The 57,120-nt window shown below is 72.6% G+C and carries 48 protein-coding genes, 1 pseudogene and 1 riboswitch (2 of these 50 cut by a window edge); of the genes and pseudogenes, 28 read left to right on the top strand and 21 right to left on the bottom strand.

The genetic code is table 11. The features are described 5' to 3' along the window. Together OG247_RS38620 and OG247_RS38615 are read left to right on the top strand one after the other, a co-directional pair. Window positions 1-1,327 carry the 3' portion of a polysaccharide lyase 8 family protein gene (locus OG247_RS38620; RefSeq protein WP_327256621.1) on the top strand. It extends 1,094 nt beyond the left edge of the window, so only the last 1,327 of its 2,421 coding nucleotides appear in the window; its start codon lies beyond the left edge, outside the window; the stop codon is at window positions 1,325-1,327. Window positions 1,328-1,473: 146 nt separating this feature from the next. Continuing rightward, window positions 1,474-2,181 carry a heparin lyase I family protein gene (locus OG247_RS38615; protein ID WP_327256620.1) on the top strand — a complete coding sequence of 236 codons (708 nt, stop codon included), beginning with the start codon at window positions 1,474-1,476 and terminating at the stop codon, window positions 2,179-2,181. Window positions 2,182-2,265: 84 nt separating this feature from the next. On the opposite strand, the gene OG247_RS38610 is transcribed toward OG247_RS38615, so the two are convergent. Beyond that, window positions 2,266-3,219 carry a hypothetical protein gene (locus OG247_RS38610; RefSeq protein ID WP_327256619.1) on the bottom strand — a complete coding sequence of 318 codons (954 nt, stop codon included), beginning with the start codon at window positions 3,217-3,219 and terminating at the stop codon, window positions 2,266-2,268. 81 nt (window positions 3,220-3,300) lie between these two features. On the opposite strand from OG247_RS38610, the gene OG247_RS38605 reads away from it, so the two are divergent. Beyond that, entirely contained in the window at window positions 3,301-4,566 is a 1,266-nt protein-coding gene (locus tag OG247_RS38605) for an IS701 family transposase (RefSeq protein WP_442813232.1), read from the top strand. A gap of 390 nt (window positions 4,567-4,956) precedes the next feature. On the opposite strand, the gene OG247_RS38600 is transcribed toward OG247_RS38605, so the two are convergent. Continuing rightward, entirely contained in the window at window positions 4,957-5,871 is a 915-nt protein-coding gene (locus tag OG247_RS38600; RefSeq protein ID WP_327256618.1) for a GNAT family N-acetyltransferase, read from the bottom strand. A 127-nt stretch (window positions 5,872-5,998) separates the two neighbouring features. Between OG247_RS38600 and OG247_RS38595 the strand changes: the two are divergent. Next, window positions 5,999-6,192: pseudogene (locus OG247_RS38595) on the top strand (DNA-binding response regulator); the annotation flags it as partial. Between the two features lie 50 nt (window positions 6,193-6,242). Here OG247_RS38595 and OG247_RS38590 read toward each other — a convergent pair. Together OG247_RS38590 and OG247_RS38585 are read right to left on the bottom strand one after the other, a co-directional pair. Then, window positions 6,243-6,506, bottom strand: a complete 264-nt coding sequence (locus OG247_RS38590) for a hypothetical protein (RefSeq protein WP_327256617.1) — start codon at window positions 6,504-6,506, stop codon at window positions 6,243-6,245. Then, on the bottom strand, window positions 6,503-6,991 hold the full coding sequence (locus tag OG247_RS38585; RefSeq protein WP_327256616.1) for a nuclear transport factor 2 family protein: 489 nt from the start codon (window positions 6,989-6,991) through the stop codon (window positions 6,503-6,505). The genes OG247_RS38590 and OG247_RS38585 overlap by 4 nt, the downstream gene beginning before the upstream one ends. A gap of 72 nt (window positions 6,992-7,063) precedes the next feature. On the opposite strand from OG247_RS38585, the gene OG247_RS38580 reads away from it, so the two are divergent. Both OG247_RS38580 and OG247_RS38575 read left to right on the top strand, forming a co-directional pair. Then, complete coding sequence (locus OG247_RS38580) at window positions 7,064-7,282, top strand: hypothetical protein (RefSeq protein ID WP_327256615.1); 219 nt, start codon at window positions 7,064-7,066, stop codon at window positions 7,280-7,282. A 110-nt stretch (window positions 7,283-7,392) separates the two neighbouring features. Further along, window positions 7,393-9,855, top strand: a complete 2,463-nt coding sequence (locus OG247_RS38575; protein ID WP_327256614.1) for a SpoIIE family protein phosphatase — start codon at window positions 7,393-7,395, stop codon at window positions 9,853-9,855. Between the two features lie 98 nt (window positions 9,856-9,953). Here the strand turns inward: OG247_RS38575 and OG247_RS38570 are convergent, their stop codons facing one another. Next, window positions 9,954-12,080 carry a hypothetical protein gene (locus tag OG247_RS38570; RefSeq protein ID WP_327256613.1) on the bottom strand — a complete coding sequence of 709 codons (2,127 nt, stop codon included), beginning with the start codon at window positions 12,078-12,080 and terminating at the stop codon, window positions 9,954-9,956. A 199-nt stretch (window positions 12,081-12,279) separates the two neighbouring features. Here OG247_RS38570 and OG247_RS38565 point away from each other — a divergent pair, with 199 nt between their 5' ends. The 3 genes from OG247_RS38565 to OG247_RS38555 all read left to right on the top strand — a co-directional run bounded on the left by OG247_RS38565 (window position 12,280) and on the right by OG247_RS38555 (window position 14,538). Further along, entirely contained in the window at window positions 12,280-13,299 is a 1,020-nt protein-coding gene (locus OG247_RS38565; RefSeq protein ID WP_327256612.1) for an AraC family transcriptional regulator, read from the top strand. A gap of 52 nt (window positions 13,300-13,351) precedes the next feature. Continuing rightward, window positions 13,352-13,414: riboswitch (guanidine-III (ykkC-III) riboswitch) on the top strand. A 75-nt stretch (window positions 13,415-13,489) separates the two neighbouring features. Next, a complete protein-coding gene (locus tag OG247_RS38560; protein WP_327256611.1) occupies window positions 13,490-13,942 on the top strand; it encodes an Ohr family peroxiredoxin in 453 nt (150 codons plus the stop codon). Between the two features lie 20 nt (window positions 13,943-13,962). After that, window positions 13,963-14,538, top strand: a complete 576-nt coding sequence (locus tag OG247_RS38555; protein ID WP_327256610.1) for a putative glycolipid-binding domain-containing protein — start codon at window positions 13,963-13,965, stop codon at window positions 14,536-14,538. Here the strand turns inward: OG247_RS38555 and OG247_RS38550 are convergent. The 7 genes from OG247_RS38550 to OG247_RS38520 form a co-directional block, all read right to left on the bottom strand. Beyond that, window positions 14,528-15,865, bottom strand: coding sequence for an aminobutyraldehyde dehydrogenase (locus OG247_RS38550; RefSeq protein ID WP_327257780.1), 1,338 nt, complete (start codon window positions 15,863-15,865; stop codon window positions 14,528-14,530). The genes OG247_RS38555 and OG247_RS38550 overlap by 11 nt on opposite strands. Before the next feature lie 121 nt (window positions 15,866-15,986). Then, window positions 15,987-17,303, bottom strand: a complete 1,317-nt coding sequence (locus OG247_RS38545; RefSeq protein WP_327256609.1) for a flavin monoamine oxidase family protein — start codon at window positions 17,301-17,303, stop codon at window positions 15,987-15,989. A 91-nt stretch (window positions 17,304-17,394) separates the two neighbouring features. Continuing rightward, the gene (locus tag OG247_RS38540) at window positions 17,395-18,480 is read right to left on the bottom strand and encodes an ABC transporter ATP-binding protein (RefSeq protein ID WP_327256608.1); all 1,086 of its coding nucleotides are present in this window, start codon (window positions 18,478-18,480) and stop codon (window positions 17,395-17,397) included. A 5-nt stretch (window positions 18,481-18,485) separates the two neighbouring features. Then, window positions 18,486-19,343 carry an ABC transporter permease gene (locus OG247_RS38535; protein WP_327256607.1) on the bottom strand — a complete coding sequence of 286 codons (858 nt, stop codon included), beginning with the start codon at window positions 19,341-19,343 and terminating at the stop codon, window positions 18,486-18,488. Further along, a complete protein-coding gene (locus tag OG247_RS38530; RefSeq protein ID WP_327256606.1) occupies window positions 19,340-20,161 on the bottom strand; it encodes an ABC transporter permease in 822 nt (273 codons plus the stop codon). The genes OG247_RS38535 and OG247_RS38530 overlap by 4 nt, the downstream gene beginning before the upstream one ends. Before the next feature lie 103 nt (window positions 20,162-20,264). After that, window positions 20,265-21,395: a polyamine ABC transporter substrate-binding protein gene (locus OG247_RS38525; protein WP_327256605.1), complete on the bottom strand. Its 1,131-nt coding sequence runs from the start codon at window positions 21,393-21,395 to the stop codon at window positions 20,265-20,267. A 101-nt stretch (window positions 21,396-21,496) separates the two neighbouring features. Continuing rightward, window positions 21,497-22,798, bottom strand: a complete 1,302-nt coding sequence (locus OG247_RS38520; RefSeq protein WP_327256604.1) for an aromatic ring-hydroxylating oxygenase subunit alpha — start codon at window positions 22,796-22,798, stop codon at window positions 21,497-21,499. 405 nt (window positions 22,799-23,203) lie between these two features. On the opposite strand from OG247_RS38520, the gene OG247_RS38515 reads away from it, so the two are divergent. The 8 genes from OG247_RS38515 to OG247_RS38480 all read left to right on the top strand — a co-directional run bounded on the left by OG247_RS38515 (window position 23,204) and on the right by OG247_RS38480 (window position 31,510). Continuing rightward, entirely contained in the window at window positions 23,204-23,605 is a 402-nt protein-coding gene (locus OG247_RS38515; protein ID WP_327256603.1) for a hypothetical protein, read from the top strand. Then, window positions 23,602-24,924, top strand: a complete 1,323-nt coding sequence (locus tag OG247_RS38510) for an NADH-ubiquinone oxidoreductase-F iron-sulfur binding region domain-containing protein (RefSeq protein WP_327256602.1) — start codon at window positions 23,602-23,604, stop codon at window positions 24,922-24,924. The genes OG247_RS38515 and OG247_RS38510 overlap by 4 nt, the downstream gene beginning before the upstream one ends. Further along, window positions 24,921-25,112 (top strand): ferredoxin, encoded by a 192-nt coding sequence (locus OG247_RS38505; protein ID WP_327256601.1) that lies wholly within the window; start codon window positions 24,921-24,923, stop codon window positions 25,110-25,112. Before OG247_RS38510 ends, OG247_RS38505 begins: the two co-directional genes overlap by 4 nt. Window position 25,113: 1 nt before the next feature. Continuing rightward, window positions 25,114-27,198: an acetate--CoA ligase family protein gene (locus OG247_RS38500; protein ID WP_327256600.1), complete on the top strand. Its 2,085-nt coding sequence runs from the start codon at window positions 25,114-25,116 to the stop codon at window positions 27,196-27,198. 85 nt (window positions 27,199-27,283) lie between these two features. Next, window positions 27,284-28,459 (top strand): acyl-CoA dehydrogenase family protein, encoded by a 1,176-nt coding sequence (locus tag OG247_RS38495; RefSeq protein ID WP_327256599.1) that lies wholly within the window; start codon window positions 27,284-27,286, stop codon window positions 28,457-28,459. 82 nt (window positions 28,460-28,541) lie between these two features. Continuing rightward, on the top strand, window positions 28,542-29,717 hold the full coding sequence (locus OG247_RS38490) for an acyl-CoA dehydrogenase family protein (RefSeq protein WP_327256598.1): 1,176 nt from the start codon (window positions 28,542-28,544) through the stop codon (window positions 29,715-29,717). Window positions 29,718-29,884: 167 nt separating this feature from the next. After that, window positions 29,885-30,745 carry a 3-hydroxybutyryl-CoA dehydrogenase gene (locus OG247_RS38485; RefSeq protein ID WP_327256597.1) on the top strand — a complete coding sequence of 287 codons (861 nt, stop codon included), beginning with the start codon at window positions 29,885-29,887 and terminating at the stop codon, window positions 30,743-30,745. 132 nt (window positions 30,746-30,877) lie between these two features. After that, window positions 30,878-31,510: a TetR/AcrR family transcriptional regulator gene (locus tag OG247_RS38480; protein WP_327256596.1), complete on the top strand. Its 633-nt coding sequence runs from the start codon at window positions 30,878-30,880 to the stop codon at window positions 31,508-31,510. A 52-nt stretch (window positions 31,511-31,562) separates the two neighbouring features. Here the strand turns inward: OG247_RS38480 and OG247_RS38475 are convergent, their stop codons facing one another. The 8 genes from OG247_RS38475 to OG247_RS38440 all read right to left on the bottom strand — a co-directional run bounded on the left by OG247_RS38475 (window position 31,563) and on the right by OG247_RS38440 (window position 38,561). Beyond that, a complete protein-coding gene (locus OG247_RS38475) occupies window positions 31,563-32,972 on the bottom strand; it encodes a HAMP domain-containing sensor histidine kinase (protein WP_327256595.1) in 1,410 nt (469 codons plus the stop codon). Beyond that, entirely contained in the window at window positions 32,969-33,700 is a 732-nt protein-coding gene (locus OG247_RS38470; RefSeq protein ID WP_327256594.1) for a response regulator transcription factor, read from the bottom strand. Before OG247_RS38470 ends, OG247_RS38475 begins: the two co-directional genes overlap by 4 nt. Before the next feature lie 27 nt (window positions 33,701-33,727). Further along, a complete protein-coding gene (locus OG247_RS38465; RefSeq protein WP_327256593.1) occupies window positions 33,728-34,282 on the bottom strand; it encodes a hypothetical protein in 555 nt (184 codons plus the stop codon). Between the two features lie 76 nt (window positions 34,283-34,358). Next, the gene (locus OG247_RS38460; protein ID WP_442813690.1) at window positions 34,359-35,165 is read right to left on the bottom strand and encodes a cytochrome c biogenesis CcdA family protein; all 807 of its coding nucleotides are present in this window, start codon (window positions 35,163-35,165) and stop codon (window positions 34,359-34,361) included. 50 nt (window positions 35,166-35,215) lie between these two features. Beyond that, a complete protein-coding gene (locus tag OG247_RS38455) occupies window positions 35,216-35,863 on the bottom strand; it encodes a TlpA disulfide reductase family protein (protein WP_327256592.1) in 648 nt (215 codons plus the stop codon). Further along, window positions 35,860-36,591: a thioredoxin family protein gene (locus OG247_RS38450; protein WP_327256591.1), complete on the bottom strand. Its 732-nt coding sequence runs from the start codon at window positions 36,589-36,591 to the stop codon at window positions 35,860-35,862. The genes OG247_RS38455 and OG247_RS38450 overlap by 4 nt, the downstream gene beginning before the upstream one ends. Window positions 36,592-36,887: 296 nt before the next feature. After that, window positions 36,888-37,451 (bottom strand): hypothetical protein, encoded by a 564-nt coding sequence (locus tag OG247_RS38445; RefSeq protein WP_327256590.1) that lies wholly within the window; start codon window positions 37,449-37,451, stop codon window positions 36,888-36,890. 231 nt (window positions 37,452-37,682) lie between these two features. Then, window positions 37,683-38,561 carry a CAP domain-containing protein gene (locus OG247_RS38440; RefSeq protein WP_327256589.1) on the bottom strand — a complete coding sequence of 293 codons (879 nt, stop codon included), beginning with the start codon at window positions 38,559-38,561 and terminating at the stop codon, window positions 37,683-37,685. 419 nt (window positions 38,562-38,980) lie between these two features. On the opposite strand from OG247_RS38440, the gene OG247_RS38435 reads away from it, so the two are divergent. After that, a complete protein-coding gene (locus OG247_RS38435) occupies window positions 38,981-41,080 on the top strand; it encodes a glycosyl hydrolase family 8 (protein ID WP_327256588.1) in 2,100 nt (699 codons plus the stop codon). A 17-nt stretch (window positions 41,081-41,097) separates the two neighbouring features. Further along, the gene (locus OG247_RS38430) at window positions 41,098-42,558 is read left to right on the top strand and encodes a discoidin domain-containing protein (RefSeq protein WP_327256587.1); all 1,461 of its coding nucleotides are present in this window, start codon (window positions 41,098-41,100) and stop codon (window positions 42,556-42,558) included. 85 nt (window positions 42,559-42,643) lie between these two features. On the opposite strand, the gene OG247_RS38425 is transcribed toward OG247_RS38430, so the two are convergent. Next, a complete protein-coding gene (locus OG247_RS38425) occupies window positions 42,644-43,423 on the bottom strand; it encodes an IclR family transcriptional regulator (RefSeq protein WP_327256586.1) in 780 nt (259 codons plus the stop codon). A gap of 119 nt (window positions 43,424-43,542) precedes the next feature. Between OG247_RS38425 and OG247_RS38420 the strand changes: the two genes are divergently transcribed. The 9 genes from OG247_RS38420 to OG247_RS38380 all read left to right on the top strand — a co-directional run. Next, entirely contained in the window at window positions 43,543-44,889 is a 1,347-nt protein-coding gene (locus OG247_RS38420) for a sugar ABC transporter substrate-binding protein (protein ID WP_327256585.1), read from the top strand. Next, a complete protein-coding gene (locus tag OG247_RS38415; protein WP_327256584.1) occupies window positions 44,889-45,773 on the top strand; it encodes a carbohydrate ABC transporter permease in 885 nt (294 codons plus the stop codon). Before OG247_RS38420 ends, OG247_RS38415 begins: the two co-directional genes overlap by 1 nt. Further along, window positions 45,770-46,618, top strand: a complete 849-nt coding sequence (locus tag OG247_RS38410; RefSeq protein WP_327256583.1) for a carbohydrate ABC transporter permease — start codon at window positions 45,770-45,772, stop codon at window positions 46,616-46,618. Before OG247_RS38415 ends, OG247_RS38410 begins: the two co-directional genes overlap by 4 nt. A gap of 32 nt (window positions 46,619-46,650) precedes the next feature. Next, complete coding sequence (locus OG247_RS38405) at window positions 46,651-47,667, top strand: 5-dehydro-4-deoxyglucarate dehydratase (RefSeq protein ID WP_327256582.1); 1,017 nt, start codon at window positions 46,651-46,653, stop codon at window positions 47,665-47,667. Further along, complete coding sequence (locus OG247_RS38400) at window positions 47,667-48,935, top strand: glucarate dehydratase family protein (RefSeq protein ID WP_327256581.1); 1,269 nt, start codon at window positions 47,667-47,669, stop codon at window positions 48,933-48,935. Before OG247_RS38405 ends, OG247_RS38400 begins: the two co-directional genes overlap by 1 nt. Continuing rightward, on the top strand, window positions 48,929-50,077 hold the full coding sequence (locus OG247_RS38395; protein WP_327256580.1) for a hypothetical protein: 1,149 nt from the start codon (window positions 48,929-48,931) through the stop codon (window positions 50,075-50,077). Before OG247_RS38400 ends, OG247_RS38395 begins: the two co-directional genes overlap by 7 nt. Next, the gene (locus tag OG247_RS38390; RefSeq protein WP_327256579.1) at window positions 50,074-50,886 is read left to right on the top strand and encodes an NAD-dependent epimerase/dehydratase family protein; all 813 of its coding nucleotides are present in this window, start codon (window positions 50,074-50,076) and stop codon (window positions 50,884-50,886) included. Before OG247_RS38395 ends, OG247_RS38390 begins: the two co-directional genes overlap by 4 nt. A 121-nt stretch (window positions 50,887-51,007) precedes the next feature. Next, window positions 51,008-56,815: a hypothetical protein gene (locus OG247_RS38385; RefSeq protein WP_327256578.1), complete on the top strand. Its 5,808-nt coding sequence runs from the start codon at window positions 51,008-51,010 to the stop codon at window positions 56,813-56,815. 38 nt (window positions 56,816-56,853) lie between these two features. Beyond that, window positions 56,854-57,120: the beginning of a hypothetical protein gene (locus tag OG247_RS38380; RefSeq protein WP_327256577.1), read on the top strand. Its footprint extends 1,173 nt past the window's final position; only the first 267 of its 1,440 coding nucleotides appear in the window; it begins with the start codon at window positions 56,854-56,856; the stop codon falls past the right edge of the window.

Below are 57,120 nucleotides of genomic sequence, written 5' to 3'. Positions count from 1 at the left end.
GGAGGAGAACGCGCGGTGGCGCGCCATGGTCAAGGGCTGGCTCCGGCGCGACTACCACTACCCCGCCCTCAAGAACCCCGGCCTGAGCCTGATCCGGGCCTCCTTGCTGCAGGCTCTGCAGGACGACGCCTCGGTGACCGCGGCTCCCGAGCCCGTCGGGCACCGGCTGTTCCACAACATGGACCGGGTCACCCACCGGCGCCGCGGCTGGGCGGCTTCGGTGAGCATGGCGTCCCAGCGCATCGCGCACTACGAGTTCGGCAACGGCGAGCACGCCCGCGGATACCACACGGGCGCCGGCTGGCTGTCGTGGTGGGGCAGCGATTTCGGTCTCGAGCAGTACTCCGACGCGTACTGGCCCACGGTCGACCCGTACCGGCTGCCCGGCATCACCGCCTCCCGCAAGCCCCTCGCCGACGGGCAGGGCGGCAACTGGGGCGGCCCCCGACCGGACGCGGCCTGGGTCGGCGGCACCACCGACGGCGAGTTCGGCGCCACGGGCCAGCACCTCAAGGGCCTGGGCGGCACGATGAGCGCCAGGAAGTCCTGGTTCTGGCTGGACGACTCCATCGTCTGCCTCGGCGCCGGCATCGGCTCCACCGACGGGTTCCCCGTCGAGACCACCATCGACAACCGCCACCTCGGAACCACCGGCGCCCCCGCCCTGACCGTCGACGGCAGGCGGCAGCCGGTCACGCAGGGCTGGACGGCCACCTTCGAGGGCGCCGAGTGGGCGCACATCGAGGGCCAGGCCGGCTACGTCTTCCCCGCCGGGACCAGGCTCGGCGCCGTACGCGAGGAACGCACCGGCGCCTGGAAGGACATCAACACCGGCGGCTCCGCCGACCCGATCACCCGCCGCTACCTCACCCTGTTCACCGACCACGGCACCGATCCCGTGGACGCCGGCTACGCCTACGTCCTCCTGCCGGGCGCCAGTGCCCGGTCCACCCAGCAGCGTTCCTGCGACCGGGGCCGGCTGAAGGTCCTGGCGAACACCGCCGCCCAGCAGGGCGTGCGCGTCGCCAGGCTCGGCTTCACCGCCGTCAACTTCTGGATGCCGGGCACCGTGGACAAGATCACCGCAAGCGCCCCCGCCTCCGTCCTGATCCGGGAGAACCGGAACGGAACCGCGACCGTCGTCGTATCGGACCCCGCCCGGCAGGCGACCTCGCTGGAGGTCCGGTGGAACCGCCGCGTCTCCAAGGTCCTCTCCAAGCCGTCCACCGTCACCGGGGCCACCACCGGCGATGCGCTGACCCTCACGTTCGGCGACCTCACGGCCCGGGCCGGGGGGCCGCAGACCATCACGGTCCGACTCGGCTGAACCGCCCGGCGAGGGGCCCGCCGGTGGCGGCGGACCCCTCGCCGACGGGTTGACAACGTTGCCAACCCGGCTCTTCCGCTCCCCCGTTCGCCCCTTTCCCCACTCCCGACTCCCCACTCCCCTTTCCCCACTCCCAGGAGGACACCATGCAACGAAGCAACGTCCGACTCCTCGCCCCCACCGCCCTGGCCGCCGCACTCACCTTCGCCACGACATCGCCCGCGCACGCCGCGGTCGAGTGGGACGGCGACGCGGACAACGGAGGGACCGCCGTCTTCGCCACGGTCGTGTGCGACGACCCCTCGTACGTCTACCAGCCCGACTGGAACGACGGCCGCGGCAAGATCTTCGCGTTCACCAAACCGGCGGGCTCCGAACGCTGCGAAGGCCTCGGCATCGCCGGCCGGACCCTCACCGAGGGCAGGACGTACTGGTTCGGCTGGGAGTCCATGACCAAGACGGGGAACGCTCAGACCGTCTTCCAGTGGAAGTCGTGGGGCACCGATGCGGAGCAGGACCAGAACTACCCCGTGCTGATGAAGGTGGAGGACAGCCGGCTGAAGATCTGGTACGTCGCGCCGGGCGAGGAATGGATCGCCGCAGGAAGCGTCCCCTGGACCCCGGGCACCTGGAACAAGATCGAGCTGGGCATCAACGCCCGGTCGTCCACCAACGGTTCCTTCGCCCTCTACGTCAACGGCCAACTGGTGGTCGACCGACACAACGCGCGGACCTGGGACCTCAAGGGCAACGTGCCCCGCTGGGGCACGTACGGCTCGACCATCACCGGCGTCGAGTCGGTCAACTGGGTCGACGGACTGAAGATGGGCACCACGCGCGACGACGTCGACTAGGCCCGGACGAAGATATCGGCGGAGTGGAGTATGACCTGCTGGGCGATGGCGCGTTCGTCGGCCCCATCGCGCACGCCCCGAGCCTCATTCGTCGAGGAAGAATCCGGTCTTGCGCACCGCGAGGGACTGGGCCATCGCCCGCAGGTCACCGTCCGACACGGTGGGTCCGCCGCCGATGAGGACCACGATGGCGCCCTGGCGTCGCGCGACGTACCGGACGGAGTCGTAGGTGTTCGAGCGCCAGGTGTCAGGGGCGACTTGTTCACAGGGCCCCGCGCCGTCCCCCGCGCCTCCGCTCATGGCCTCGCACGCGTCCGGCGGCGCAAAACCCGGCAGTTGCGGTCCGACGGTCACCCGGATGCCGAGGCGCTCCCGGTCGTCGGCACTGGTGGGGACCGACGACGGGAGGATCAGGTAGTCGAAGGTTCCGCTGAACTGGTTGGCCTGCGCGAAGTACAACCGGTAACCGTCGAGCTCGGGGGCCAGCAACGGGACCTGAACAGACGCAAGTTGCCGCTCCCTGTACCCGGACAACTGCTGGTCCCCGAGCACACCCGTCAACGGCCACAGCAGTACGAGGACTCCGGCGAGCGCCCCCCAGCGCCGCAGGGAGCCGATACCGGGAAGCGCTACGGCGGCCGCGGCCGCGTACACCGCGGCCAGCAGGGGCGGAGCGGCGAGCGAACCCCACAGGCCCGAACCGCCCGCCCGGTAGGAGAGGACGTCGGCCAGCACGCCCAACAGCCCGCCCACTCCGGCAACCCGCCAGGCAGGGCGAACCCCCGCCAACCGCAGCAGCACCCACCCGAGCAGAGCCGCGACGACGGGTATGGCCACCATCAGCAGGAGCCCGAACCCCAGGCACCCCCAGCCCTCGCTCTCGCAGAAGTCCCCGAGGTCCCAGGGCAGTACGGCCACCAGGAGCCACAGGCCTCCCAGCAGCGCGCCCACGCCGGCGGGCCGGATCAGCGGCCGGAGCAGTGCGCGACCGTCGATCCCGTCCGTCCCGCCGCCATGGCCCTCCGCCGTCACGCCCATGCCCGCCGCCCCCTAGTAGGGCTTGGTCAGGTTCAGTCGTTGGTGGCGTGTCCGGATGATCGGTTGTTCCGTTGATCGGGTGTGATGCCCGAGGAGTTGGCTGCGGTCCGGTGTGATCTGGAGGATTTCGCGGCGGAGGTGTTCGAACCGTTCGCGAGGGCGGATCAGCGTCGGTGGGGGTCGGTCTACCTGCGCGGGCTGCTGACAGATGGCGGACGCAAGTCCGTCGAGCCCATGGCCGCCCGGCTCGGGGAGGACGGGAACCGGCAGGCCCTGGCACACTTCATCACCTCCAGCCCATGGAACCCGGCCCACGTGCGGGCCCGACTCGCGTGGATGATGCAGACGGCGATCAAACCGACCGCACTGATCATCGACGACACCGGGTTCCTCAAAGACGGCGATGCCTCGGCTTGTGTGACGCGGCAATACACCGGCACCGCGGGCAAGGTCACCAACTGCCAGGCAGGGGTCTCGCTCCACCTGGCCGGCGACCATGCCTCGGCGGCGGTCGACTGGCGGCTGTTCCTCCCGGAGACCTGGGACCCCGCCTCGCCGAAGGCCGATCCCGTCAAGGCGGCCCGCCGGGCGAAGTGCGGCATCCCCGAAGGCCTGGGCCACGTCGAGAAGTGGCAGCTGGCCCTGGACATGGTCGACGAGACACGGTCGTGGGGCCTGGACGTCCCCCTCGCGATCGCCGACGGCGGATACGGGGACACCGCCGCTTTCCGTCTCGGCCTGGAGGAACGCGGGCTGCACTACGTGGTGGGCATCTCCACCACCGTGACCGCCCAGCCCGGCGACGCGCTGCCCTGCACTCCGCCCTACCGCGGCACCGGACGCAAGCCGGTGGCAAGGTATCCCGAACCGGCCCGGAGCGTGAAGAACCTCGTCATCGAGGCCGGGAAACAGGCGGCCAGACCAGTGCAATGGCGCGAGGGATCTCGTCCCGGCACGGGCCGCAGCGGCTTCAAGCGGATGTACTCGCGATTCGTTGCCCTTCGGGTCCGGCCCGCCGGCCGCGAGGTCCGCAAAGCCATCGACGGGCCGGAACTGCCCGCGTGCTGGCTGCTGGCCGAATGGCCTGCCGATCAGGCAGAGCCGGTCCAGTTCTGGTTCTCGAACCTGCCCGCGGAGACACCGCTAACCACACTCGTGCGGCTGGCGAAGCTCCGCTGGCGCATCGAGCACGACTACCGCGAGATGAAACAGGCCCTGGGACTTGCCCACTTCGAGGGCCGCACCTGGAACGGCTGGCACCACCACGTCACCCTCGTCTCCGCAGCCCACGCCTTCTGCACCCTCCAGCGACTGGCCAGAGCCCCAAAAGAAACGGCGCCGGCCTGAGCCTCTACCGAATCGTCCGCGAACTGCAGACCCTCCTCGCCACCTGGGCCGGCGCCTGCCCCACCTGTCACCGCGACATACCCACCCTCACACCAACCTGACCAAGCACTACTAGTGCTGTGACCGGAAAGGTTTGCCGGGTCGCGACGCCCGGTACGGCACCTCGCCGCGTTGTCGGACCACGCCGGTACGTCCAGTACGAGGCGCGGTCCTCCGCCTTGCGATGCACCACACCGAACGCCGCGACCCGGCAAACCTTTCCGCCCACAGCACTAGATGAAGATCGACCCAGGAGACCATCGTGGTGCCGCTGCCGTGCTCACGCCATGAGTACGGGTACTCATTCGCCCGGACCCGGCGGGCGGGGTTGGCGACGCGCGCCCGCGCACGTCAGAGGAAGTGGCCGCTGGCCAGGTACGGGGCCGGTTCGGCCATGCCCCTGAGCGCGAGATAGCCCTCCTGGCCGATGTCGAGCCGCGCGGCCAGACCGACGTCGACCGCCCAGTGGTTGGCGGTGGTGATGCAGTTGACGAGCGTCTCGCCCCGGGAGGCGGCCAGGGCTTCCCACAGCAGGTTCTGGGCGGTCCGCGGCTCGGACGCGGCGAGGAGGACGGCCCGGTTCTCCTCGTCGTCGATGTACGCGTAGCCCGGGCGGCGCAGGTCCTGCGACACGACGAGCCTGAGGCGGTCGAGCATGTGGGCGTGGTCGGGTCCGTGGCCGGCCCCGCGGATCCGCTCGTCCAGCCGGTCCATCCAGGCGAGGTCCTCCGGCCGGCCCTCCCGGAGGCCGCTGATCGCGGGAAGCGCGGACCGGTCGACGGTTCCGACCATGCGCATCTGCGGGTAGAGCAGGAAGCCCGCCTGCCGGTAGCGGCGGGTCGCTCCGGGGTGCACCGAGGAGGAGAACAGCCCCGGGCGGCCGTCGGCGTGCGCCAGCGCGGCGTCGATCAGCCGCCTGCCGATGCCCCGGCCCTGATACCGGGTCAGTACGCCGTAGGTGGCGAGGTACCAGACGCGACCGCGGTTCTGTGACATGGCGAATCCGACGACGCCTCCGACGCCCCCGTCGGGGCCGACGCCGGCAGCGTCCGCGTCGACCGCGACCCAGCACCCGGCGGGATCGACCTCCAGGTAGAACCGCATGCGTTCGATCCACTGCTTCGACGCGGCTTCCGAACGGGGACGGATCTCCGGTTCGCTGACTCTTCTGCTGCTCTGGTCCGCCTCGAAGAACAGCGCCGCCGAGGCTCGTTCCGCCGACGGGAGGTCTTCCTCTCGTGCCGGCCTGACCTGTACTGATTCCATCCCTGGCTCCTGTACTGACGGCTGGTGTCCACCGATCGGTGGACAAGAAGTTCAGTCGGCCAGACGTCATGCCCGCCACACCCCGCCGCGCATGATCCAAGCATGAACCGACTACCTGTCAGAGTTGCCGGACGTCGCACTGATCGACCTGCGGATGCCCGTGCTGGACGGGGCGAGCGCCACGGCCGAGATCGTCGCCGGCCCCGCCGCTACCCGGGAGCAGCTCGTCGACGCCATCCACTCCGCGTCCCGGGGCGAGACCGTCCTGGCCCCCGGGTCGCGGGGCGAACATCAGCCCCGCAGCGGGCCCCCACAGGTGTAGGGCGAGGTGCCGGCGCTTCCCGCGATCGCGGGCGGCCCGAACCAGCGGTTCACCCGGCGCGGCGCCGCCGGAACTCCTCGAGCCAATCCCGTACCTGCTCGTCGTCGTGCAGGTAGGGCTCCCCGGGCCCGTGCCGCAGATCGATGCCGTACAGAAGCGTCAGCGCCCACCAGGACAGTTCGTCGCACTCGACCGTGTCACCGGCGACCCAGCGCCCGGCCCATCGGTCAGCCGCATCACGGCTCATGCGCCCCTCGACCAAGGCGGCGAAGCACGCCTCGATCTCGTCCAGGTCCGGCCGCACGTCGCTCATCGGCTCACGGTACCCGGGCCGGGGGGATCGAGGCGTTCCGTAGGACCGGCGAAGGACAGGAACAGGGTCCGGGTGGCGAGCAGCCAGCTTCCGTCCACCTTGCGGAACGCGTCTTCGTAGTGCCCCACTTGCGTCGGGGGGCGGGGTGGCACCAGGCCCCCGGAGTAGCCGTCGACGCGATACGTGGAGAAGTAGGCGGTGGCGGTGGCCGTGTCCGGGGTGGTCACGGTGACCAGGATGTTGGTGCACATGCGGCGCGACAGCCGGTCCTCGGGCCGGGCGCCGAAGTAGTCGCGAAGAGCCTCGCGGCCCGTTATGAGGCGATCCCCGGCGGGCCATCGCCAGGTCCCGTCCGGCGTGAACAGGTCCGCCACCGAGCTCGGGTCCCCGAGGTCGAGCCGGCGGACGAACTCGATGATCAGTCGCTCACAGGCCCGCTCGGCCAGCAGGCGTTCCATGGGGTCCGGAGTGGTGTCAACATTCATGATCAATTCTTAGCAGGCCCGGCCGGGAGGGGCGTCTATGCTGTCCGCCTTCGCCGATGCCCGGGGGTCCCCATGTCCAATGATCACTCCGCCACCTACTACTCCAGTCTGTTCTCCATGGCCATGCTCTCCGCGCTCGGCGGTGTGTGCGTGTACTTCGGGGTCATCCTCGAGCTCTGGTGGTTCTACGCGCTGGCCGTCCCCTCGGCCTGCGGGGTGCTCGGCACCGGCGTCCACGAGTGGCTGAAGCGGCCCAGCCGCGTCGGAGCCGGGGAGACCCCGGACGCCTGAGCCCCCGCTGACGCCCGTGAGCCGGTACCGGATGGCGTAGCGCCTCTGGCCCTCGTTGCGGACATCGACCAGCATGGGCACAGCGGGACCGGCGGACGAGATGGGCACGCATGCGCGCCACTGAGGGCAACCAGGATTATCCCTTCGCTGTCACCAACACGGCCGCGGCGCTGTTGGACGGTGCCGGGACCGTCGTCGCCTGGACACCGGCCGCCGAAGCCCTGCTGGAGCGCCGGTCCGAGGACGTGTGCGGACGGCCTGCGCGGGAGCTCCTGGCCGACGCGAGCAGCTGGGCAGCGGTTCTGGCTCAGGGCGGGCAGGGCGGAGGGGCGGGGTGGGAAGGCCGGGCCGTGCTGCGGCACGGGTCGGGAGGCGAGCTGGAGATCGGCTTCCGCGTCGTTCCGCTGAACGACGGTGCGCGGGGGAACCCGGCCCGCTGTCTGGTACTCGGCGCACCCCTGGATCTCGTCGCCCGGTGGCGGCAGGACCACGCCTTCACCCACGAACTGTTCCTGCAGGGCCGCGTGGGCCTGGCCGTCTTCGATGCGGACCTGCGCCTGCTCCGGACGAACACGCACCTGTTGCCGTACACCGGGGTGCCCGTCGACCTGAACGGCCGGCGCCTCGCCGACTTCCTGTGGGCCGAGGACGCGCGGATCATCGACGACCGGCTGCGGGAGGTGCTGCGCAGCGGGAGCCCCCTGATCGGTTTCAACGCGACCGCTCGCACCTTGGACGACTCGAGGGGCGGCCGGGTCGTGACCATCCAGGCGTTCCGTCTGCAGGAACCCGACGGACGTCCGATGGGTGTGGCGGCGGTGTTCACGGACGTCACCGACCACGAGCGGTCGCGCGGGCGCCTGGACCTGCTGTACCGCGCGACGGGGGCGCTGGGCGGTTCGCTGTCCGTCCTGCGCACCGTGGAGGACCTGGTCAAGATCCTGGCGCCCGCGTTCGGCGATTGTGTCGCGATCGATCTCGCGGAGACCGTACTGACCGGCGGTGAGCCCGCCGCCGACGGCCATCCCACGCCGCCCCTCATCCGGATGGCCATCGCCGGAGCGGGGGCGGAAGCGGACGTGCTGCGTACGGGGACGACCCGCTTCACCGCGCCCCTCGCGGCGGGCACGCCCGGTCCGGCCGGACCCGCGGTGCGGGAGTGCCGGGGCGAGCTGGTCACCGGCCTCGGAACCCGGTCCGCGGCGCCCGGGAGCGACGCCGCCCCGGAGTGGGCCACGGCCGTACGGGGTGCGCATTCGGCGATGACGGCGCCGCTGTCCGCGCGGGGCATCGGCTTCGGAAGGATCACGCTCTGGCGCACGGGGGACGCTCCCCCGCTGGACGAGGACGACCTGGCACTTCTGGAGGAGATCGCCGCCCGTGCGGCCGTCGCCGTGGACAACGCCCGGCGGTACACCAAGGAACGCCGCACCGCCGTGGGCTTGCAGCGCAGCCTCCTGCCGCCGGCCACCTCGGAAACCCCCGCGCTGGAAGCCGCCGGCCTCTACCTGCCCGCCGACGCGGACAGCGGAGTGGGCGGCGACTGGTTCGACGTCATCCCGCTGTCGTCCGCCCGTGTCGCCCTGGTGGTCGGGGACGTCGCCGGTCACGGGCTGCACGCCACGGCCATGATGGGACGCCTGCGCAGCGCCGTACGCGCGATGGCGGACCTGGAACTGGAACCCGAGGAACTGCTGGCGCACGTCGATGACATGGTCCTGCAGGTCGCCGCCGAGGCGGAGAGCGACGACGCGGAGGACGGCGACGCGGGCACGCTGCTGCGCGGCGGACCGGCCGGTGCCACCTGCCTGTACGCCGTCTACGACCCGATCACCCGAAGGTGCGTCATGGCAAGCGCCGGACATCCGCCTCCGGCCGTGGTCGGCCCGGATGGAACCGTGGAGTACGTCGAGCTGAGCCCCGGCCCGCCCCTGGGGGTCGGCGGCTGGCCCTTCGAGCCGGTCGAACGCGATCTGCCTCCGGGGAGCGTCCTCGCCCTGTACACCGACGGCCTCATCGAACGCGGAGCGGGGGACATCGACGAGGGGATGCGCGACCTGGCGGACCGGCTGCTGCGCGCGGACGTACTCGGCCGGCCCCTGCGCCAGGCCCGGCACGACATCGTGGAAGGGTTGCCGCCGGGCCGGCTGAGGGACGACGTCACCCTCCTGCTGGCCCGTACCCGGGTGGTGGACGACGGCTCCGTCGCGACATGGCTGCTCGACGCCGACCCGGCGGTCGTCGCCGACGCGCGCCATCTCGTCCTGGGCCAGCTGACCGCCTGGGACCTCGACGAGCTCGCCTTCAGCACGGAGCTCATCGTCAGCGAGCTGGTCACCAACTCCATTCGCCACGCCGGTGGCCAGGTCCGGCTCCGGCTGATCCGGGCGGACACCCTGACGTGCGAAGTCTCGGACTCCAGCAACACGCAGCCGCGGATGCGGCGCGCGAGGAGCCACGAGGAGGGCGGCCGCGGCCTGTACATCGTCGCCCAGCTCTCGCACCGCTGGGGCAGCCGCTACACCGTGGGCGGCAAGACCGTCTGGTCCGAGCAGAACCTGCCCCCGGCCTGACGGGCCGGTCCCGGCGGAGCATCGGGCCGTTGCGCCGGGCCCGGACCGCCGCAGGGGTGCCCCCGGGTCGCACGCCGGGGGCACCCCTGCGTCCGGCGCTACGGAGACGCGGCCACCGGCATGACGTGGCCCAGCAGGCCCTCCCTCACGTAAGGCCCTTCGCAGTCGGCCCTGTTGGAGACGAAGTGGTCGAACACGGAAGGTGCGTAGCACCGGTACAGGGGAACCGAGCCCGGCACCGCCTTGGTGTACACGTACCCGACCGCGCCGAGGGGCTGTTGGCCCTCGCACCCCGGGTCGGCGGTCAGCAGCGAGTGGTTCGCCGCCTTGCACTCGTAGAGCCGGACCGTGCCGGGCGCGGGGTCCCGCAGCACCTTCCAGACCCCCTCGTGGGTGAACCCGGCGGGCAGGGAGCGCGAGGAGGCCAGGTGCCCGGCGTGGGGCCGGTGGCCTCGGACCAGGGGAACGTACGGGGTGGTGTGGCCGTCGGCTCCCTCCCAGGTGCGCAGGTAGCCCTCGGCTCCCCGCATGAGCTCGTCCACCACGTCCTGGCCGCCGGTGACCCGGATGTCCTCGATCCAGTCGGGTACGAGGCCGTAGTGGGTGCCGCCGCCGTCGGCGTTGACGTCCCAGACGCGCGAGCCGGTGACCTGCCGGTCGAGGACCGATCCGCCGTCGGGGCTGCGGAAGGGGTAGCGGACGGGGTTTCCGGCCGGGGCCCGGGGGCCGGGGAGCCAGGCGAAGCCGTTCATGTCGGTGCCGATGCCGTAGCCGGCCCCGTACTTGGTGCGCAGGGCGGCGTGCCTGCGCGCCTCTGCGGTGAACGCGGGCGCCTCGTACATGTGGCCCGTGATGAAGCCGCCCAGGCGGTAGACCCGCTCGGTCCAGTTGTCGTCCATCCAGCCGTGGGTGGACAGCACGCCGGAGTAGCGTTCGGCTTCGAGCACGCGCAGCGCCTGGTCGGCCGCCTTGACGCTCATGTGGTCGATCTCCAGCATCATGTTGCGTCTGGTCATGCCCAGCACCGCGTACTCGCCCAGGGCGGTCAGGCCCCGGCGGTTGCACTGGGCGGCCTGCAAGGCGGCGCCGTAATCCGGCGGTTCGACACCCTCCGGCAGGGCGCCCCGGATCCGGGCCTCCGTCGCGGCCTCCGGCTCCGACTCCGGCTCCCGCTCCGGCTCCGGCTCCGAGGCGCCGGTGTGCTCGGCCGTCGCTGCGGCCAGCCCGAAGCCGATCGGGTTGTCGTGCTCGGCGCCGGGGCAGGGCTCCGTGCTCCAGAAGGTGCCCGTCGACAGGAACTGGCCGACGTTGATGGCCATCCCCTGGGTGCCCGAGTCGAACCGGACGCCGCACAGGGCGTTGTCGAACTTGTGGCACAGGAACATGCTGCGCACGCCCAGCCGGTGCAGTTCGTCGAGGCCGCGGTCGATGTCGGCCATGGTGCAGCGGGCGCCGTCCAGCACCTGCTTGCAGCCGAACGGTTCGGAGGTCTCCACACCGAGGACGACGGCGAGCTTGCCCTCCTGGATGACCTTGCGGGCCTGGCCGGGCTCGGTGACGACCCGGAACCAGCCCTTGCCCGCGCCGCCGTACATGGCGTCGACGAAGTCCTGGAGCTCGTAGGTCTTCTGGATCTGGAGCCTGATCGCGGACATCTCGTCGCAGCCGCGGTCCTTGAAGAAGTAGAGCGAGCAGATCACGCCGTTGGTGACCATGTCGTTCACCAGGATCCGCTGGCCGCCCCGCCAGGCCCGCTCCACCCAGGCGTAGTACGTCTGCTGGTGGGTGGCGGAGTCGTGGGCCGGCCAGTCGCGGAACGTCGGCCAGCCGGTCGGGTCGTGCCGGCCGTCACCGCCCTTGGTGATCATGTCGAAGAGGGCGAGGACGCCGTTCGGGTAGTGCTCGGGGCAGTCCTTGAGGGCGTCCGCCGCCCCCGCCCTGGAGAAGACCTTTCCGCAGACCAGCCGTCCTCCGAACCCTTCGTCGGACATCAGGTGCACGTGCCCGTCGACGTATCCGCGGACCCGGCCCTGGGCGTCGGTCCCGGTGAACGGCTCCCCCGTGACGTTGACCTGCGAGTCCGGGGCCGGGCGCGCCACGGGCTCCCACCACTGCGGTCCGGCCGCCGCCCCGGCGGTCGAGGGGCCGAGCAGCAGGGTGATCAGTGCGAGGACCAGGCCGGTCAGCAGGTACCGGCTTCGCCCGGGGGCTCTTCGTCGGTTCATCCCCATCCCTTCCTTTCATGACGCGTTCATGACATGGCTTGGGTGCGGACCAAGGCCGAAGGCCGAGGCCGACCCTAGGAGCAGCCCGCGGCGCCGTCATTCACTTCGGCGGCCAACCCGTTGACTCTCCGGACCGACCCCCGGCGCCGTCCCGCGGGCGGTGTTGACGGGGGCCGCGCGCCCGCATTGACTGACCGACGTGTCAGCCATCGAGCCGCCCTCCGTCAGCGCGTGCTACGCCCTCGCCGTCCTGAGCGCCACGGCGGAGGGCACCGGCAGGCCGGGTCCCTGGACCTCGCCCACGGACCGGCTCGCCGTCGGCGAGATGCGCGCCCTGTGGGACGAAGTGCTCGGCGCCGTGGGCGCCGGCCCGCACACCGGGCTCCTCGTGGGCGACCGCATCAGGCCCGAGGGCCTGCACATCCTGGGCCACCTCGTCCTCACCTGCGCCAGCCTCGCGGACGCGGCGCGGGCGGCCGAGCGCTACCACTGCCTGGTGAGCCGGTCGGGCACGGTGACCCTGCACCGCCGGGACGGCGTCGGCCGGGTCCGCTACCGGCCGACCGTCGACCCCGCGGCCATGCACCCCCAGCAGGTGGAGGCGATCGTCAGCAGCATGGTGCGGGCGGGCCGCTGGATCGCCGGCGACGGCTGGGCGCCCCTGGCCGTGTCCTTCACCCACCCCCGCAGGGGCTCCGCGGAGCCTTATGCCCGCGTCCTCGGCTGCCCCGTCTCCTTCGACGCCCCGGAGACCGCGATCACGGTCGCCGACGAGGACCTCGACCGGCGCCGGCCCCTCTACGACCCGGCCCTCGACGCCCTGCACCGGGCCTACGCCGACCGGCTCCTGCACCGGCTGTCCGCGCCCGTTACCGTCGCGGAGCGCGTACGGCAGTGGCTGGAGGACGCCGCGCTCGAGGACGCGGGCCCCGAGGGCCCCGCCAAGGAGCTCAGCCTCAGCGTCCGGACGCTGCGCAGGGCCCTGCACGCGGAGGGCACCTCGTGGCGCGCGCTCCTCGACAGCGCCCGCCACGGCCGGGCCGGGCGGCTGCTGGAGACCACGGACCTGCCGCTGGACCGGGTCGCCCCCCTCGTCGGCCTCAGCGGCGCGACGGCCCTGGTCCGCGCCTTCAACCGGTGGGAGGGCATGCCTCCGGGGGCCTACAGGAGCCGGCACCGGCCCGCGTCCGCGGAGCGCGACGGGGCCGGCCGCGGGTGAGGAGGGTCACCGCCGGCGGCGCCCCGCCCGGCCGGCTCCGTTGCTAGATTGTCCGGCGGCCGACCCATGGCCCCGGACGAGACGCGCCGTACCCGGTTACGCACGACGACGCGCGAGGTGCCGCACGAGCGGCGCCTTCCGCTGTCCGCACCCGGGCAGCTTCCTCGTCGAGCAAGATGGGCCGAACGCCATGACCGTGCCACTCACCCGCAGCCTGTACCGGACGACCGCGCACGCTTCCGGGGGCCGCACCGGAACCGTCCGCACCGACGACGGGCGCCTGGACGTCCGCCTCGCCCCGCCGCGCAAGAAGGTCCCGGGCACCACCAACCCCGAGCAGCTGTTCGCTGCCGGTTTCGCCGCCTGCTTCACCTCCGCGCTCGCGGAGGTCGCCGCCGAGTTCGGAGCGGACGCCTCCGCCGCGCGCGTGGCGTGCGAAGTGCAGCTCGGCACCACGGACACGCCCGCGGGCTACGGCCTCGCGGTGTCCCTCACCGTCAGCCTGCCCGGATGGCGGGCGGCGGACCTCCAGCCGCTGCTGCACCGGGCGGACGCGGTCTGCCCCTACTCGCAGGCCGTACGCGGCAACGTACCGCTGACGCTGCTGGCCCTGGACGACCCGGCTTCCGCCGACGGGGCCTGAGCAGCCGGTACGGTGACGGCATGAGCGGATCCCGGCGCCTCGTGCGCACCTGGGAGGTCTTCCCCGGCTCGGGCTACTCGACCGCGTGGGTCGACCTCACCCAGGGCGCCTTGACCGCGCGCGGTCGCTCCGTCGGGCTGGACCCCGAGCCGTACTGGCTGACGTACGCCCTCGAAACCTCCGACGGCTACGTGACCTCGCGCCTCCACGTGACGGTCGAGACGGCGGCGTCGACCCGGGAGCTGGACCTTCGGGGCGACCGCGGACGCTGGACCGTGGACGGCGCGCACCGCCCCGATCTCGACGGCGCCGTCGACTGCGACCTGGGCCTCTGCCCGCTGACCAACACCATGCCCGTGCTCCGCCACGGCCTGCACCGGCGGCCCGGAACCGGACCGCACCACTTCCTCATGGCCTGGGTTTCGGTCCCGGACCTCGCCGTCAGCGCGAACCGGCAGACGTACACGCCCCTCGCGCGCGGGGACCACGGCGCGCGCGTCCGCTACGAGTCCGGCGGCTTCCGTGCGGACATCGGCTTCGACGACGACGGTCTGGTCCTGGACTACCCGTCCCTGGCGGCCCCGCTCACAGCATGACGTGCTTGACCTGGGTGTAGTCCAGGAGCCCGGACAGGGAGAGGTCGCTGCCGTAGCCGGAGTGTTTGACTCCGCCGTGGGGCATCTCGGAAACCGTGGTGCCGTGGGTGTTCACCCAGACGATGCCGGTGTGCAGGGCGCGGGTGGCGCGCATCGCGCGATCGTGGTCGGTGGTCCACACGCTCGCGGCCAGGCCGAAGCGCACGCCGTTGGCGAGGTGCAGGGCCTCGGCCTCGTCCGCGAAGGGCTGGACGCTCACGACGGGTCCGAAGATCTCCTCCTGCACGATCTCGTCGTCCTGGCGGACGCCCGCGACCACGGTCGGCTCGTGGAAGAAGCCGGGGCGCGCGATCCGGCCGCCGCCGGTGACGATCCGGGCGTGGGGCGGCAGGCGGTCCAGCAGTCCCTGTACGGAGGCGAGTTGGGAGGTGTTGTTGAGGGGGCCGAAGTCGGCGCCGGCGCGGAGCCCGGCCGCCTCGGCGGCGAAGGCCGCGAGGAACGCGTCGTGGATCCGGCGGTGGACCAGGAGCCGGGTGGGCGCGGTGCAGTCCTGGCCTGCGTTGTAGTAGGCCACCGCGGCGAGGGCGGCGGCGGTCGCCTTCACGTCCACGTCCTCGTGCACGATGACGGGGGCGTTGCCTCCGAGTTCCAGGTGGACCCGCTTGAGGCCGGCCGCGGCAGCCGCCGCGATCTCCTGTCCGGCCCGGACGCTGCCGGTGACGGCGATCAGGGCGACCGCCGGATGGGCGGTGAGGGCGCGTCCGGTGTCGCGGTCACCGCAGACGACGTTGAGCACGCCCGGCGGCAGGTGTTCCGCGGCGATCCGGGCCAGCAGCACGGACGAGGAGGGGGTGGTGTCGGCGGGCTTGAGCACGGTGGTGTTGCCTGCGGCGACGGCCGGAGCGATCTTCCACGCGGCCATCATCAGCGGGTAGTTCCAGGGGGTGATCTGGGCGCAGACCCCGACCGGTTCGCGGCGCAGCAGGGAGGTGCGGCCCTCGGTGTACTCGGCCGCGGCGGCGCCCGGGAGGTTCCGCGCGGCTCCGGCGAAGTAGCGGAAGCTGTCGGCGATCCCGGGGAGCTCATCGTCCCTGAACTGCTCGGCGGGCTTGCCGGTGTCCCCGGTCTCGGCGGCGGTGAAGGCCTCCGCGTGCGCCTCGATGGCGTCGGCGATGCCGAGGAGGGCGCGCTGCCGCTCCGCCGGGGTGGTGGTGGACCAGTGCCCGTACGCGGCCGCCGCCGCGAGGCAGGCCGCGTCCGTGTCGGCGGGACCCGAGCGCGGGGCGTGGCGGTGCACGCGGCCGGTGGCGGGGTCGGTGAGGGCCATGGTCGCACCCGAGGCGGCGGGCCGGTCCACTCCCCCGATGTGGTTGTGGAGGGGCCCGATGTGGTGGTTGTGCGGGGGCCCGATGTGGTGGTGCGGGGGCCCGGTGCGGTCGTGCGGGGTGTCAGCCACGGCGCAGGGCCTCCTCGGCGGCGGCGCGTCCGGTGCGTACGGCGCCTTCCATGTAGCCGGCCACCCACTGGTCGGATCCGCAGACGTAGAAGGGGGGTTCGTGGGTGCCGTGCCGGGGGCCGACGGCCATGACGTCACCGGGGATCCACTGGGTGACGTACCCCTGGGTCCACGGGTCGGTGCCCCACATGCGGATGAACGTGGCGAGCGGCCGCTCGGCCTCGTCGCCGTACAGGCGCGCGATGTCGGCCAGCAGCTCGGCGGTGCGCAGGGGGGCGGGCATACCGAGGAGGACGCCGTAGCGTTCGGGCGGGACGAGGGCGGAGAGGATGCCTTCGCTCTGCGGCCAGGTGCTGCCGAGGATCCCTTCGCTTTCGGAGAGGCCGCTGAGGCCCCGGTCGCGCCAGAAGGGCCGGGCGTACGCGGCGGTGAACTTGGCTGCGAGGGCGTGGCGTTGGCGGTGCAGGGAGGAGAGACGCTCGTCGGAGACTCCGGTGACGGCGACCGAGCGGAGCGGGCCGGCCGGGAGGGCGCTGACCACGGCTGCGGCGGTGAGGGTTTCGCCGCCGGCCAGGCGTACGGAGCTGCGGCCGGGCCGCCGTACCGCGACCTGCTCGACGGGTGAGCCCGTACGGATCCGGCCGCCGAGGGCCTCGGCCATGCGCAGGGCCACGGTCGCCGAGCCCTCGGCGACGCGCAGGCCTTCCCACGCCTCGTACTCGTAGTGGCCGGTGCCGGGTACGGCGGCGTGTTTGCGGAGGGCCGCGAGCAGCGAGGTCCGTTCGCAGGAGCCGTCGGCGAGGGCGAGTTGGCCGATCTCCCAGAGGCGTACGACGGCCTGGGTGGCGCCCTGGGCGCGGAGCCAGTCGCCGACGGACAGCCGGTCGAGGCGCGCGGCCTCCGGGTGGGACCAGGGGTCGGCCGGGTCGACGGTGGCGGCGAGCGCGGTGAATGCGGTGGTGACCAAGGCGCGGCAGTCGTCGTCGCCGGGGCCGAACCAGTGGGGCGGGTCCGCGGCGGAGACTCCTTCGGGGGTGGCGCGGGCGAGGGCGCCGGGCTCGGCGACGTAGCTGGGGACCAGGGTGAGGCCCAGTTCCGCGGCGAGGGTGGTGTAGGCGGTGTGGGCCCGGCCCACCACCTCCCCGCCGAGCTGGACCAGCCGGCCGTCGGGGAGGGTGGTCTGCTCGACGCGGCCGCCGACCCGGTCGCGGGCCTCGACGACGAGGACGTCGGCCCCGCCCGCGGCCAGGTCGCGCGCGGCGGCGAGACCTGCCAGTCCGGCGCCGAGCACGATGACGTCGTGGTTCATGGGGTGTGCTTCCTTCGGTCGGTGCCGGATGGCAGCGGGGCGGGAGCGCTGGGGGAAAGGGAAAGGGGTGAGGGGGACCGCTGGGGGCCGGTCAGTCGAGGACCAGGCAGTGTTCGGGGTTCCAGCCGATCTCGACCCGCTCGCCGCCGCTCCAGCGGTCCTCCATGCGGGAGCGGACGGTGTTCTGCTCCAGTACGGACACCGTGACGCCGGGGGCCAGTTCGATGAGGTAGGTGGTGGTCGGGCCGGAGTAGACGGTCTCCCGGACGACTCCGCTGACCTGGGCCATGCCCGGTTCGAACCCCGAGAGCCAGATCTTCTCGGGGCGGATCGAGAGGCTGACCCGGCTGCCGTCGGGGACGCCGGACCGGGGACCGACGGGCAGGGCCGGTCCCTGGTCGAGGACGACGCGGCCGGAGCGGTAGGTCCCCGGGACCAGGTTGGAGGTGCCCATGAAGGTGGCCGTGAAGCTGCTCGTGGGGCGCTCGTACACGTCCTCCGGCGTGCCGCACTGCTCGATGCGGCCCTCGTTCATGACGGCGAGGCGGTCCGACATCGTCAGGGCCTCGTCCTGGTCGTGGGTGACGAAGACGAAGGTGATGCCGACCTCCCGCTGGATCTGCTTGAGCTCGACCTGCATCCGGCGGCGCAGTTTCAGGTCGAGGGCGGCCAGCGGCTCGTCCAGGAGCAGCACTTGGGGCCGGTTGACCAGGGCGCGGGCGAGGGCGACGCGCTGGCGCTGGCCGCCGGAGAGGGTGGGCGGTTTGCGGCCGGCCAGTTCGCCGAGCTGGACGAGGTCCAGCATGTCGCCGACCCGTTGGCGGATTTCGGCGCGGGGCACGCCGCTGCGCTTGAGCCCGAAGGCCACGTTGTCGGCGAGCGAGAGGTGGTCGAAGAGGGCGTAGCTCTGGAAGACGGTGTTGACGTCGCGCTTGTTGGGCGGCAGACCCGTGACGTCCTCGCCGCCGAGCAGGACGCTGCCCTCCGTTGGGTCGGTGAAGCCTCCGGTCATGCGCAGGAGGGTGGTCTTCCCGCAGCCGGAGGGGCCGAGGAGGGAGAAGAACTCGCCCGGGGCGACGTCGAGGGTGACGTCGTGGACGGCGTAGGTGTCCGTGGTGCGGTACCGCTTGGCGACCCGGTCGAGCCGGACGGCGGGGTGGGGGTTCGGGTGGTGCATCGGTGTCACTTCCCGGGGAGCAGATCGAGGCCGCCCCGGCGGCCGAAGAGGCGCGGGATGGCGAGTGCGAACGCGATGAGGGCGATGGAGCCGACGAGCATCAGGGTGCCGACGGCGTTGATGGTGGGCTGGACGCCGAACCTGATCGCCGAGTAGATGCGGACGGAGAGTGGTTGCGGCTCGACGCCGGTGGTGAAGTAGGCGAGGACGAAGTCGTCGAAGACCAGGGCGAAGATCAGTACCCCGGAGGCGAGGATGCCGGGGAGCAGCGCGGGCAGGGTCACCAGGCGCAGGGCCTGGCGGCGGGTGGCTCCGAGGTCCATCGCCGCCTCCTCGACCTCCGGGTTGAGGGCCGCGATGCGGGAGCGCAGGATGACCGTGACGTAGGAGATGGAGAAGGTGATCTCGGCGAGCATCACGGTGGTGGTGGACAGGGTGATGCCGAGGCCCTTGAAGAGCATCATCGATGCGACACCGGTGACGATCTCCGGGGTGATCAGCGGTACGAGCATGACCAGGCCGGCGAAGGAGCCGAGGCGGCCGCGGCCTCGGACCAGTCCGAGGGCGAGGAACACGCCGAGGACGAGCGAGACGGCCATCGCGACCAGGGACACCCGCAGGCTCATGCCGAGCGAGCCGATGAGTGCGTCGTCGCGGAGGAACGCGCGGTACCAGCGCAGGCTCACGCCGTCGAAGACGGTGAGGGACTTCTGCGCGTTGAAGGAGAACAGGACGACGACGCCGACGGGGAGGTAGAGCAGCGCGAAGAAGACGGCGGTGACGGCGATGGCGAACCGGGGCCGGCGGTCGGCGCCGCGGCGCCGCCTTCGAGGTGCCGTACGGGGAACGGGGCGCGGGATCATCGGGCCGCCTCCGCCTCGTCCTTGCGGGTGCGCCTCAGGTAGCCGAGCATCCCGAGCAGCAGGACCGCCATCAGCAGGATGGTCAGGGCCGAGCCGAGCGGCCAGTTCTGGCCCTGGAAGAACTTGTCCTGGATCAGGTTGCCGATCATGATCTGGTCGGGGCCTCCCATGAGCTGTGCGCTGACGAAGTCGCCCATCGCGGGCAGGAAGACGAGGACGCAGCCGGCGGCCGCGCCCTGGCGGGTGGCGGGCACGGTGACGAAGAGGAAGGTCCGCAGGGGGCCGCCGTAGAGGTCGCGTCCGGCCTCGATGAGCGAGGTGTCCATGCGCTCCATGGCCGCGTACAGCGGGATGATCATGAAGACGACGAATCCGTAGACGAGTCCTGCGATGACCCCCGGGGCGGTCTGGAGGATCTTGCTGTCGCCGTCGGCGAGGCCGATCGCGCGCAGGGCCTTCAGCACCGGCCCGTCGTCGGAGAGCACGACGGACCAGCCGTACATCCGGACCAGGTAGTTGGCGAAGAACGGCACGACGATCGCGGCGATCAGCAGGTTCTTGAAGCGGCCGCCGCGCAGGGCTATGGCGTAGGCGACGGGGTAGCCCACGGCCAGGCAGACGAGGCAGGTGATCAGCGCGTACCCGAGCGAGCGCAGCAGGACGGTGCGGTAGGCCGGATCGGCGAGCGCGGCGAAGTTCTCGAAGTTGAGCCCGAAGCGCGGGTTTCCGAGCGGGTCGGTGGTGCCGAAGGCCAGCGTGGCCACCAGCAGCAGGGAGGCGAGGAGGAAGCCGGTCATCCACAGGGTGCCGGGGAGCATGAACCAGGTCCACAGCCTCGCCTCCGGCTCGGCCCTCCCCCCGCGCGGCGGCCGCGCCGGGCCGGATCGGCGCCGGGGATTCCGGAGATCGTGTTCTGCCATGTCAGCCGGCCTTCACATCGGTCCAGGCGGCGTCGCGGTGCTGCTCGCCCTTGGCCGTGCCGTTGCGGAAGTAGAGGTCGTCCTTGAGGTCGGCCGCCGTCACCTGGCACTGGGGGAAGGGCTCCACCAGCGCGGTGTACGTGTCCTCGGTGCCGCGGACCGGCATCGGGTAGCCGATGTACTCGATGTTCTTCTTCACGCTCGAAGGGCGGAGCATGTAGTCGATGAAGAGCATCGCGGTGCCCGGGTGCTGCGCGTTGGCGGGGATCGCGTAGCAGTCGGAGTTGAGGGGGGCGCCCTCGCGGGCGACTTCGAAGCCGAAGACGGCGGGGTCCTCCGCCTGGGCGAGCATGGCGGCCATGTCCCCGCTCCACGCCTGGGTCATGTCGGCGTTGCCGTTGAGCAGGTTGTTGTAGCTGTCGCTGGAGAAACCGCGCAGACGGGGGCGGAGCGAGCGCAGGGTGCCGGTGACGCGCGCGAGGTCGTCCTGGTCGTCGGTGGTGAGGTCGAGGCCGAGCTTGAGCGCGCCCAGGCCGAGCACCTCGTCGCGGTCGTCCAGTACGAAGACCTTGCCCTTGGCCTGCTCGTTCCACAGGTCGTCCCAGGAACCGGTCAGATCACCGAGCCGGTCGCGGCGCCAGCCGATGCCGGTCTTGTACATGGTGAAGGGCACGGTGTGCCGGGAGCCGGGGTCGTACCAGGGGTCGGCGAAGTAGTCGTAGCCGCCGAACACGGCCTCGGCGTTCTTCAGCCGGGTGTGGTCGATCGTGCGCAGCCTGCCCCCGGCGGCGAGGCGCTGGGACCATTTCGCCGTGGGGAAGATGATGTCGTACTGGTTCCCGGAGTTGAGCTTGGCGGCCATGCCTTCCATCGAGTCGAAGTTCGACTGGACGACCTTGACGCCGTACTCCTTCTCGAAGCCCTCGAAGACGGCCGGGTCGACGAAGTCGGCCCAGTTGAAGTAGACGAGGTCGCCGTCGACCTTGACGTCGATCGGCGTCTGCCCGGCGGCTCGGCCGGCCGGGTCGTCACCGGACGCGAATCCGCAGCCGGTTGCCGCGAGGCCCAGGGCGCCGGCGGCGGAGGCTCGCAGGAGGGAACGTCTGGACAGGGGGTGTGCCTCGGGGGACATGCGGGTCCTCTCCGTAGGGGTGTGGCTGTGGAGGGCGAAGGGGAAGGCGACCGAAGGGTGCCTCGGGGGCGGTTCGGCGGCCGGGGTCGGCCGCGGGCGGTTCAGCGCCCGGGGTCGGCCGTGCCGGGGTCGGCCGTGCCGGGGTCGGCCGTGCCGGGGTCGGCCGTGCCGGGGTCGGCCGTGCCGGGCTCGGCACCGGCGTCCAGGTCCGCCCGGATGCGGCCGGCGAACCAGCCGACCGCCGACTCTCGGCGGGACAGCGGGCCGGGCTCGAAGCCGGGGGTGGAGAGCCCCTGCTGCACGCGGGCGACCAGCTCGACGTCCTCGTCGTTGGTGATCCAGCCGATGTGGACGTTCAGGCGGCGGGCGAGGCGGGTGCGCAGGCCCGTACCGCGCCGGGTGTAGAAGGCGCCGGGGACGGCCACCCGGTCCACCGCCGTCGGGATCGCCGTCCAGGCCAGGACGTGGTCGGGGTAGAAGTCGATCAGGGTGTTCGGGTAGATGACCGCGTACCGCCAGACCCGCCGGTCGGCTTCGGCGAGGCCGGGCATGGGGGCGGCGATGCGCTGGTAGAGGCGTTCGGCCCAGTTCGAGGACGGCTTGTCCCGCAGGGGCGAGGCGAACAGCGCGTAGGACTCCTCGATCTCACAGGTGTAGCTCTGGTAGTCGAGCAGTCGCATCAGGCCGGGGTGGGCCACCGGTACGTGGTAGCCCTCCAGGTAATTGTCGACCGTCACCTTCCAGTTGGCCTCCTGCACCTCGGCTCCGGCCAGGTCGTGGATCCGGGCGCGGCCGACCGGTACGAGGCCGGCCCCGGCGTAGTGGCCGACGGCCTCGGCGAGCCCGGCGCACTGCTGCGCCAGGGGTACGGCCTCGAGGTCGAGGTTGACGAACACGAAGCCGAGGAAGGATTCGACGCGGGCCGGGAACAGGCCGAGCTTGGGCTTGTCTAGGCAGGGGATCTGCCGTGCCTCCGGGGCTCCGACCAGGGTTCCGTCGAGGCGGTAGGTCCAGCCGTGGTAGGGGCAGCGGATCGCTTTTCCGGCCGGTTCGGGGGCGGCGACCAGGCGGGTTCCGCGGTGGCGGCACACGTTGAGGTGGGCGGCGAGGGCGCCGTCCTCGGTGCGGACGACGAGCACCTCGCGGCCCGCGACGGTGGCTGCGAGCCGGGCGCCCGGGTTCGGCAGGTCGGACTCGTGGCAGACGAGTTGCCAGGCCTTGGCGAAGACCTGCCCGACCTCCTCGGCGGCCACGTCGGGATCGGTGTAGTAGCGGGCCGACAGGGCGGGCCCGGGGACGTCCGGGACCGGCCGGTCGGCCTCGACCGACTGATCGGCCTCGACCGATTGGCCGGCCTGGACCGGCTGGTCGGCCGGGGGCTTTTCAGGGGCTGTGGAGTGCATCGGGTGACTCCTCCGTACCGGCGGTGCGGTGATCGGTCTCGGCATGGGGCAGCGAGACGACCCGGCGGCGGGCAGCGGGCCGGGGCGGACGCCGAGGCCTTGCTGACCGATTGGACAGTCAGATTGCTGGCTGAATTCCGCCGGGTCAAGACTTGTACGCTGACCGATCGGTCAGCTAGCGTAATTCTCGTCGCTGCACCGACGTTCCTCCTCTTCTGGGCCTTTTGTCGGGCCGGACGCAGCCGCGCCGCCCTGGCACCCGCCCGGGCCCGCACCCCCTCCATCCCTCCCTGCCGCACGCCACCCGCGCCCCCCGCGGTGAACCCCGGGCATCCCCACCCCGCCCCCGGCTCCCCGTCACCGGCCCGGTCGCTCACGGCACCCCCACCCCTACCGGAGGCACGCATGAGCGGTCGTCGGCGTCTGGACTGGCTCGGGCTCACCCCCGAACCGGAGCGGGAACTGCCCGCTGCGGTCGCCGCCCTGCGCGCCTCCTCGCACCATCCCCCGGCGGAGCTGGTGGCCTGCGAGCGGCGTCGCCTGGAGCGGCTGATCCTGCGGGGCGGCCGGCGCGACTGGCTGCGCTACCTGGCCGAGGTCGCCGCTCTGGTGACCGCCGTCGCCGACGGCGCCGGGCACGGCGACCACCCGGCCGCCCTGCTCGCCGGCGAGGTGGTCCTCGAGCACCACCGCATGCTCATCGGCCTCCCGGGAACGGGATACGCCCGAACCACCGCGGACCGCGCCGCACTCGAGAGCGCCGTACGCGCCCTGCGTGCCAACTCCCCGACAGGAAAAAGCCGATGACCACGATCCGAATCCCGGCGGGACGGCCACCGGGCTCCGTGCTCGGAGCCGCGCCGGACACGGTGGAGAACGCCGAGGCGTACCTCGCCACCGGTGGCTACGCCGACGCCACCGGACCGGACGAGCTGCTGCGCCACCTCGCCGCATCCGGTCTGCGCGGGCGCGGCGGGGCCGGTTTCCCGGCCGCCGTCAAGCTGCGTGCCGTCCGCGAGCGCGGCGGCGTCCCGGTGGTGGTGGCGAACGGCGAGGAGGGCGAGCCCGGTTCGGTCAAGGACCGCTGGCTGCTGCGGGCCAGGCCCCATCTGGTCCTCGACGGCCTCGCCCGCGCCGCCGCGGTCACCGGCGCCGTACGCGGCTACGTCTACCTCTCGGACCCGGTGGCCGCCGACCGCGTCCGCCGGGCCCTCGCCGAACGGGAGCCGTGCCTGCCCGTCGAGATCGTCGAGACCGCCCACACCTATGTCGCCGGGGAGGAGAGCGCGGTCGTCCGCCGGATCGACGGCGGGCCCGCCCTGCCCACCGCCAAACCGCCCCGCCCCTTCGAGCGCGGGGTCGGCGGCGCGCCGACCCTGGTGTCCAACGTCGAGACGCTGGCCCGCATCGCCCTCACCGCCGCCCGCCCCGGCCTGCGGCAGGCGATCGCCCGCTCCACCCTGGTGACCCTGTCCGGTGGGAGCGCGACCCCCCTCCTCACCGAAGTCCCCTACGGAGTCCCCCTGCGCACGCTGGCCGCCGCGCTCGGCGTCCCGGACGCGGCCGGGGCCCTGATGGGCGGACTGTTCGGCGGGCTCGTCGACGCCCGCGCCCTGGATCTCCCCCTCGAACCGGGCGCGCTCGCCTCGGCGGGCACCGCACTGGGCTGCGGAGCGATCCGGTTCCTCGCCGCCGGAGCCTGCCCGGTGAGCACCGCCGCCGACGCCGTCGGCCACCTCGCGGCGGAGAGCGCACGGCAGTGCGGGGTCTGCGTCTCGGGCACCGCCGCGGTCCGCGACGCCGTGTACGCCCTCGCCTCGGGCACCGCCGCACCCGATACTCCCGCCCGGTTGGAACGGTGGTCGCTGGGGCTGCCCGGGCGGGGCGCGTGCGGCCTGCTGGACGCCGCCGCGAGCGTCGCCGGCAGCCTGCCGCGCGCTTTCCCCGAAACCGTCCGGTCCCACCTGCGGGGGCCCTGTCCAAGCTGCGCCGCCGCCCTGCCCACGGGCGGTCACAGGGGCCGCCTCGCCGTGGCCGTACCCGAGGTCGCCGAAGCGGCCGTGGACGACACGGCCCTGGACGACAAGGCCGTACCCCGCATGCCCGTGCTGAAAGGAACACCGTGAAACTCCTGCTGGACTCCACCCGCTGCCAGGGCTACGGACTGTGCCAGGAACACGCACCCCACCTGGTCGAACTCGACGAGTGGGGCTACGCGAAGGTCATCGCCGTCGCCGTCCCGCCCGGCACCGAGGAAGCGGCGCGTGCCTGCGCCGCGAGCTGCCCCAACTCCGCGCTCCGAGTGGAGAAGTGACATGGGACGCGATCTGACCGCTCTCTTCGACCCGCGCTCGGTCGCCGTGGTCGGCGCCAGCGACGATCCGGCGAAGTACGGCCACGCGGTGGCCTCCCAGGCCCTGCGCGCCGATGGCCGGCGCCCGGTACACCTGGTGAACCGGCGCGGCGGCACCGTCCTCGGCAGACGGGCTGCCCCGTCCCTCGCCGCCATCGGCGAACCCGTCGAGCTGGTGGTGATCTCAGTCCCCGGCAGCGGCTTCGAAGCCGCCGTGGAAGACGCCCTGGCCTGCGGGGCGAAGGCGATCGTCGGCATCACCGCCGGCTTCGCCGAAGCCGGCCCGGAGGGAGCGGCCCGCCAGCGCGCGGTCGTCGCCCGGGTCCGGGAGGCCGGAGCCGTGCTCGTCGGACCCAACTGCCTGGGGATCGCCGACAACACGACCGAGCTGTACCTCGCCTCGGACGGTTTCACGCCCGGCGGCACCGCCCTGCTCAGCCAGAGCGGCAACCTCGCCCTCGAACTCCAGCTCCGGGGCGCTCCGCACGGCCTGGGCTTCTCCCGGTTCGTCTCCCTCGGCAACCAGGCCGACGTCACCCTCGTCGACCTCGTCGAGGACTGCGCCCGGCACGAGGCCACCACGGCGATCGCCGTGTACGCCGAGGACTTCGGCGACGGCAGGGCCTTCGCCCGGGCCGCCGCCGCCGCGGGCAAACCGGTGGTCCTGCTCACCGCCGGGCGCGGCTCCGCGTCCGCCCGCAGCGCCCGGTCGCACACCGGGGCGCTCACCACCTCGGCCGACGTCGTGGCCGCCGCCTGCCGCGACGCGGGGGTGGAACTCGTACGCACACCACGGGAGATGACCGTGGTACTGGCCGCGGTGAGCAGCCGGCCCGGACCTCGCGGGGGAGGGCGCCGGACCGCGGTCTTCACCGACGGCGGCGGCCACGGGGCGATCGCGGCCGACGCCGCCGAGGACGCCGGCCTCCAGGTGCCGGAGCTCGCCGCGGCGACCCAGGACCGGCTGCGGACCGTGCTGTGGCGGCAGTCCGCGGTCGGCAATCCGGTCGACCTGGCGGGCATGGGCGAGCAACAGCCCCTCTCCTACGCCGACACGATCGCGGAACTCCTCGCCGCCGAGGAGGTCGACGCGGTCCTGATGACGGGCTACTTCGGCGGGTACGCCGCGTCCGGGGGCGGCCTGGGCGGCGGCCAGGCGGGCGGCTCCGTGCTCGCGGAGGGTGAGACGCGGGCCGCCGAGAAGATCGTCACCCACCTCGCGGAGTCGCCGAAGCCCCTGGTGGTGCAGTCGATGTATCCGCGGTCGCCGAGCTGCCGGGTGCTGGCCGGGGCCGGGATACCGGTGTTCGCCGCCACCGAGGACGCGGCCCGCGCACTGTCGGCGATGACACGCCGGACGGCGGCCTCCGCACCGGAGCTGCCCGCGCTCCCCGCGCTGCCCCCCGCCGCCGCGCCGCTGCGGGACCCGGGGTACCACGTGGTGCGCGGACTGCTCGGCGCCGCCGGTGTGCCGTTCCCGTCCGCCCGCGAGGTCACCGACGAGGCCGGAGTACGGGACGCGGCAGGGGAGTTCGAGGGCCCGTACGTGCTGAAGGCCCTGCACCTGCTGCACAAGTCCGACGCGGGTGGGGTGGCGCTGCGCCTGACCGACCGGGACGCGCTCCTCGCCGCCTACCGGGACATGCGCGCCCGGTTCGGCGCCGGCTCGTACTCGGTCGAGGCCATGGCGGACCTCTCGGACGGCATCGAACTGATCGTGGGCGTGAATCGTGACCCCCGCTTCGGACCGGTGGCCATGGTCGGGCTCGGCGGGGTCCTCACCGAGACCCTGCGCGACGTGGCCTTCGCGCTGGCGCCCGTACCGGCGCGGCGGGCCGAGGAGCTGCTGCGGGGGCTGCGGAGCGCCGCCCTGCTCGCGGGTGTCCGCGGCCGGCCCGCCGTGGACGTGGCCGCTGCGGCCGCCGCGATCGAACGCATCACGACGGTGGCCGCCGCGCATCCGGAGATCGCCGAGCTGGAGGTCAACCCGCTGCTGGTCCGCCCGGACGGCGCCCTGGCGCTGGACGCACGGGCCGTCCTGGGCTGACCCCGCGCCGCCCTCCCGCACCTCACATCCCCTCCCGCACCTCACATCCCCTGCCTCATCTGCTTCCCAGGCCCTGGAGAACGCCATGGACTTCCGCTACACGCCCGAGCAGGCCGACCTCAAGGCCCGCGCCGCCGGCTACGCACGACTCCTGATGGGGTACGAGGACCGGTCCGAGGAGGCGGGCGGCCCGTTGCCCGCCGAGACGGTCCGCGAGCTGACCCGCGCCGCCATGGACGCCGGGGTCTACGCGATCAACATGCCCGCCGCCTGGGGTGGAGCCGGCCTGTCCCTGCTGGACCAGGTCATCGTCGAGGAGGAGTTCGGCAAGGTCACCAACTGCCTCTGGGACATCCCCTGGCGGCCCGCGAACGTCCTCGCCCACGGCACCGAGGCGCAGCGCGAGAAGTACCTCCTGCCCGTCATCCGGGGCGAGCGGTTCGACGCGTTCGCGGTCACCGAACCCGGTGCGGGCTCGGACCCCGGCTCGTGCACGAGCACGGCGACCCGCACCGGGGGCGGCTGGCTGCTCAACGGCGAGAAGTGGTTCGTGACCTGCGGTGACATCGCCGACTTCCTGCTGGTGCAGGCCGATGCGGGCCCGGAGCGGGCCGCGACCCTGTTCTTCGTGGACAAGGGGGCGGCGGGCGTCGAGATGACGCGGGTCCCCCGGTTCATGCACTCCGCCGTGAACGGGCACCCCGAGTTCACCTTCACCGATGTCTTCGTCGCCGACGAGGACGTGCTCGGCGGGGTCGGCAACGGCTACGAGCTGACGAAGGAGTGGTTCACGGACGAGCGGCTGATGATCGCCGCCCGGACCGTCGGAGCGGCGGAGCGCGCCCTGGAACTCGCCCGCGACTGGGCGGTCGGCCGCCGCCAGTTCGGCTCCCCCATCGCCAACTTCCAGCTGATCCAGGGCATGCTCGCCGACTGCGCCGTCGACATCGCCGTCAACCGCGCCTACACCCACCAGGTCGCCTGGGAAGCCGACCAGCCGCACACCGACCCCAAGACCCTGCACGCCAAGGCGTCGACGGCGAAGCTCGCCGCGAGCGAGGCGGCGGGACGGGTCGTCGACCGGTGCGTGCAGATCTTCGGAGGACGCGGCTACGACCGCTCGTACCCCGTCGAGCGGATGTACCGCGAACTGCGCGTCGACCGGATCTGGGAGGGCACCTCCGAGATCCAGCGGCTGATCATCGCCAACGAGCTCGTCAAGCGGGGTACGCGGGCGCTCGCCCTGCCCGGCCGCTCCTGACGGGCCCCTGCGCCACCGCCTGCCACCCCGCAACCACGACCGCCATCACCATCATCATCACGAGGACGAGGACGAACACGACATGGACTTCCGCCTCACCGCCCGTCAGGAAGAGCTCCGCGACTCGGCGCGCGCCCTCACCGGGTTCATCATGAAGTACGAACTCGACTGCGAGGAGAACAACGGCCTCCCCGCGCACGCCCACACCGAGATCCGCGACGCCGTCCTCGACAGCGGCCTCCAGGCCGTCAACATGCCCGCGGAGTGGGGCGGGGCCGGGCTGAGCATCCTGGAGCAGGTCACCGTCCAGGCCGAACTCGGACGGCTCACCGGCGCCTTGTGGGACATGGTGTGGCGTCCGGCCAACGCACTGTCCTTCTGCACGCCGGACCAGCGCGAGCGGTACCTCGTCCCGGTGATCCGGGGACAGCGCCGCGACTGCTACGCGGTGAGCGAGCCCGAGGCCGGCTCCGACCCGCAGAGCCTGCGGACCACGGCGACGCGGACCGGGGACGGCGGTTGGGTACTGAACGGCGAGAAGTGGTTCGTCACCGTCGGCGACCACGCGGACTTCATGATCGTCCTCGCGGCCGCCGGCGAGGAGCGGGCACCGACCCTGTTCCTCGTCGACAAGGACACCCCGGGCATCGAGATGACCCGGGTGCCCCGCTGGATGCACACCTTCGTCTACGAGCACCCCGAGTTCACCTTCTCCGAGGTCCGCCTGCCCGCGGACGCCGTGCTCGGGGAGGTGGGCACCGGCTACGACATCACCCGCTCCTGGTTCACCGAGGAACGGCTGATGATCGCCGCGCGCACGATCGGAGCGGCGGAGCGCGCCCTGGAACTCGCCCGCGACTGGGCGGTCGAGCGCCGCCAGTTCGGCTCCCCCATCGCCGACTTCCAGCTGATCCAGGGCATGCTCGCCGACTGCGCCGTCGACATCGCCGTCAACCGCGCCTACACCCACCAGGTCGCCTGGGAGGTCGACGAGGGCGTCCTCGACCGCAAGACGCTGCACGCGAAGGCCGCCATCGCCAAGCTGTCGGCGAGCGAGGCGTCCGGCCGGGTCATCGACCGCTGCCTGCAGATCTTCGGGGGCCGCGGCTACGACCGCTCGTACCCCGTCGAGCGGCTCTACCGCGAACTGCGCGTCGACCGCATCTGGGAGGGCACCTCCGAGATCCAGCGCCTGATCATCGCGGGCGAACTCGTCAAGCGCGGCACCGGAGTCCTGCGGATGCCGTCCTCCGTGTGACCCCGGGCGGCGGTCCGGGCCGCACCCGCGGTCCGCGGCCCGGACGGCCGCCGGATCCGCCCGTCAGTCCGTCAGTCCGTCCGTCCGTCCGTCCGGGAGGGACCCGTACGGGAACGAACCGTACGGGAACCGCACGAGAAACGTCCGAGTCCGAAGAGGGAGAGCCGATGACCGATGTCGAACGCGTCGGGATCGTGGGGTGCGGCCTGATGGGCTCCGGGATCGCCGAGGTCTGCGCCCGCGCCGGGCGGGACGTCGTGGTGGTGGAGACGAGCCGGCGGGCCGCGGACGCCGGCCTGGAGCGGATCGCGCGCTCCCTGGCCCGCGCCACGGCCGCCGGAAAGCTCACCGACGCCGAACGCGACGCCGCCGCGGGCCGGATCACGATGACCACGGACATGGACGGGATGGCCGACCGGGACCTCGTCGTCGAAGCGGTGGCCGAGGACGAGCGGGCGAAGCTGGAGGTCTTCGCCCGGCTCGACCGGGCCGTCGGGCACAGGGACGCGGTCCTCGCGACGAACACCTCCTCCATCCCGGTCATCCGGCTGGCGGCGGCCACGTCCCGGCCGGAACAGGTCGTCGGCCTCCACTTCTTCAATCCCGTCCCGGTACTTCCCCTGGTCGAGCTGGTGCCCTCCCTGCTCACCTCCGCGCAGACCGTCCGGCGCGCGCGGGAGTTCGCCTCCGGCGTGCTGGGCAAACAGGTCGTCCAGGCCGAGGACCGGGCCGGGTTCGTGGTGAACGCGCTCCTCGTCCCCTACCTGCTGGCCGCCGTACGGATGGCCGCATCGCGGACCGCGTCGGCCGAGGACATCGACCGGGGCATGACCCTGGGCTGCGCGCACCCCCTCGGGCCGCTGGCCCTCGCCGACCTCATCGGGCTGGACACCGTCCAGGCGATCGCCCGGTCGATGTACGCGGAGTACCGGGAACCTCTGTACGCACCGCCTCCCTTGCTGGCCCGGATGGTGGACGCGGGCCTGCTCGGCCGCAAGACCGGCCGGGGCTTCCACACCTATTCCTGACCGCGGTGCCCCGGCGGCCGGAGCCCGCAGGCGCCATGCGCGAGGATGGGGGTCCGGCGGGCGGGGCCGCCGGGGCCCTTCCACCCACCCACGCACCCCGACCGACGGGTGCCGACACGGGGAGCAGCCCACGTGACCAAAGCCGAGCGGGCACTCGAAACGCGTGAGCGGATCCTCACGGCCGCGTGCGAAGTGATCGCCGACATCGGTTTCGAGCACGTCAGCATGCGCAAGGTCGCCGAGGCCGCCGGTGTCTCGAAGGCCCTGCTCCACTACCACTTCGACACCCGCGAGAAGCTCTTCGCCGAGGCGATGACGCACTCCTTCGCCAAGACCGGCACGGACACCGGCAGCGAGGACGATTCGCTCCCGGCCGCCGCCGTCCTGGCCCGGATCGTACGGAGCATGCTGCCCACGGACGCCGAGCTCCGCCAGGACTGGAAGCTCTGGCAGGAGCTGTGGGTGCGCGCCCTGCGCGACGGCACGGCCCGGCACCTCGCCGTGGACCTGTACGACCAGCTGCACGCATGGGTCGCCGGAGTCGTGGAACGGGGCATCGCCTCCGGAGAGTTCACCGACTGTGACGTCGCCGAGGTCGGCACGCTGGTGCTGGCCCTGTGCGACGGCCTCGGCAACCGTCTGATGCTGGAGGACCCCCGGATCGACCTCGACACGGCGCAGTCGACGATCTGGCGGGCGATCGCGCCGGCCCTCGGAATCGCCCCCGTCTTCCCCGAGGTCGCTCCGGTGGCCCCGGCCGTCTGACGGCGCGGGCCGCGCCGGGCGGCCGCGGGCCGCCACGGGGCGTCCGGGGGCTTCACCGGCCGCGCGGCCACCCCGTACGCCGCCGGGACGCGCGCGGCCCGCGCCGGGACGGCTGGGGTGCTGCCAGTCCGAAGACCACGGTGATCCGGGCTCCGCCGCGGGGCCCCCGGGCGATGCGCACCGAGCCGCCGGTGACGGAGCCGGCCCTGCGGGCGATGTCGAGGCCGAGCCCCGAGGAGCCGGTGCTGCTTCCGCGGGAGAGGGCCTGGTCCGGTTCGGGGATGCCCGGACCGGCGTCCTCCACGACCAGTTCCACGGCCTGGGCGGTACGGGCGACGCGTACGGCGAACGGGGTACCGGGCGGGGTGTGCCGGAAGACGTTGCCGATGAGGGCGTCCACCACGGCGGCGACGTCGTCTTCGGAGAGGCCCACCGCCGCGGACTCCTGGGTGAGGTCGAGGGAGCAGGGGCGGTTCTGCTGCTCCGCCAGGACGGCCCAGAAGGCGGTCCGGCGGCGTACGACGTCCGCCGCCTCGCAGCGGGGTCCGGCCGGTACCGCTCGGGCGGCCTGGTGTGCCGGCACCGTACCGGTTTCCGGGCCGAGCATGCCCTGCCCCATCGGGCCCACGGCGAGCGGGGTGCGGGCCGCGGTGATGATGGCCCGGAGTTCCGTTTCCAGTGCGCAGACGGCGGCCTCGACCCTGGCCGACTCCGGTGAGCCGGCCATGCGTTCCGTCGCCAGGTGCAGGGCCGTCAGCGGGGTGCGCAGCCGGTGGGACAGGTCGGCGACCAGTTCGCGTTCGACGGCGAGCAGCTCGGTCATCCGGTGGGCCATGGTGTTGAAGGCGATGCCGGCCTCGCGCAGTTCCCTGGGGCCCATGGGGTCCACGCGGGCGTCCAGATTGCCTTGGCCCAGGTCCTGGGAGGCATGGGCGAGCCTCTTGGAGGACCTGACGACCTTGGCGCCGAGGCGGTCCGCGACCAGTACGGAACCGCCGACCAGCCCGACGGCGAGGAGGAGCATGACCGCCCAGGAGGCCGTGACCCCGCGGGTCAGCTCCTGTTCGGGGACGAAGTTCTCGATGACCGCGACCTGGTCGCCGGGCAGTACCACCGGCTGCAGGCAGATCCAGCCGCCGGGAATCCGCTCGGATATGGACTCGCGGCCCTGCTGGGCCCGTTGGAGCAGCTCCGCGGGGGCCCGGGAGGTACCGAGGGCGGGGGCCTCGGGCAGGTGGACGACCACGTACTCGGCCGCGTCCAGGCTGGCGGCGGATTCCCGCAGCGCGGACGGATCCGTGGTCAGTGTCAGTACGGGGGCCAGGGCGGCGGCCCGTTGTTCGGCGGCGGTGACGCTCTGCTCCTTGACGAGCGACATCACCAGGGCGGCCAGCGGTATGAGGAAGGAGAGGGCCACCATCGACGTGACGGCGAGCGCCACTCCGGCCAGGGAGCGTCTCACCGCGGCGCCACCAGCTTGATGCCGACGCCGCGGACGGTCAGCAGGTAGCGCGGGGCGGCCGCGCGTTCGCCGAGCTTGCGGCGCAGCGAGGACAGGTGCACGTCGACGGTCTGGTCGTCCACGTAGGGCTCGCGCCAGACCTCGGTCAGCAGCCGGCGTTTGGAGACGACCTGGCCGGTGTGGTGGGCGAGGAAGGCCAAGAGGTCGAACTCGCGGCGGGTGAGCCGGAGCTCGCGGCCGGACAGGTACGCGGTGCGCGCCCCGGGGTCCACCGCCAGCTCGCCCACGGTGGTGGGGCGCAGCGGCTCGTCCGCCGCCGCGGGACGCGGCCCCCGGGCGCCGTGCGCGGGATGGGCGGGCGGCAGGTGGCTGGTGCGGCGCAGGACGGCGGAGAGCCGTGCGACGAGCTGTCCCCCGGAGAAGGGTTTGACCAGGTAGTCGTCGGCGCCCGCGTTGAGGAGCCGGATGATTTCCGCTTCGTCGTCGCGGGCGGTGGCCACCAGCACGGGAACGGAGGAGATGCCCCGGATCATGCGCAGTGCGTCTCCTCCGTCCAGATCGGGCAGCCCCAGGTCGAGGACCACCGCGTCGACGGGCGACTGGGTGACCTCGCGCAGGGCGCCGAACCCGTCGCCCGCGCTGCGCACGGCATACCCGTGCTCCGCCAGGACTTCGATCAGTGACTGGCGGATGCTGGGGTCGTCTTCGACGACCAGGACGCTCGGCATGGGCACACCTTAGGTGAACGCTCGTTCCTATCGGTCGCCGAAGGCCGGGCCCCCGTCGCCGACGCGCAGGTGGACGGGGCGGTCGGAGACCGGAATGGTGCAGCCCTCCTCCGTGCTGCAGCTCGCGTACCCGAGCAGTACGGTCGCCTCCCCGCTGCCGTCCAGGCGGACGGGCAGGGTGGTGGTGACGGGCCCGTCCGGGTAGACGGGGACCGGGGCGTCGACGCCGGGCACGCTGATCGTCCGTACGTCCGCTGCGGCCGTCAGCTTCCCGTCCGCGCGCAGGACGCCGGTGACGGCCATCGAAGTCGGCCGGCCCACGCCCTCGATCCCGGTGGCCGGCAGCTCGGTGCTGTAGAGGTGGAACCCCTTCTCCTCGGGGGTGAAGACCGCGGTCAGGGTGGCCCGCGGCGGATGCCAGTCCGAGACCGAGAGCGTGACGGTGACCCCGTTCTCGGTGAAGCTCGTCGTGGGCGCCGGGCCGGCCTCGGCGGGCTCCCCGCCGCAGGCCGTGAGCGCGGCCAGGGAGAGCAGGGCGGCGGCGAGGCGGGCCTTGCGGGAGTGGTGAGCGTACGGGGACACGTTCATCGGCTGTGCTTTCGTCAGGGGAGGGAGGGATGCGGGGAGGGAGGGCCGGGCAAGATCCGAAAGAGACGGCCTAGACGGCTGTGGTGTACGCCGCGCTCCACAACTGGAGCCGGTACACCAGGTCGTTCCACACGCCCGTGGCCAGCAGGACGCCGACGAGGACGAGCATGCCGCCGCCGGTCCGCAGGACCCACTGGTAATGCCGTTTGACCAGGCCGAAGGCGCCCAGGGCCCGGCGGAAGGCCAGGGCGGCGAGGATGAACGGAAGGCCCAGCCCGAGGCAGTAGGCCGCCATCAGCAGGGCCCCGCGGGCCGCGCTCGCCTCGCTCCAGGCGAGCGCCTGCACGGCGGCCAGCGTCGGGCCGATGCACGGGGTCCACCCGACCGCGAACACCGCCCCCAGCAGCGGCGCGCCCGCCAGGCCGAGCACGGGCCGCCGGTGGCTGCGGAACTCCCGCTGGGTGAAACCCGGCAGGAACCCCATGAAGGACAGCCCCATCAGCACGGTGAAGACGCCGAGCACCTGGGTGACCGTCTCCTGGTGGGCCAGCAGGGTGCGGCCGGCGTACCCGAACAGGGCGCCTCCGGAGACCAGGACGGCCGTGAAGCCCAGGACGAACAGCAGCGCTCCTGCCGCCATGCGGCCGCGCTGCCCGCCGCGGGCAGCGGCCAGGTCGGATACCGACAGGCTGGTCACGTAGCTCAGGTAACCCGGCACGAGCGGCAGTACGCACGGCGAGAGGAAGGAGACGAGTCCCGCGAAGAACGCCACGGGGGCGGCGACGGCCGGCGTCCCGCGGAGGAGGGAGGGGTCCGCCTCCGCGGGGGCGAGCGCCACCACGTCGGTGGCCCTCGCGATGTCGGTGACCGCCGACATGTCGACGACCGCGGCCATGTCGGCGAGGGCCGTCATGCCGGTCAGCACCGTCATGACGTCTCCTGCGCGACCCGGGTGAGCAGCGGCCCCAGTTCCTCGTCGGTGACCGCTCCCCCGATGCTGACGGCGATGCGGCCGCGGCGGTCGATCACCAGCGTCGAGGGGATGGTCTGCGGGTTGAGGAGCGCGGGCGGGAAGCGGAGCAGGAGTTCGCCGGCGGGGTCGTGGAGGCTGGGGAATCCCAGGCCGTGCGCGCGTACGAAGGACCGCGCCGCCGCGCGGTCCCGGTCGCGGGTGTTGATCCCGAGGAACCGGACGCCCTGCGCCCGGGTCTGCCCGCTGAGCCGCTCCAGGTCGTCGGCCTCCGCGCGGCAGGGCCCGCACCACGATCCCCAGACGTTGAGGACCACGACCTGGCCGCGGAACTCGGCCAGGCCGACCGGCTTTCCGTCCAGGTCGGCGCCCGCCAGCGCGGGCGCGGGCGGCCGGACGTCGACATCCACGACCGCGGCCGCGGACATGGGGCTGACTGCGGCGCTCCCCCGGCCGGGCGCTTGACCGCCGTCCCTGCCGTCCCTGCCGCCCCCGCCGTCACCGCCGTCGGAGGCGGCGCCCGCAGCGGCGTAGAGGCACCCTGCGAGCGCCACCGCGAGGCCGGCACCGGCCAGGGCGGCGGGGCGCGGGACCGCCCGTCTCATGACGCCCACTTGCGGAGGAAGGAGCCGATGCCGTCCGGGGTCAGGGCGGGATTGCCGGTGACGTGAGTGTCGGTGCGCACGGTGCCGGACGGCGAGACCACGACCAGGACGGGCATCTTGTACGTCCCGCCCGAGGGGCTGTACTTGCGCAGGAGGGCGGAGTTGGCGGAGCTGTTGCCACCGATGTCCACCTTGACCAGGTGGTACGAGGCTCCGAGGAGCGATGCCGTCTGCGGCTGCGCGAACACCTTGTCGGCCGCCTTGCAGTTGCCACACCAGTTGGCGCCGAAGTCGATCAGCACCATCCGCCCGTCGGCCTTGGCCGTGCGCAGCGCCGCATCGATCAGCTTCCGCGCGTCGGCCGAACTGTCGTAGCCGGGGCCGGGTATCCGGGCCGCGGGGGCGGGCGCGGCGGAGGTGCGGGACGGCTTGGGCGCGGGCTTGGCGGGCTGGGCGCGCGAGGGGGTGGGCGAGGCGCCGGCCGGGGTACCGGCCGAGGCGGACGCGGACGCCGCCTTGGACGGCGGCGGCGTGGCGGACGCGGACGGGGACGGGGACGCCTCGGCGGAGGCGGGCTCCGTCCCGGCCGGGAGGGCCTGCGACGGCTGTCCGGCCGTCGTCGGCACCGCGGCACCGGTGGCCTGGGTGGACGGACCGCACGCGGCGGTCAGCCCGGCGGCGAGCACGGCCGCGGTCACCAGGACGGGTCGGAGTATGCGAGAAGTCATGACGAAGACACCCCAAGGCACGGTTCGGACTACGGGAGGCGCGAGACGCCTTCCGGATCGGTGGAGCCGATGGCGCGACGGATCGATGGGGCGCCGGGGCAGTCGTGCCCGGGCGCCGGAGGCCGCTCGGCTGACGCGAGCATAGGACCGCCGGGGGCCGCCGGAACCGGATCGGCGTGATCTTGAGGTTCCCCTAAGGAACCGCTCACCTTCCGCTTCACCAGGGCTCGGGCGATGAGCGCGCAGAAGGGGTGAAACCCGTAAAAGGGATCAGGGGGCCGAGCGGCGCGGACCGGTCAGAAGGAGGTCTCGCGCACGCTGGCCCTCGCCGACGGGTTGATCGTCGCCGTGATGACCGAGCGGTGGTCCGAGCTGGTGAACGTGACGGTCAGGGTGTCGTCCGCGGTCTGCGACGTGCCGGCCTTGTACCCCCGGCTGGGTACGGCCGAGATCAGGCACACGCCGCGACTGCCGTAGCGCACGGTGACTTTGCCGCCCTCCGAGGGGACGGTGTGCAGGCCCGGCCCGCCCTCCTCGCAGTCGACGCGGGGTGTGGGTGCTTTCGTCCGGGGCGTTCCCGTCGGGGCCTTCGCGGAAGGGGGCGTCGAGGCCGGGGGCGAAGGCCGCTCGGTCGCGGAGGGGGAACCGGACGGGGTGGCGCTCGGGGACTGCGGGCTCGGCGACTGCCCCTGTGACGCCTGCCAGGCCGGCGGCGTGTCGACGACCATGGGGGCGGACCGCGCGACCGGAGGCGTATGCCTGGTCGAACCGACCACGAACTGGACCGTGGCGAGCACGGCGGTCACGCTGGCGGCCGTGCACGACAGCCATATGAGCAGGTAGCGCGGAATTCGGGGCACGGCCCCATAGTGGCCGACCCTGCGGCCCGCCCGTCACCGGCTCCCCCCGTAGGACCATGGAAAGGCCGGCCGGGCCCGGTCCGGACCCCGATCCGCCGGAAACGCCGACGCCCTCCTGGCCCGCGTGCGGGCCGGAGGACGTGTGCCGAGCCCCGTGGGTGGGGGGCGCGTGGTGCATGGCGTGCGGGTGCACGGGAGTGGCGTGTGGGAGTGGCGGGCGGGCGGTAGTTGCTACCTCGGCGTTCCGAAGTTCTGCGTCCACCAGGGGCCGCCGTCGCCCTTGTGGAAACCTATGCCGATCTCCCGGAACCCGCAGTTGAGGATGTTGGCCTTGTGGCCGGGGCTGTTCATCCACGCCTTCATGACCGCGGCGGCGTCCGCCTGGCCGCGGGCTATGTTCTCGCCCAGGCGCGACCAGCCGTATCCGGCGGCTTCCACGCGGGTGGTCATGGTGGAACCGTCGGGTCCGGTGTGCGACATGACCCCGCTGCGGGCCATGGTGTCGCTGTACGCCCGCGCCGCGGCGCTCAGCTTGGCGTTCACTTTCAGCGCTCCGCACCCGGCCGCGGCGCGCTCCTTGTTGACCAGGGACAGGACCGCGGACTCCGTGCCGGACGCACCGGAGGATCCGGAGGAGCCACCTGAACCACCTGAACCGCCCGAGCCTCCCGAACTACCGGAACCGCCCGAGCCGCCCGAGCCGCCTCCTGTGGTCGCGGCGGGCGTACGGGCCGGGGGCTTGGGCTTGGCGGCCCCGGTCGATGCCGCGGGGGCCGGGCGGCTCGCGGCCGCCGGCTTCGTGGGGGCGGCGGATCCCGTGGCTCCGGCGGTGGGCGACGCGGACGGCATCGCGCCCGTCGCGGACGCGGCGTCGGCGGAGAGGGTGGGGGCGGCCGGAGAGGGACTTGCCGTCGCCTCCTGACGACCGGAGCCCGCCGCCGCGGAGTTGGGCTCGGTGGCACGTGAGCCGTCGTCGGAGTCGGCCACCGCGACCCCGACCGCCACCGCCGCGGCCGCCGTGGTGAGGGACAGCACGATGCGCGTGCGCACTGTCTTCTTCCGTCGCGTCTCGACGCGGGACGGGGCTCCGGGGGTTCGGCTGCGGCTCATGCCTGTGGCACCTCTCGGCGAGAAGGGAGGACGAGTCCCCGAGCGTAGGCGGATGACCAGCGAAAACGGCCGCCCGGAGGCGTTCTTCAAGGTCCCTTAAGGAAGCCCGCAGACTCGGCACAGGAACGGCGATGGACCTCAGCGGTCCGGGCGGGCGGATTCCCCACGGCCCGGGCCCGGAGTCCTGCCGATCGGGACCGGGTAGCGCACGCCCCACCTCGAACCACCCACCCCCACAAAGGCCTTCAGCCACATATGTGGATGCACATCGCGCTGATGGATTGAGCCCAGGGTCTTGCGCGATACCCCGTTCCGTTTCTACTCTCCCGGCCAATGGTTAGGAATAGTTCCTAACCATTGGCCGATGCTTCGAACCGAGCACTCCCCCCACTCGCGCAGCACTCACCCGAGGACGCCCGATGTCACGAGCACATCAGCAACGTTCCACCCACAGAGACCGCCGCCGCCCCCACTGGCACCGCCCACTGGCGGGCTTCGTCGCCGCCGCCTCGGCCATAGCGGGCCTCGGTCTCGCCGGGCTCAGCGCCCCGGCCGCCGCGGCCGCCGGAACCGGGGCCGCGGCCCCGGCCGCCGTCGGCGCCACCGCCGGTGTCAACACCTCCGGCTCGCTCTTCCTGAAGTCGGCGGGCACGGTCCCCGGCCCCGCCGAGGCCACCCCGGTGCTGGTGTCGACCGGAAAGCCCGCGACCGCCTCCTCGGCCGAAGCGAGCGGCTTCGAAGCCGGCAAGGCCGTGGACGCCAACGCCGCGACCCGCTGGGCCAGTGCGGAAGGCGTGGACCCGCAGTGGATCCGCATCGACCTCGGAACGACCCACACCATCAGCCGCGTGAAGCTCAACTGGGAGGCCGCGTACGCCAAGACCTACAAGATCCAGACCTCGAACGACGGGACCAACTGGACCGACATCCACTCCACCAGCACCGGCAACGGCGCCACCGACGACCTCACCCTCACCGGAACCGGACGCCACATCCGCATGTACGGCACCGCACGCGGCACCGCCTACGGCTACTCCCTCTGGGAGTTCGAGGTCTACGGCGCCCCCGCCTCCGGCGGCACCGACACCACCCCGCCCAGCACCCCCGGCAGCCTGCGCTCGACGGCCACCACCGCGAACAGCGTCTCGCTCGCCTGGAACGCCGCCACCGACAACGTGGGCGTGACGGGGTACGACGTCTACCGGGGCGCCGCGCGCGTCGGATCGGCCACCGGGACCTCGTACACGGACACCGGTCTCACGGCCTCCACCAGCTACGGCTACACCGTCAGGGCACGGGACGCGGCGGGCAACGCCTCCGCGGCGAGCAACGCGCTCAGCGTCACCACCCTGCCCGCGAGCGGCTCGGGTCCCGCGGTCCCGTTCGGCAGCCACGCCCGGCCCTACGCCCCCGGCACGCTGAAGCCGACCGGCGCCCAGGGCACCCTCGACCAGAAGACCGTCGACTACTACACCAACTGGAAGTCCGCCTTCGTCCGCCAGAACTGCGGCAACGGCTGGTACCAGGTCATCTCCCCCGACGCCGACCACCCGTACGTGGCCGAGGCGCAGGGGTACGGCATGGTGATCGCCGCGACGATGGCCGGCGCCGACCCGGACGCGAAGAAGATCTTCGACGGTCTGACCAAGTGGATGATCGACCACCCTTCGTCGGTCAATCCGAACCTGCTCGCCGCGGAGCAGGACACCGCCTGCCGGAGCGTCAACGGCGGTGACGGGGCCACCGACGGCGACATGGACGTCGCCTACGGACTGCTGCTCGCCGACAAGCAATGGGGCAGCTCGGGCACGTACGACTACAAGGCGCTCGCGGTCAAGCACATCAACGCGATCAAGAAGGACGAGCTCAACCCGTCCACCAACCTGCTGAAGCTGGGCGACTGGAGCAGTTCCGGCGACCAGTACTACTACATCTCCCGCACCTCGGACTGGATGGTCGACCACTTCCGGGCCTTCCGGAGCGCGACCGGCGACGCGGCCTGGGACACCGTCCGCACCGCGCACCAGAACCAGATCACCAACCTGCAGGCCTCCTACGCGCCGAACACCGGACTACTGCCCGACTTCGTCGTCAACACCAACACCACCCCCAAGCCCGCCCCCGGCCAGGTCCTCGAGGACCCGAACGACGGCGCCTACTGGTGGAACGCCTGCCGGACCCCGTGGCGCATCGCGGACGACGCGGTGACCAGCGGAGACGCCAAGTCCCTCGCGTCGGCCCGCAAGCTCAACAGCTGGATCAAGACCAAGACGGGCGGCGACCCGAACAAGATCGCCATCGGCTACAAGCTCGACGGCACGCAGCTCTCCTCCGGGAGCGAGGCGGCGTACTTCGCCCCGTTCGCACTGGCGGCCATGACCGACCCGGGCAGCCAGGCCTGGCTGGACGCGCTGTGGAACAAGATGCTGGCCGCCCCGATCGACACCAGCAGCTACTTCTCGGCGAGCATCCAGCTCCAGGTCATGATCACCGCCTCCGGCAACCACTGGGTCCCGTAACCCGAGAAGGAGTTGCCATGCGAAGAAGAGGAACGGTCCTGCTGCTCCTGTCCGGCCTCCTGTCCGCCTCCCTGATCACCCTCCCCCAGGCGCGGGCCGCCGACGGCCTGGTCTCGACCGGCAAGCCCACGACGGCCTCGTCCCAGGAGACGGGCGCCTTCCCGGCCTCGCTCGCGGTGGACGCAGACACCGGCACCAGGTGGGCCAGTGCGGAAGGCGTGGACCCGCAGTGGATCCGCATCGACCTCGGAACGACCCACACCATCAGCCGCGTGAAGCTCAACTGGGAGGCCGCGTACGCCAAGACCTACAAGATCCAGACCTCGAACGACGGGACCAACTGGACCGACATCCACTCCACCAGCACCGGCAACGGCGCCACCGACGACCTCACCCTCACCGGAACCGGACGCCACATCCGCATGCACGGCACCGCACGCGGCACCGCCTACGGCTACTCCCTCTGGGAGTTCGAGGTCTACGGCGCCCCCGCCGGTGCGGGCGGGCCGGTCGTGGACGTGTCGACCGCGGCCCAGTTGCAGGGCGCCCTGGCGGCGGCGCAGCCCGGGCAGACGATCCGGCTCGCGGCCGGGGAGTACCGGGGTGCCTTCGTGACCCGCCGGGCGGGTACGGCCGCCGCGCCGGTCACGCTCACCGGGCCGGCGGCCGCGGTGCTGGTGAACGACGGCCCCTCCGGCACCGCGCCGGCCTGTCCGGCGCCCGGTGGTGGCTGGGACCCGGGCTACGGACTGTGGCTGTACGACGCCCCGTACTGGAACCTGACCGGTTTCACCGTCAAGGACTCCAAGAAGGGGGTCGTCCTCGACAACTCCCACCACGTCACCCTCGACGGGCTCTCGGTCCACCACGTCGAGGACGAGGCGGTGCACTTCCGGCGCTCGTCCTCCGACGGCGTGATCCGGAACTCCACGATCACGCACACCGGTCTGGTCCAGCCCGGCTACGGGGAGGCCGTCTACATCGGTTCGGCCGGCTCCAACTGGGGCTGCCACGGCAACCAGGGCGGGGTGGACCGCTCGGACCGGGTCCAGGTGCTGAACAACCGGATCGGCCCGAACGTGGCCGCGGAGCACATCGACATCAAGGAGGGCACCACGGGCGGGGTGATCCGCGGCAACAGGTTCGACGGGACCGGGATCTCGGGTCAGAACTCGGCGGACTCCTGGGTCGACGCCAAGGGTGTCGGGTACCTCATCGAGAACAACACGGGGACCTTCGCCCCGCCCGGCACCTTCGCCAACGGCTACGAGACGCACAACCCGTCGACGACCCCTTCGTTCGCCAACGGCTGCGGCAACGTCTGGCGCGGCAACACCTCGGACCTCGGAGGCGCAGGCGCCTACGCCATCAAGATCACCTCGGTCTCGAAGTGCACCACCGACCCGAACGTCGTGCACTCCGGCAATACCGTCACCCACGCGGGCACGGGCCTGACGAACGTTCCCGTCACCCCCTGACCCGCTTACCCACTACCCCTTTGACCCGCCGACCCACCCGGCCCGGCCCCCGTGGGGGCCGGGCCGGGTGGGGCTTGCGCGGGCGCTATCTGATGCCGTGGCGCCGGAGCGTCGCGGCGAGGGCGGTGGCGTGCGCCACCACGGCCCGTGCCACGCGCTCCGTCTCCTCCTCGGTGGCGGCGTCCACCGGCATCGAGCAGCTGATCGCGTCCGAGGCCGGGATCCGGTAGTGCACGGGCGCCGACAGACAGGCGACCCCGGAGGTGCCCTGCTCCCGCTCCAGCGCCCAGCCGCGGTCCCGTACGCGCGCCAGCTCCTCGTGCAGCGCGGCGCGCTCGGTGACCGTGTTCGGGGTGAACGCCTCCAGCCTCGTGGGCAGTACGCCGTCCACCTCCTCGGTGGTGAGGTCGGCGAGGAGCGCCTGCCCGAGCGCGGTCAGGTGGGCGGGCAGCCTGCGTCCGACGCGGGAGACGGCGCGGGCGCTGCCGCGGGCCTCGCGACTGGCGAGGTAGAGCACGTACGCGTCGTCGAGGCGGGCGAAGTGCACGGTGTAGCCGGTCTCTTCGCGGAGGTCCTCCATCACGGCGTGCGCGTACGGCAGGGCCGGGTCGCGGTCGAGGTAGGCGGTGCCGGAGAGCAGCGCGTGCGGGCCGACGCCGAAGGCGGAGCCGGTCTCGTCCGCCTCGACCCACTTGAGCTCGCGCAGGGTGCGGACGAGGGCGTGCAGGCTGCTGCGCGGGTAACCCAGGCGTTCCTGCAGCTCGGTGACCGTGAGCTTGTCCTCGGAGGAGGCAAGTGCCTCCAGAATGCGCACCGTTCGCTCGGCGGATTTGACGGTGGCGACATCCGTCGCGGGTCCGGGCATGTGAACCCTCCAAATTCTGCGCGGCTGTTGACCGGCATGGTAGCGGACGCTAACTTCCCCTTGCAGAGCAACCAGATCCTCAGATCCTGTCCACATATCTAGACGGGAATCATCATCCGATGCATCGCAGAGCCGCATCCACCACCCTGGCCGCCTCTCTGGCCGCCCTCCTCGCCCTGACCACCCTCACCGCCTGCGGCGGGGACTCCGGCGCCGACGCCTCCGGCGGTGGTGACGACAAGGCGCCGCTGGAGATCTGGGTCCGCAAGCCGCCCGGCTCACCGACCGAGAAGACCCACAAGGACCTGGCCGCGGCCTTCACCAAGGCCACCGGCATCGAGGCCAAGGTCACCGCCCTGTTCGACGACTTCGAGACCAAGCTCCAGCAGGCCGCCGCGCAGAAGAAGCTCCCGGATCTGATCGTCAACGACACCGCTCAGCTCGGCACCCTGGTCAAGCAGGGCCTGGTCCGCGAGGTGCGGAAGTCGGAGATCCAGGGCGGCGAGCAGCTGATACCCAGCTCCTGGGAGGCGGCCGAGGCCGCCGACGGCAAGTACTACGGCGTGCCGTTCTCCGCCCAGACCTTCGCGCTCTTCGTCCGCAAGGACTGGCGGGAGAAGCTCGGCATCGCGCCCCCCGCCGACTGGGACCAGCTCGACGCGCTGGCCGCCGCCTTCACCACCGGGGATCCGGACGCCAACGGCAAGGCCGACACCTACGGTTACGTCATCCCCGGCACCACCAAGCGCGGCTACCTGGACTGGTACTTCTCCAGCTTCCTGTGGTCGGCGGGCGGCGACTACTTCACCGGCACGGGCAAGGACCTGAAGCCGGCCGTCGACGGTCCGGGCGCCCTGCTGGCGGCCCGGCGGCTCAAGGACCAGTTCTGCGCCGCCAAGAGCGTCGTCCCGGGCGCGGTGACCACCGAAACCACCCAGGCCCACCCGCTGTTCGAGTCCGGCAAGGGCGGCATCTACCTCACCGGCCCCTACAACATGGCCCGCTTCGACAAGGCGCTCGGCAAGGACGCGTACGAGATCCTGCCGCTGCCGGCCGGACCGGGCGGCAAGAGCTCCGTACTCGCCGAGGGCGAGAACACGTACCTGATGGCCGGCTCCGGGAACCCCAAGGGGCAGGTGAAGTACGCCGAGTTCCTCATCGGCGCCGAGGGGCAGACCGCCGGCATGGCCGGGGACACCGCGGGCAATGTGGTCCGGCTGCCCGTCAATCCTTCCGTCAAGCTGTCCGCGGTACGCCAGGACACCCGCTGGCAGGTCTTCGACAAGGTGTACCGCGAGTCCGGCCGCTACTCCCCCGTCGTGAAGGACTGGACGCCCTTCCGCCAGGCGTCCGCCGAGGCCCTCAACGGCATGGTGGCCGACTGCGGTTCACACCCCGAGGCCGTTCTCGGCAAGCTCGCCGGCGCCTTCTCCACGGAGCTCGAGAAGCAGGGAGCGGGGTCCTGATGCGGCTGCCGGGGCGGGGACGGGCGACTCCCTGGCTGTTCCTCGCCCCGGCGCTGCTGCTGTTCGCGCTCTTCAAGTTCCTGCCGATGTGGCGGGCGGTCGAGATGAGCTTCCACGAGGTCCGCCCCTACCTGGGCGACCGGTGGGTGGGCGGGGCCAACTACACGCAGGTGGTCACGGACGAGGCCTTCCTCGCCGCCATCGGGCACACGGTCGTGCTGGCGATCGGGCAGACCGGTGGCTCCGTACTGCTCGGGCTGGTGCTCGCACTGCTCCTGGAGGGCACGGCCCGCCGGCTGTGGATCATCCGGACGGCCGTGTTCCTGCCGACGGTGACCGCGATGGCGGTGGTCGCCGAGGTGTGGCGGATCCTCTACCACCCGGCAGCCGACGGCGCGGTCAACACCCTGCTCGGGTGGCTGGGGGTGGGGCCCTCACAGTTCCTCAACGATCCGGACAGCGCCCTGTGGTCGGTCATGGCGGTCGGCGTGTGGCGCGGAGCCCCCTACGACATGATGATCTTCCTCGCGGCGCTCGCCGGAGTCGACCGGACCCTCTACGAGGCCGCGGCCGCCGACGGCGCCGGGGTGCCGCGCAGGCTGTGGCACGTCACCCTGCCCGCCCTGCGCCCGGCCTTCACCATCCTGTTCACCCTCGCGGCGATCCGCTCCCTGCGGGTCTTCACCGAGATCTTCCTGCTCACCAACGGCGGACCCGACGGCTCCACCGAGGTACTCATGACGCTGATCTACAAGCTCGGCCTGGAGCGGAACGAGCTGGGCGTCGCCGCCGCCGGGTCGATGGTTCTGCTCGCGGCCTCGGTCACCCTGACGCTCGCCGTCCGGCTGGCCCGGACCGGAACCGGGAAGGGGGCGACCCGGTGAGCCGCCTCGACACCGCGCTCGGCCTGGAGGAGCGGCGCGGACCGGCCGCGGTCATCGGCAAGGTGGTGCTGTACGCGTCGCTCGTGACGGTCTTCGCCGGTCCGCTGCTCGCCCTGCTGGCCAGCGCCTTCAACCACACCACCGACCCCACCTCGCTGACCCTGCTGCCGACCCGGCCGACACTGGAGAACTTCCGGGCGGCCTTCGAACGCGACGTACTGCTGTACCTGCTCAACTCCCTCCTCGTGGTGGGCGGCGGACTGCTGCTCCAGATCGGGGTCAGCATCTCGGCCGCGTACGCCCTGGCCCGCAAGCGCTTCCCCGGGCTACGGCTGGTCCTGCTGCTGATCCTCTCCACGATGATGCTGCCCGAGGAGATCCTCGCCATCCCGCTGTCCCTGGTCCTCTCGGACCTGTCCCTGACCGGAAGCCTCTGGGGAATGATCGTCCCGGTCGGGGCCTGGGCCTTCTCGATCCTGGTCACCGCGGAGTTCATGAAGGAGATCCCGGTCGAGCTGGAGGAAGCCGCCCGCCTCGACGGGGCGGGCGACCTCCGGATCTTCTGGTCGGTGATCCTGCCGCTGTGCCGCCCGGCGCTCGGGGTCATCGGCATCTTCGGCTTCACCATGATCTGGGACCAGTACATGCTCCCGCTGCTCGTCGCCACCGACGCCGGGCAGTTCACCCTGCCGCTCGCACTGCGCACCCTGCGCGCCGACGAACAGGTCGGCGTGGGGGTCCTGCTCGCCTCCGCACTGCTCGCCCTGCTGCCCAGCGTCATCGCCTTCCTCGTCATGCAACGGCAGTTCATGCGCGGCCTGACCTCCGGCGCCGTCAAGGGCTGACCCGCCCTCCCACCCACTCCCAAGGGGAACTCATGCGCCTGCACGGGCTGCTGTCCTTTCCGCTGACCCCGTTCACCGGCACCGACGAGCACGACCGGCACCACGAGCACGCCGGCGAAGACGACCGAGGCGGCCACGACGGCCTCGCCGCTCAGGCCGCTCACGACGCCCACGACGACAAGGTCGACCTGGCCGTCTTCGCCGCACACCTGGAGCAGCAGATCGCCGCCGGTCCCGCCGGCCTCTTCGTGGCCTGCGGCACCGGTGAGTTCACCGCGCTGTCGCCCGACGAGTACCGCGAGGTGGTCGCCACCGCCGTACGGGTGGCCGCCGGCCGGCTGCCGGTCGTGGCCGGCTGCGGCGGCGGGCCGCGGATGGCCCGCGAGTTCGCCGTGACCGCCGCCGAATGCGGGGCCGACGGGCTGCTGTTGCTGCCGCCGTACCTCATCGCCTCCACGCCCGCCGGGCTCGTCGGCCACATCCGCTACGTCGCCTCCGGCACCGAACTGCCCATCACCGTCTACCAGCGGGCCAACGCCGTCCTCGACGAGGCCGCCGCCCTGGCGCTGCTCGACATCCCCACCGTCACCGGGATCAAGGACGGCCGGGGCGATGTGGACGCCATGCTCCGGCTGGTCACCGCCATCCGCACCAGCGGCCACCCGCGCGCCGCCGAGTTCGGCTTCCTCAACGGCCTGCCCACGGCGGAGCTGTCCGTCCAGGCGTACGCGGCCATCGGCGTGGAGTGCTACTCCTCGGCCGTCCTCTGCTTCGCCCCCGACATCGCCACCGCCTTCCACCGCGCGGTGCGCGCCGGTGACTCCGAGGCGGTGCGGGTGCTGCTCGCCGAGTTCTACCTGCCCTTCGTCGCTCTGCGCGACGCCGCCCCGGGCTACGCCGTCTCCCTGGTCAAAGCGGGTGCCCGGCTGGCCGGGCTGGCCATGGGCCCCGTCCGGCCGCCACTCGTGGACGCCTCCCCCGAACACGAGCGGGAGCTGGCCGGCATCATCGCCCGGGGCCGGGCCGCGCTCGCCGGGCTGGCGGTGTGATGCGGACCGCCGAGATCGCCGCGATCGCCGAGATCACTGAGGTCACGGTCACCCCGGTGGCGTTCCCCGACCCGCCACTGCTCAACTCCGCCGGGGTGCACCAGCCGTGGGCGCTGCGGACGATCGTGGAACTGCGCTGCGGGGACGGCTTGGTCGGGCTCGGCGAGACGTACGGGGACGCGCCGCACCTCGCCCTGCTCCGGGCGGCGGGCCCGGCCCTGGTGGGGCTGGACCCGTACGACACCCACGGGCTGTTGCGCCGGATCCGGGCCGTCCTGGGCGATGCCGACACCCCGGACCGGCACGGGCTGACCGGTGGGTCCAGCCCGCAGAAGACCACCCTGCGGGTGCTCAGCCCCTTCGAGGTGGCCTGCCTGGACCTCCAGGGACAGCTCGCCGGGCGGCCGGTCGTCGATCTGCTGGGCGGCCGGGTGCGGGACCGGGTGCCGTACGCGGCGTACCTCTTCTACAAGTGGGCCGGCTCCGATCCGTACGGGGAGGCACTCGACCCCGACGGCCTCGTCGCGCAGGCCCGGGCCATGGTGGAGACGTACGGGTTCCGCTCGATCAAACTCAAGGGCGGGGTCCGGCCGCCGGGCGAGGAGATCGAGGCGGTCCGGGCCCTGCGGGACGCCTTCCCGGAGCACCCCCTGCGACTGGATCCCAACCAGGCCTGGAGTGTGGAGACTTCCGTGAAGGTGGCCGCGCGGACCGCCGGCCTTCTGGAGTACCTGGAGGATCCGACGCCCGGGATCCCCGGCATGGCGGAGGTGGCCCGCTCGGCTTCCATGCCGCTGGCCACCAACATGGTCGTGGTGGGGCCGGGAGACATCCCGGAGGGCTTCGGGCGGCGCGCGGCCGGCGTGGTGCTGGCCGACCACCACTACTGGGGCGGACTCCGCAAGTCGGCCGAACTGGCCGCCGTCTGCGGGATGTTCGGCGTAGGGGTGTCCATGCACTCCAACAGCCACCTCGGCATCAGCCTGGCCGCGATGACCCACCTCGGCGCCTCGCTCCCGGAGTTGGCCTACGCGGCGGACACCCACACCCCCTGGCAGTGCGGGGTGGACGTGCTCACCGAACCGCTGGAGATCACGGACGGCTCGGTGGCGGTCCCCGACCGGCCGGGCCTCGGGGTGCGGCTGGATCCCGACGCCCTGGCCCGGCTGCACGAGAACTACCTGCGCTGCGGCGTCCGGGAGCGCGACGACACCGCGTACATGCGGACCTTCGACCCCTCCTACGAGAAGAGGCGCCCCCGATGGTGAACACCGTCGACCCGACGGTTTCGGCTCACGCCTACCCCTGGGACGTTCTGGGCGACCCCGCCTTCGCGGACCGGGTGAGGGCCGCCGGGATCGACTCCGTCACGCTGGCGGTGACCTACCACTCCACCCGGGCCGCCACCCCCCTCCACCCCGAGCGCCGCTTCGTGCACGCCCGCCACGCGGCCCTCTACCGGCCGGTCCGGCCCGGACCGTGGCGCGGACGGCGGCTCGTGCCGGCGGGCGCCGACTGGGTGGACGGACCCGATCCGGCCGGGGCCGCCCTGGCCGCCCTGGCCGCCGAGGGCATCCCGGTCAGCGCGTGGCTGGTGCTCGCCCACAACAGCCGGCTCGGCATCCTGCACCCCGCCCTCGCCGTCACCAACTGCTTCGGTGAGCCCTACCCCTACGCGCTCTGCCCGGGGAACCGGGAGGTACGGGAGTTCTGCGCGACCCTCGCGGCCGAGGCGCTGCACGGGCTGCCTCCGGGCGCCGTGCACGCGGTGTCGCTGGAGTCCGCCGGTCAGCTCGGGGCGGTGCACGCGGGGTGCCACGAGAAGACCGACGGCGCCTACCCGGCGGCGGTGCTGCGGGCCCTGTCCGTGTGCTGCTGCGGCGCGTGCCGGGACGGATGGCGGCAGGCCGGCCTGGACGCGGACGAGGTGCTCGTCCTGCTGCGGCGGACGGCGCACACCGATGGACCCGGCCTCCCGCGGGAGGTGGCGGACGTACTGCTGCGGATCCGGCACGCGGCGGCGGACGCGCTGCGCGGGGCGGTGCTGGCCGCCGTGCGCGAGACCCTCCCCGAGGCGTCCGTCACCTTGCACGCGCATCCCGACCCGTGGGCCACCGGCCCCTCGCCGGGCCTCACGGACCGGGCCGCGGCGGAGGTGGACTCCCTGCTGGTGCCCTGCTGGCCGACCGGGCCCGCGACCGCGGAACTGGTCCGCCGGGCCGCCGGGCACGGGCTGCCGGTGGACGCGTACGTCACCGCCCAGCCGCCGGCCGACCCCGCCCTGCTGCCCGGCCACGTACGGCGGCTGCGCGCCGCCGGGGCGAGCCGGCTGAGCCTGTACCACCTCGGCCTGCTGCCCGAGGGGCGGCTGCCGCTACTGGCCGATCTGGCAAAGGAGTTCCGCTCGTGAACCAGCCCCGCACCCTCCTCCTCACCGGCGCCGCGGGTGGCATCGGCGCCTTCCTGCGCACGAGCCTGCCCGGCTACGGCTACACGCTGCGCCTCGCGGACCTGAGGCCGGTCGAGGGATCCGACGGCGCCGGGTCCCTGGTCTTCGACCTGGCCGACGCGGACGCGGTGCGCGCCGCGGTCCGGGGGGTCGACGCGGTCGTGCACCTCGGCGGAATCTCCCTGGAGGACCGCTTCGAGGCCGTCCTCGAAGCCAATGTCCGCGGGACGTACCACCTCTACGAGGCGGTGCGCGCGGAAGGCGTGCGCCGGGTCGTGTTCGCCAGCAGCAACCACGCCGTCGGGTACGTGCCGCTCGGCGGGGAGACCCCGATAGGGAGCGCGATCCCCACCCGGCCGGACACGTACTACGGGCTGTCGAAGGCCTTCGGGGAGAACCTCGCCTCCCTGTACGCCGACAAGTACGGGGTGGAGACCGTCTCGATCCGGATCGGGTCCTGCTTCGCCGAGCCCCGCACGGTGCGGATGCTGGCCACCTGGCTCAGCCCCGCCGACTGCGCCCGCCTGATCCACGCCGCGCTGACCGCGCCCGGGGTCGGCCACACCGTGGTGAACGGGATCAGCGCCAACACCCGCGCCTGGTGGGACCTCACGGCGGCCCGCGCCCTGGGCTACGAGCCCCGCGACGACGCGGAGGTACACGCCCGGGCACTGCTCGCCACGCACGGCGACCTCCCTCCGGACCACGTGGACGCACGCTACGTCGGCGGCTCCTTCACCCTGTCCGAACCGCAACAGCGGCCGCGATGAGGGAGGCCGCTCCACGGGAGGGATCCCCACAGGAACGGCGGCCTCCCCTCGGTTTGCACCGAAGCTGCCGAATCCGCCGGAAACCCCGTGCGGCCGCCCGTGCCTCTGGCAAGATCCCTCCATGTACACCAAGGGGGACGGACTCCACGCCTGGGTGACCGGGCTGGACGACCGCGCGCTCCGAGAACTGCTCATGATTCCGGGCATGTTGGCTCACATACCGGGGATCGGCGCCACAGTGAAGGGTCCGACGCCGCGTCTGCGGCGCCGGGAGGTCCTGGCGGCGCGTACGTGGCTGAGCCGCACGACTCCGGGCAACCTCGCGGCGATCGCGCACTACGCGTCGGACTGGACGAGGCACCGGTGGGACCGGTGTTACGGGCATCCGGCAGAGCAGCTCTCGGCGCCCGCCGCGGAAGACCTTCGGCAGATGCTGGGTGAGATCGATCCGGTGCTCGCGCAGATCACCTTGTACGACCTCTCCGACAGGCCCGTCGCCGACGGCGGGCTGGTCGGGGACCGCTGGGACGACCTGTGGGCCGCGGCCTCGGCTCCCAAGGCGCCGTGCAGGTGCGAGCGGGGCGAGGGGCCGTGCCGTCCGGCGGACGGCACCGATACCGGATCCGATACCGGATCCGATACCGGATCCGACGTGTACGGGGAAGCAGTCGAGACGGATGCCGTGCGAGGGGAAGGGGGCGACCCGTTGACCGGGGGGATCACCGAGGAACAGTTGCTCGCGTCACGACGCGTGCTGAGCGAGCGGTCGGCGGAACTGGGCCGGGCACTGGAGGCGGCGGGCGGACAGGTCCGGGCGGGAAGGGCCGTTCCGGACCTGCTGGCCGAGCAGTTGGACGCATGGCAGCAGGCGCGGTCCGTGATCGCCGGCGGGCTCGCCGTCAGCGGCCGGGAGTGGTCCGCGGATGCCGGGTTCGCCGAACTCGACGAGATCGTGCAGGAGCTGAGGGACGCGGCGGCAGAGCACGCCGAGGAACTGCTCAGGTTGGAAGAGGACCTCGAGGGGCTCCGCGCCCTGCTGGCCAAGGCCGCACCCGACGCGCCGCACCGCATTCCGCTGCAGCAGTCACTGACCATGGTGGAGACGCGCATGGGCGAACTCGTGGCGGCGGGGGCGCAGGCGTCCCGGCCCGTCGCGGCGCCGCCGGACGTCGCCCCGCCCGCCCCCGTGTCCGCACCGGATCGGGCCCCCGAACCGGTCGCGGAAGCCGAACCGGTCGCGGAAGCCGGCCCGGCTGAGGAGCCGAAGCCGGCTCTCGAGGCGGAGCGGAATCCCGCACCCGACCTGCTTCCCGATCCGGACGTCGAGGCCGCCCCCGATGCGGAGCAGTCCCGGGCTCTGAAGGCCGAGCCCGGACCTGCCGCAGCACCGACCGCGGAATCCGCCCCGGCGCCCGAGCCGGAGGCAGCCCCCGAGACGGTCCTGAAGGCCGGAGCCGGGCCACGCGCGGCGGAGGTGCCGGCCCCGCGGCCGGACCAGCCCGTCACGGATGCCCCGGATGCCTCGGACACCGTGCTGGACACGGCGGCCCCGGACCTCGTCGCGGCCGCGACGGCGAAGCCGTACTTCCTGCCCTGGGAGCCGCCGACGACGACCGGCGGCGGCGAGGCCCCGGTGGCCCGGCTGATCGCCCAGGGCCGCTTCCAGGAGGCGTACTGGACGACGGCCGGCTCGGCGGAACCCCCGCACCGCGGCGCCTGCCTCGCCTTCGCCGAGGCGGCCTTCGCCTGCGGCGACGAGGAGGAGGCCGTCGCCGTGATGACCGGCTTCGACCCGGAGATCCAGCTGCTCCAGGCGGACCGGCCGGCCCTGGTGCTCGCCGCCGTGGCCTCCCTGCGGGCCGGTCTGCTGGCCGGCTGGCCCAACGACCTCCTGATCCAGACGGACCTCTCCTCCGCCGTGCCCGGGAACTGGGGCAAGCTCCTGGAACGGGCCGTCGACGCGCTGCGCCGCTACCACCGGCTCGACCTCGGTGCGACCCGCCTGACCACCGACGGCATCCCGGGACTCACCCCCGACCAGCTCTCCTCCGAGGCCGCCGAACTGCGGGACGCACTGCGCCGCCAGCGCATCGGCTACACCCGCGCGACCCACGTCAGAACCCGGCTGATCGGCTCGGACCAGCCCCTGGGCAAGGCCCTGGACGGAGTCAGCGCCTGGGCGTCCGGCACCGCCGGGGCGGCCGACCTCGACCGGATCTGGGAGCTCTTCCGCAAGCGCGGCTCAGCGGAACGCATGATCGAGGAGGCCGACGCCGAGATCCGCACGCCGAAGCAGGCGAAGGAACCGATCGAGGCCGCCGCCAAACGCGCTCTGCTGCGCAGCATCGAGCAGGTGTCCGACCTGTTGTCCCGCGCCCGGGCCCTGGCCGCCCCCGCCGTCGACGAACGAGCGGACACCACCACCGCCCTGCGGCACGCCCTGGACCAGGTACGCGACGAATCGCCCCCGCCCGGCGTCGAAGGGGCCGCGCTGCTGCGGCTGCGCACCTGGCTGCTGGGGGGAGACCGGTCGCCCGGCACCGCCGTCCCGGCGCGCGACCCGGACGCCGTGCGCGTGACGGACCAGCCCGGTACGGAGGCCCTGCTCGCGGCGCCGGAGCTCCCGCGGTCGGCCGAGGGCGTGCCCCGGCCGGAGGAGGAGGGCTTCGGCGGGGCGGTGCTCACGCTGCTGGAGCCCGTCGATGCCCGCGCGGTGCTCCGGAGGTACTTCGACCGGGGCGACCTGCATCTCGCCGACGCACTGGTCTCGGCGCTGGAACAGGACCGCGTCCCCGCCCTCCCGGCGGGCCTCGACGCCGTGCCGCGCGACTGGCGCCAGCTGCGCGACCCCGAGTGGGCGCGCTGGACGGCCGTTCACCGCAAGGCTCACGCCGAAGCGTTCACCCTCCTCGCCGAACTGCGGACCCAGCAGCTCGACATGCAGACGGAGCGCAAACTCGTCGGCCGCCTCGAGGAGCTGCGCCGGCCCGAACCGGAAGGCGCGTTCGGCCACGCCTGCACCGGCATCACCGCCCTCGAGGGCGAGATGCGGGCGAAGGTCCGGGAGTACGTGGAACACCTCCACGAGAGCCTGGCCGCGCTGAAGCCCACGACCGAGGAGCAGCAACGCCTGACCTCGCTGCTCGACGCGGGGGACACGGTCACCGCCGAGGAGTGCCTGGCGCTGCTGCGCGAGGGCAAGCCCCTCCCCGACTGGAGCGGTACGGACTCGGGGGCGGAGCTGGACCGCTTCACCGCCGGCATCGAGCTCTCCGGGGTGCGCAAGGCCGCCGGCGCCCAGGGCTACTCCGCCCGCTTCTGGGCCGACTTCTACCTGGACGGGGAGCCCCTCACCGAGGGCGCGCGGAGCGGGCTGGAGTCGTGGGACTCCCTGTGCCGCCCGGCCACCCGGGGTTCGGAGTGGCAGCGGCACATCCCGTCGGTCCTGCGCGTACTCGGGCTGGAATGCTCACAAACGCCCGTCCGGGACCAGCAGCACGAGGTGCGCGGTGTTCTGCGGCTCAGCGCCCGGGCGCGGGCGAGCGAGACGGCTCCCGGTTACGTGGCCGCTCTCGGGTCGGCCGCGTCCTCGTACACGATCCTCGTGGTCTCCGACGAGCAACGCGGCCGCAGCCCGCTGGAACTGCTGGACAGCAGTGACTCCGGGGCGTGTCTGATCCTCTATCTGTACCCGCTCGGTCTGAACGGGCGCCGGGAGATGGCGGCCCGCGCACGCACCGCCTCCTCCCAGCAGGCGCTGGTGGTGGACCCGGCCGTGTTCGGCTGGGTGGCGGCACGCTCCCCGCGATCCTTCCGGGCCACTCAGCGGGTGACCCTGCCCTGGACCGCCTACAACCCGTACACGCCGTTCGTGGCCGGGCTCGTACCGCCGGAGGTCTTCTACGGCCGGCAGGAGGAAATCGCCGCCGTCACCGATCCGCTCGGCGCTCTGTTCCTCTACGGCGGGCGCCAGTTGGGCAAGTCCGCTCTGCTGCGCAAGGTGCAGGCGTCCTTCCCGGGCACCCCCGGTCGCAAGGCCATCTACGTCGACCTCAAGGCGCGCGGGGTCGGCGAGGCCGAGCCGGCCGAACGCATCTGGGCGGTGCTCGAGGACGAGCTGAAGCGCGTGGGCGTGCTGGGCGAGGCCCCGGATTCCGGCCGCACCCCGGACGCGCTGCTCGCCAGGGTGGAGAAGTGGCTGGAGGAGAGTCACGACCGGCGGGTGCTGGTCCTCGCCGACGAGGCCGACGCCTTCCTGACCGCGGACTCCAAGGCCGTCCGCGGGCGGGGCGGGGAGGCCACCTTCTCCAACGTGCTGCGGCTGAAGGGGCTGATGGACCGCACCGACCGCCGATTCAAGATCGTGTTCGCGGGTCTGCACCAGGTCCAGCGCTTCAGCCACCTCTCCAACGTGCCCCTGACGCACGGTGGTCCGGATGTACTGATCAGCACCCTGAAGCCGGCCGAGGCCCAGCGCCTCGTCGTCGAGCCGATGGCGGCCTTCGGGTACCGCTTCGAGCGGCCCGAGCTGGTGTGGCGCGTGCTCGCCGCGACCAACTACCAGGCGTGCCTGGTCCAGATCTTCTGCGAGCGGCTCGTCGCGGCCCTCCGCGGGAAGCCGCTGGCCTCGGCGCAGTGGCCGATCACGGTCACGGACGAGGACGTCCGGTCCGTGACGGGATCCGCCCAGGTCCACCGGCACATCGCCGAGCGGCTGCGGATCACCATCAACCTCGAGGACCGCTACCGGGTCCTCGCCCTGGTGATCGCGTTGCGCAGCCAGGAGGACCGCTACCGGTACGGCTACGACGCCGACGAGCTGCTGAGAGCGGCCAAGGACCGCTGGCGGGAGGGGTTCAGCTCGCTCACCGCGACCGACGTACGGATCTATCTGGACGAGATGGTCGGCCTGGGCCTGCTCATCCAACTGGCCGACGCGCGCCTGTACGCCGTCCGCAGCCCGAATGTCGTCAGCATGCTGGGAACCCGAGAGGATCTCGAACTCGAGCTGCGCCAGACGGAGTTCGATCTCCCCTACGACTACAACCCGCGCTTCTCGCGGCGTTTCGTCGGGTCGGACCCCGAGGGCATCGCCCGCTACAGTCCGCTGACGGAGCACCAGTTGCACCTGGTGACGGCGCCCGGGGTGGCCGCGGTCTGTCTGACCCAGGCCCACGGTCCCGCCCTGGTGAAGGCTGCGGTGCGCTCGTACTCCACCGCGCGCGGCTTGGAATTCCGGGAGACGGCCCCCGGGGCCCTGCCCAAGGCCCTGACGAAGGATGTGGACGGTCGCCCGATCCTGATCCTGGCCGACGTCCGGGGTCGCGGGTCCGTCGAGGTGGCGGACTGGGCAAAGGCCCTGCACGCCCACACCTCCTTGCCGGAGGGCGGGGCACCCCATCGGACGGCCGTCCTTCTCGTGGATCCGGACGAGCACGGCCAAGTGGAGGAGCTCATCACCAGTGTGGTGCATCCCGAGCGGTGGACCGCGGACAGTCTCCGCGCCTGGCCGGAGTGTCCGTTCGACACCCCGGACAAGCGGCGCCGGGTCATCGAACTCACCGGTGGATGGCCCCACATGCTGGAGCGGACCGTGCACCGCATCACGCGGGAGGGCTCCACGCTCGAGGCAGCTCTGGAGGATGCCCGGGACTTCATCGGGCAGACCGAATTCGCCCGGGCGCACCTGAAGCGGGTCGGACTCGACACCTGCCTGACGGAAGTGCTGACCGAGTGGAGCCAGTACGTGAATCCCGGCGAGGGATGCACGTACGCCGACATCTCGTCCGTCACCGGAATGCGGATCGAGGAGGTCGGAGCCCTCGTGGGGCGGCTGCTCGACCACGGTGTCCTGGACGACGGACCGGAAGGCTGCTCACTGGACCGGATCACCTTCCGGGCGCTCCAGCTCCTGGCGGACCCTTCGTGATTCCCGCCCCTGAACCGGATGTGACCGCCGGAACCTCCGTGACCGCACTGCCCGGAGTGCGGCTGTGGATGCGAAGGCTGCTGGCCGACCTGCGGTCGGGGCGGAGCTGCCTCTGCCTTTTCCCGCAGACCCAGTTGACCGGGGAACCGGCCGCCGTCGAGGACGTGCTGAACGAGCTCCTCCACGAACTGGCCGACTTCGTCCTCGTGCCCGCACCCGGCGACGACGCGGCGCGCGGGAGCCTTGCCGCGGCCCCGCCGGTTCCCCTGCCTTCGAGCCCGTGGGGCGGCGGCCTGGACCCGATC

The sequence above is a fragment of the Streptomyces sp. NBC_01244 genome (genome assembly GCF_035987325.1).
In the GTDB taxonomy this organism is placed as follows: domain Bacteria; phylum Actinomycetota; class Actinomycetes; order Streptomycetales; family Streptomycetaceae; genus Streptomyces.
Note: the sequence above shows the minus strand (reverse complement) of the source record. Positions and strands in the feature narration are given on the sequence as shown.

What these genes read in the sequence shown, in the direction of transcription:
- OG247_RS38535 (WP_327256607.1), bottom strand. Translation starts at nt 19,343, where the DNA reads ATGATCCCGCGCCCCGTTCCCCGTACGGCACCTCGAAGGCGGCGCCGC.
- OG247_RS38440 (WP_327256589.1), bottom strand. Translation starts at nt 38,561, where the DNA reads ATGAGCCGCAGCCGAACCCCCGGAGCCCCGTCCCGCGTCGAGACGCGA.
- OG247_RS38530 (WP_327256606.1), bottom strand. Translation starts at nt 20,161, where the DNA reads ATGCTCCCCGGCACCCTGTGGATGACCGGCTTCCTCCTCGCCTCCCTG.
- OG247_RS38545 (WP_327256609.1), bottom strand. Translation starts at nt 17,303, where the DNA reads ATGAACCACGACGTCATCGTGCTCGGCGCCGGACTGGCAGGTCTCGCC.
- OG247_RS38585 (WP_327256616.1), bottom strand. Translation starts at nt 6,991, where the DNA reads ATGAATGTTGACACCACTCCGGACCCCATGGAACGCCTGCTGGCCGAG.
- OG247_RS38590 (WP_327256617.1), bottom strand. Translation starts at nt 6,506, where the DNA reads ATGAGCGACGTGCGGCCGGACCTGGACGAGATCGAGGCGTGCTTCGCC.
- OG247_RS38470 (WP_327256594.1), bottom strand. Translation starts at nt 33,700, where the DNA reads ATGCCGAGCGTCCTGGTCGTCGAAGACGACCCCAGCATCCGCCAGTCA.
- OG247_RS38395 (WP_327256580.1), top strand. Translation starts at nt 48,929, where the DNA reads ATGGTGAACACCGTCGACCCGACGGTTTCGGCTCACGCCTACCCCTGG.
- OG247_RS38550 (WP_327257780.1), bottom strand. Translation starts at nt 15,865, where the DNA reads ATGGCCCTCACCGACCCCGCCACCGGCCGCGTGCACCGCCACGCCCCG.
- OG247_RS38450 (WP_327256591.1), bottom strand. Translation starts at nt 36,591, where the DNA reads ATGACTTCTCGCATACTCCGACCCGTCCTGGTGACCGCGGCCGTGCTC.
- OG247_RS38515 (WP_327256603.1), top strand. Translation starts at nt 23,204, where the DNA reads ATGAGCGGTCGTCGGCGTCTGGACTGGCTCGGGCTCACCCCCGAACCG.
- OG247_RS38560 (WP_327256611.1), top strand. Translation starts at nt 13,490, where the DNA reads ATGACCGTGCCACTCACCCGCAGCCTGTACCGGACGACCGCGCACGCT.
- OG247_RS38580 (WP_327256615.1), top strand. Translation starts at nt 7,064, where the DNA reads ATGTCCAATGATCACTCCGCCACCTACTACTCCAGTCTGTTCTCCATG.
- OG247_RS38520 (WP_327256604.1), bottom strand. Translation starts at nt 22,798, where the DNA reads ATGCACTCCACAGCCCCTGAAAAGCCCCCGGCCGACCAGCCGGTCCAG.
- OG247_RS38570 (WP_327256613.1), bottom strand. Translation starts at nt 12,080, where the DNA reads ATGAACCGACGAAGAGCCCCCGGGCGAAGCCGGTACCTGCTGACCGGC.
- OG247_RS38415 (WP_327256584.1), top strand. Translation starts at nt 44,889, where the DNA reads ATGCGGCTGCCGGGGCGGGGACGGGCGACTCCCTGGCTGTTCCTCGCC.
- OG247_RS38510 (WP_327256602.1), top strand. Translation starts at nt 23,602, where the DNA reads ATGACCACGATCCGAATCCCGGCGGGACGGCCACCGGGCTCCGTGCTC.
- OG247_RS38400 (WP_327256581.1), top strand. Translation starts at nt 47,667, where the DNA reads ATGCGGACCGCCGAGATCGCCGCGATCGCCGAGATCACTGAGGTCACG.
- OG247_RS38405 (WP_327256582.1), top strand. Translation starts at nt 46,651, where the DNA reads ATGCGCCTGCACGGGCTGCTGTCCTTTCCGCTGACCCCGTTCACCGGC.
- OG247_RS38615 (WP_327256620.1), top strand. Translation starts at nt 1,474, where the DNA reads ATGCAACGAAGCAACGTCCGACTCCTCGCCCCCACCGCCCTGGCCGCC.
- OG247_RS38525 (WP_327256605.1), bottom strand. Translation starts at nt 21,395, where the DNA reads ATGTCCCCCGAGGCACACCCCCTGTCCAGACGTTCCCTCCTGCGAGCC.
- OG247_RS38460 (WP_442813690.1), bottom strand. Translation starts at nt 35,165, where the DNA reads ATGTCGGCGGTCACCGACATCGCGAGGGCCACCGACGTGGTGGCGCTC.
- OG247_RS38385 (WP_327256578.1), top strand. Translation starts at nt 51,008, where the DNA reads ATGTACACCAAGGGGGACGGACTCCACGCCTGGGTGACCGGGCTGGAC.
- OG247_RS38420 (WP_327256585.1), top strand. Translation starts at nt 43,543, where the DNA reads ATGCATCGCAGAGCCGCATCCACCACCCTGGCCGCCTCTCTGGCCGCC.
- OG247_RS38435 (WP_327256588.1), top strand. Translation starts at nt 38,981, where the DNA reads ATGTCACGAGCACATCAGCAACGTTCCACCCACAGAGACCGCCGCCGC.
- OG247_RS38600 (WP_327256618.1), bottom strand. Translation starts at nt 5,871, where the DNA reads ATGGAATCAGTACAGGTCAGGCCGGCACGAGAGGAAGACCTCCCGTCG.
- OG247_RS38555 (WP_327256610.1), top strand. Translation starts at nt 13,963, where the DNA reads ATGAGCGGATCCCGGCGCCTCGTGCGCACCTGGGAGGTCTTCCCCGGC.
- OG247_RS38430 (WP_327256587.1), top strand. Translation starts at nt 41,098, where the DNA reads ATGCGAAGAAGAGGAACGGTCCTGCTGCTCCTGTCCGGCCTCCTGTCC.
- OG247_RS38610 (WP_327256619.1), bottom strand. Translation starts at nt 3,219, where the DNA reads ATGGGCGTGACGGCGGAGGGCCATGGCGGCGGGACGGACGGGATCGAC.
- OG247_RS38540 (WP_327256608.1), bottom strand. Translation starts at nt 18,480, where the DNA reads ATGCACCACCCGAACCCCCACCCCGCCGTCCGGCTCGACCGGGTCGCC.
- OG247_RS38455 (WP_327256592.1), bottom strand. Translation starts at nt 35,863, where the DNA reads ATGAGACGGGCGGTCCCGCGCCCCGCCGCCCTGGCCGGTGCCGGCCTC.
- OG247_RS38485 (WP_327256597.1), top strand. Translation starts at nt 29,885, where the DNA reads ATGACCGATGTCGAACGCGTCGGGATCGTGGGGTGCGGCCTGATGGGC.
- OG247_RS38425 (WP_327256586.1), bottom strand. Translation starts at nt 43,423, where the DNA reads ATGCCCGGACCCGCGACGGATGTCGCCACCGTCAAATCCGCCGAGCGA.
- OG247_RS38495 (WP_327256599.1), top strand. Translation starts at nt 27,284, where the DNA reads ATGGACTTCCGCTACACGCCCGAGCAGGCCGACCTCAAGGCCCGCGCC.
- OG247_RS38500 (WP_327256600.1), top strand. Translation starts at nt 25,114, where the DNA reads ATGGGACGCGATCTGACCGCTCTCTTCGACCCGCGCTCGGTCGCCGTG.
- OG247_RS38575 (WP_327256614.1), top strand. Translation starts at nt 7,393, where the DNA reads ATGCGCGCCACTGAGGGCAACCAGGATTATCCCTTCGCTGTCACCAAC.
- OG247_RS38490 (WP_327256598.1), top strand. Translation starts at nt 28,542, where the DNA reads ATGGACTTCCGCCTCACCGCCCGTCAGGAAGAGCTCCGCGACTCGGCG.